Source organism: Chimaeribacter coloradensis, assembly GCF_002858715.1.
GTDB lineage: Bacteria > Pseudomonadota > Gammaproteobacteria > Enterobacterales > Enterobacteriaceae > Chimaeribacter > Chimaeribacter coloradensis.
Map to the genome: position 1 here is coordinate 1 of NZ_PJZH01000030.1, position 41139 is coordinate 41139.

The 41139-nt window shown below is 59.8% G+C and carries 34 protein-coding genes and 5 tRNA genes; 32 read left to right on the forward strand and 7 right to left on the reverse strand.

Annotation, left to right across the window (positions count from 1 at the left end; translation table 11 throughout):
- The first annotated feature begins 84 nt into the window (after positions 1-84).
- The 5 genes from CYR32_RS18495 to yjfF all read left to right on the forward strand — a co-directional run bounded on the left by CYR32_RS18495 (position 85) and on the right by yjfF (position 5180).
- Positions 85-160: transfer RNA gene (locus CYR32_RS18495), tRNA-Trp, on the forward strand.
- A 447-nt stretch (positions 161-607) separates the two neighbouring features.
- Positions 608-1564: a galactofuranose ABC transporter, galactofuranose-binding protein YtfQ gene (gene ytfQ / locus CYR32_RS18500; RefSeq protein ID WP_101826625.1), complete on the forward strand. Its 957-nt coding sequence runs from the start codon at positions 608-610 to the stop codon at positions 1562-1564.
- Positions 1565-1641: 77 nt separating this feature from the next.
- The gene (locus CYR32_RS18505) at positions 1642-3153 is read left to right on the forward strand and encodes a sugar ABC transporter ATP-binding protein (protein WP_101826626.1); all 1512 of its coding nucleotides are present in this window, start codon (positions 1642-1644) and stop codon (positions 3151-3153) included.
- Positions 3154-3162: 9 nt separating this feature from the next.
- Positions 3163-4182, forward strand: a complete 1020-nt coding sequence (gene ytfT / locus CYR32_RS18510; RefSeq protein ID WP_101826627.1) for a galactofuranose ABC transporter, ATP-binding protein YtfT — start codon at positions 3163-3165, stop codon at positions 4180-4182.
- The gene (gene yjfF, locus CYR32_RS18515) at positions 4182-5180 is read left to right on the forward strand and encodes a galactofuranose ABC transporter, permease protein YjfF (RefSeq protein ID WP_101826628.1); all 999 of its coding nucleotides are present in this window, start codon (positions 4182-4184) and stop codon (positions 5178-5180) included. Before ytfT ends, yjfF begins: the two co-directional genes overlap by 1 nt.
- Here yjfF and hdfR read toward each other — a convergent pair.
- Positions 5177-6004: an HTH-type transcriptional regulator HdfR gene (hdfR, locus tag CYR32_RS18520; RefSeq protein ID WP_101826652.1), complete on the reverse strand. Its 828-nt coding sequence runs from the start codon at positions 6002-6004 to the stop codon at positions 5177-5179. The genes yjfF and hdfR overlap by 4 nt on opposite strands.
- Positions 6005-6123: 119 nt before the next feature.
- Here hdfR and CYR32_RS18525 point away from each other — a divergent pair, with 119 nt between their 5' ends.
- Positions 6124-6462: a MaoP family protein gene (locus tag CYR32_RS18525; protein WP_101826629.1), complete on the forward strand. Its 339-nt coding sequence runs from the start codon at positions 6124-6126 to the stop codon at positions 6460-6462.
- Positions 6463-6501: 39 nt separating this feature from the next.
- Here the strand turns inward: CYR32_RS18525 and CYR32_RS18530 are convergent, their stop codons facing one another.
- A complete protein-coding gene (locus CYR32_RS18530) occupies positions 6502-8025 on the reverse strand; it encodes a YifB family Mg chelatase-like AAA ATPase (protein ID WP_101826630.1) in 1524 nt (507 codons plus the stop codon).
- Between the two features lie 399 nt (positions 8026-8424).
- Here CYR32_RS18530 and ilvL point away from each other — a divergent pair, with 399 nt between their 5' ends.
- The 6 genes from ilvL (at position 8425) to ilvA (ending at position 14982) form a co-directional block, all read left to right on the forward strand.
- Positions 8425-8523 (forward strand): ilv operon leader peptide, encoded by a 99-nt coding sequence (gene ilvL, locus CYR32_RS18535; protein WP_101826631.1) that lies wholly within the window; start codon positions 8425-8427, stop codon positions 8521-8523.
- Positions 8524-8664: 141 nt separating this feature from the next.
- Positions 8665-10311 carry an acetolactate synthase 2 catalytic subunit gene (ilvG, locus tag CYR32_RS18540; protein ID WP_101826632.1) on the forward strand — a complete coding sequence of 549 codons (1647 nt, stop codon included), beginning with the start codon at positions 8665-8667 and terminating at the stop codon, positions 10309-10311.
- Positions 10308-10565, forward strand: coding sequence for an acetolactate synthase 2 small subunit (gene ilvM, locus CYR32_RS18545; protein WP_101826633.1), 258 nt, complete (start codon positions 10308-10310; stop codon positions 10563-10565). The genes ilvG and ilvM overlap by 4 nt, the downstream gene beginning before the upstream one ends.
- 21 nt (positions 10566-10586) lie before the next feature.
- Positions 10587-11516: a branched-chain amino acid transaminase gene (locus CYR32_RS18550; protein WP_101826634.1), complete on the forward strand. Its 930-nt coding sequence runs from the start codon at positions 10587-10589 to the stop codon at positions 11514-11516.
- A gap of 67 nt (positions 11517-11583) precedes the next feature.
- Positions 11584-13434, forward strand: coding sequence for a dihydroxy-acid dehydratase (gene ilvD / locus CYR32_RS18555; protein ID WP_101826653.1), 1851 nt, complete (start codon positions 11584-11586; stop codon positions 13432-13434).
- 3 nt (positions 13435-13437) lie between these two features.
- Positions 13438-14982 carry a threonine ammonia-lyase, biosynthetic gene (ilvA, locus tag CYR32_RS18560; protein WP_101826635.1) on the forward strand — a complete coding sequence of 515 codons (1545 nt, stop codon included), beginning with the start codon at positions 13438-13440 and terminating at the stop codon, positions 14980-14982.
- Positions 14983-15052: 70 nt separating this feature from the next.
- Here the strand turns inward: ilvA and ilvY are convergent, their stop codons facing one another.
- Positions 15053-15934, reverse strand: coding sequence for an HTH-type transcriptional activator IlvY (ilvY, locus tag CYR32_RS18565; protein WP_101826636.1), 882 nt, complete (start codon positions 15932-15934; stop codon positions 15053-15055).
- Positions 15935-16120: 186 nt separating this feature from the next.
- On the opposite strand from ilvY, the gene ilvC reads away from it, so the two are divergent.
- Positions 16121-17599 (forward strand): ketol-acid reductoisomerase, encoded by a 1479-nt coding sequence (ilvC, locus tag CYR32_RS18570; protein WP_101826637.1) that lies wholly within the window; start codon positions 16121-16123, stop codon positions 17597-17599.
- A 61-nt stretch (positions 17600-17660) separates the two neighbouring features.
- Here the strand turns inward: ilvC and ppiC are convergent, their stop codons facing one another.
- Positions 17661-17942, reverse strand: coding sequence for a peptidylprolyl isomerase PpiC (ppiC, locus tag CYR32_RS18575; protein ID WP_101817237.1), 282 nt, complete (start codon positions 17940-17942; stop codon positions 17661-17663).
- Between the two features lie 173 nt (positions 17943-18115).
- Between ppiC and rep the strand changes: the two genes are divergently transcribed.
- A complete protein-coding gene (gene rep, locus CYR32_RS18580) occupies positions 18116-20137 on the forward strand; it encodes a DNA helicase Rep (protein WP_101826638.1) in 2022 nt (673 codons plus the stop codon).
- A gap of 67 nt (positions 20138-20204) precedes the next feature.
- Here the strand turns inward: rep and gppA are convergent, their stop codons facing one another.
- Together gppA and rhlB are read right to left on the reverse strand one after the other, a co-directional pair.
- Positions 20205-21695 (reverse strand): guanosine-5'-triphosphate,3'-diphosphate diphosphatase, encoded by a 1491-nt coding sequence (gene gppA, locus CYR32_RS18585; RefSeq protein WP_101826639.1) that lies wholly within the window; start codon positions 21693-21695, stop codon positions 20205-20207.
- Positions 21696-21700: 5 nt separating this feature from the next.
- Positions 21701-22996 carry an ATP-dependent RNA helicase RhlB gene (gene rhlB / locus CYR32_RS18590; RefSeq protein WP_101826640.1) on the reverse strand — a complete coding sequence of 432 codons (1296 nt, stop codon included), beginning with the start codon at positions 22994-22996 and terminating at the stop codon, positions 21701-21703.
- Between the two features lie 118 nt (positions 22997-23114).
- Between rhlB and trxA the strand changes: the two genes are divergently transcribed.
- The 18 genes from trxA (at position 23115) to CYR32_RS18680 (ending at position 39600) form a co-directional block, all read left to right on the forward strand.
- Positions 23115-23441 (forward strand): thioredoxin TrxA, encoded by a 327-nt coding sequence (trxA, locus tag CYR32_RS18595; RefSeq protein WP_072931266.1) that lies wholly within the window; start codon positions 23115-23117, stop codon positions 23439-23441.
- Between the two features lie 444 nt (positions 23442-23885).
- Positions 23886-25145: a transcription termination factor Rho gene (rho, locus tag CYR32_RS18600; RefSeq protein ID WP_072931267.1), complete on the forward strand. Its 1260-nt coding sequence runs from the start codon at positions 23886-23888 to the stop codon at positions 25143-25145.
- A 297-nt stretch (positions 25146-25442) separates the two neighbouring features.
- Positions 25443-26540: a UDP-N-acetylglucosamine--undecaprenyl-phosphate N-acetylglucosaminephosphotransferase gene (gene wecA / locus CYR32_RS18605; protein ID WP_101826641.1), complete on the forward strand. Its 1098-nt coding sequence runs from the start codon at positions 25443-25445 to the stop codon at positions 26538-26540.
- Positions 26541-26560: 20 nt separating this feature from the next.
- A complete protein-coding gene (gene wzzE / locus CYR32_RS18610; RefSeq protein WP_101826642.1) occupies positions 26561-27610 on the forward strand; it encodes an ECA polysaccharide chain length modulation protein in 1050 nt (349 codons plus the stop codon).
- A 70-nt stretch (positions 27611-27680) separates the two neighbouring features.
- Positions 27681-28811, forward strand: a complete 1131-nt coding sequence (gene wecB, locus CYR32_RS18615; RefSeq protein WP_101826643.1) for a non-hydrolyzing UDP-N-acetylglucosamine 2-epimerase — start codon at positions 27681-27683, stop codon at positions 28809-28811.
- Positions 28808-30070 carry a UDP-N-acetyl-D-mannosamine dehydrogenase gene (wecC, locus tag CYR32_RS18620; protein ID WP_101826644.1) on the forward strand — a complete coding sequence of 421 codons (1263 nt, stop codon included), beginning with the start codon at positions 28808-28810 and terminating at the stop codon, positions 30068-30070. The genes wecB and wecC overlap by 4 nt, the downstream gene beginning before the upstream one ends.
- 62 nt (positions 30071-30132) lie before the next feature.
- A complete protein-coding gene (rfbA, locus tag CYR32_RS18625) occupies positions 30133-31014 on the forward strand; it encodes a glucose-1-phosphate thymidylyltransferase RfbA (RefSeq protein ID WP_072931276.1) in 882 nt (293 codons plus the stop codon).
- On the forward strand, positions 30992-31699 hold the full coding sequence (gene rffC / locus CYR32_RS18630) for a dTDP-4-amino-4,6-dideoxy-D-galactose acyltransferase (RefSeq protein ID WP_101826645.1): 708 nt from the start codon (positions 30992-30994) through the stop codon (positions 31697-31699). Before rfbA ends, rffC begins: the two co-directional genes overlap by 23 nt.
- A 4-nt stretch (positions 31700-31703) precedes the next feature.
- Positions 31704-32834 carry a dTDP-4-amino-4,6-dideoxygalactose transaminase gene (rffA, locus tag CYR32_RS18635; protein ID WP_101826646.1) on the forward strand — a complete coding sequence of 377 codons (1131 nt, stop codon included), beginning with the start codon at positions 31704-31706 and terminating at the stop codon, positions 32832-32834.
- A 1-nt stretch (position 32835) separates the two neighbouring features.
- Positions 32836-34086 (forward strand): lipid III flippase WzxE, encoded by a 1251-nt coding sequence (gene wzxE, locus CYR32_RS18640; RefSeq protein WP_101826647.1) that lies wholly within the window; start codon positions 32836-32838, stop codon positions 34084-34086.
- On the forward strand, positions 34083-35168 hold the full coding sequence (locus CYR32_RS18645) for a TDP-N-acetylfucosamine:lipid II N-acetylfucosaminyltransferase (protein WP_101826648.1): 1086 nt from the start codon (positions 34083-34085) through the stop codon (positions 35166-35168). Before wzxE ends, CYR32_RS18645 begins: the two co-directional genes overlap by 4 nt.
- Positions 35165-36535, forward strand: coding sequence for an ECA oligosaccharide polymerase (gene wzyE, locus CYR32_RS18650; protein ID WP_101826649.1), 1371 nt, complete (start codon positions 35165-35167; stop codon positions 36533-36535). Before CYR32_RS18645 ends, wzyE begins: the two co-directional genes overlap by 4 nt.
- 8 nt (positions 36536-36543) lie before the next feature.
- The gene (gene wecG / locus CYR32_RS18655) at positions 36544-37284 is read left to right on the forward strand and encodes a lipopolysaccharide N-acetylmannosaminouronosyltransferase (RefSeq protein WP_101826650.1); all 741 of its coding nucleotides are present in this window, start codon (positions 36544-36546) and stop codon (positions 37282-37284) included.
- Between the two features lie 312 nt (positions 37285-37596).
- A complete protein-coding gene (gene thrP / locus CYR32_RS18660; protein WP_101826651.1) occupies positions 37597-38991 on the forward strand; it encodes a bifunctional threonine/serine APC transporter ThrP in 1395 nt (464 codons plus the stop codon).
- 143 nt (positions 38992-39134) lie between these two features.
- Positions 39135-39211: transfer RNA gene (locus tag CYR32_RS18665), tRNA-Arg, on the forward strand.
- Positions 39212-39296: 85 nt separating this feature from the next.
- Positions 39297-39372, forward strand: a tRNA-His gene (locus tag CYR32_RS18670).
- A 13-nt stretch (positions 39373-39385) separates the two neighbouring features.
- A tRNA-Leu gene (locus CYR32_RS18675) sits at positions 39386-39472 on the forward strand.
- Between the two features lie 51 nt (positions 39473-39523).
- Positions 39524-39600 (forward strand) — tRNA-Pro (locus CYR32_RS18680).
- A 705-nt stretch (positions 39601-40305) separates the two neighbouring features.
- Here the strand turns inward: CYR32_RS18680 and CYR32_RS18685 are convergent.
- Positions 40306-41139 (reverse strand): protoheme IX biogenesis protein HemY (locus tag CYR32_RS18685; RefSeq protein ID WP_101826654.1); only part of this gene is annotated, 834 nt, incomplete at its 5' end.

Here is a 41139-nt window from a genome sequence, read left to right on the forward strand (position 1 = left end):
GTGCGGTAGTTCAGTCGGTTAGAATACCGGCCTGTCACGCCGGGGGTCGCGGGTTCGAGTCCCGTCCGCACCGCCACCCTATTTAGGGGCGTAGTTCAATTGGTAGAGCACCGGTCTCCAAAACCGGGTGTTGGGAGTTCGAGTCTCTCCGCCCCTGCCAGATAAAAACCCTTCGTGAAAACGAAGGGTTTTTTTTCGTCTGTCGATCAGCACACTATTTTCTCCTTTCTCCTTTCTCCTTTCTCCTTTCTCCTTTCTCCTGCTGTATTTCTATTCTCTTTTGTCCCCTGGTTTTATTTTTTACACCTGCGATGGCGAATCGGTATGAATTCTCTGAGCGGAATCGTTCCCTTTTCAGGCTATTTTCGCTGAAGATATGTACAAATTAATTGTTATATGGGGATGTGATCAGGCTCATTATTCATTTTTTCCAATGTACTACAACTAAGCATCATCCTGAGTCAGTGCGCCTTTGAAACGGACAGGGCTGGGCGCTTAAATATTGCCTGAAGCTGCTATTCCAGGCCCTCACTGAGCGATGACATATCTGCTGTACCCCCACACCCCAATACCAGCGTAGCCAAAGACTACCCGCGAGGAGAAAAATATGTACAGGCGATTACTGATAGCTGCTGCCGTAGCGTCCACGCTCTGTGGAACGGCGCAGGCTGCCCCGTTGGTTGTAGGATTTTCCCAGATAGGTTCAGAATCAGGATGGCGCTCTGCTGAGACAAAAGTGTCGAAACTCGAAGCGGAAAAGCGCGGTATCACCTTGAAAATTGCGGATGCGCAGCAGAAACAGGAAAACCAGATCAAAGCGATCCGTTCGTTCATTGCGCAGGGCGTTGATGCCATTTTCATTGCACCCGTGGTGGCTACTGGTTGGGCACCCGTCTTAACCGAAGCGAAAGAGGCCAATATCCCGGTCTTCCTGCTCGATCGGACGATTGAAGTCAGCGATCCCTCCCTTTATACCGCCGCTATCGCGTCAGACAGCGTGCACGAAGGCGAAGTCGCAGGCCAATGGCTGGTGAAAGAGGCCGCAGGTAAGCCATGCAATGTAGTGGAATTACAAGGCACGGTAGGGGCGAGCGTCGCCATCAACCGTAAGAAAGGGTTTGCCGAAGGCATTGCTTCAGCCCCAGGGATAAAAATTATCCGTTCCCAATCCGGCGACTTTACCCGCAGTAAGGGCAAAGAGGTTATGGAGAGCTTCATTAAAGCGGAGCAGAACGGCAAAAACATCTGTGCGGTTTACGCCCATAACGACGATATGGCCATCGGTGCCATTCAGGCAATTAAAGAAGCCGGCCTGAAACCCGGCTCGCAAATCAAAATTGTCTCGATTGACGGCGTGCCGGACATCTACAAAGCCATGCTGAACGGGGAAGCCAATGCCTCCGTTGAGCTGACGCCAAATATGGCCGGCCCCGCTTTCGATGCCTTATTGGCGATGAAGAAAAACGGCACCCAGCCACCAAAGTTCATTCAGACCGCCTCCACCCTGATGCTGCCGGATACGGCACAACAAGAGTATGACCAAAAGAAAAATATGGGCTACTGAGTGCTGAGCCGGTGCCTGTGCGGTACCGGCTTTTTTACGACATGTTGCACTGACACCAGGGCGCACAGAGGTAAACGATGGAAAACCCGCACACTGAACCTTTGCTTGAGATTCGCGGCTTATCCGTTGAATTCCCGGGCGTAAAAGCATTACAGCAGGTTGATTTTACTTTGCACCGTGGCGAGATTGTGGCGCTGTTAGGCGAAAATGGCGCCGGTAAATCAACGCTTATCAAAGCTCTCACAGGCGTCTATCGCCGTTCAGAAGGCACGATCCGGCTGGAGAATCAGCTGATTGATCCCCTCAGCACTGCCCAGGCCCAGGCGCAGGCACTTGGCATTGGTACGGTGTATCAGGAGGTAAATTTACTGCCGAATATCTCTGTCGCCGCTAACCTGTTTATTGGCCGGGAGCCTACCCGCTTCGGCATGGTCAACCAGGCATTGATGGAGCGTCAGGCGCAGGCCTTACTGGAAGGCTATGGGCTGCATCTGGATGTCAGCCAGCCTTTGTCCCTCTACTCTATTGCGATCCAGCAGATTGTCGCCATCGCCCGGGCGGTAGATCTCTCGGCAAAGGTGCTGATTCTCGACGAGCCGACAGCGAGCCTGGATGCCAAAGAGGTCAGCATGCTGCTGGAGATTCTGGCGCAATTGCGGGATCGCGGTGTCGCCATGATCTTCGTCACCCATTTTCTCGATCAGGTCTATCGCATCAGCGACCGCATTACAGTGCTGCGTAACGGGTCGCTGGTCGGTACCCGCACTACCGCGGAGCTGCCCCGGTTGGAACTGGTGCAGATGATGCTGGGCCATAGCTTTGATGAAGCGCTGTTGAAACGGGCCGATCATGCACCGGCGCAGGGTACGCCGTGGGTAGAATTTAACGATTATGGCCGCCGGGGCGTGGTGGAGAATTTTGATTTGGCCGTACGCCCCGGCGAAATTGTCGGGCTGGCGGGGCTGCTCGGTTCCGGCAGGACGGAAACGGCCCAGCTGATTTTTGGCATCAGAAAATATGATTCCGGCCGGGCGAAGGTACAGGGGCGGGCCGTAAAGGTCACCACTCCCCGTAAGGCAGCCAGGCTCGGTTTTGGTTATTGTCCGGAAGACCGCAAAACAGACGGCATCATCGGTGCGGCCACAGTCCGTGAAAATATTATCCTCGCGCTACAGGCGCAGCGCGGCTGGCTGCGCCCGATCCCTTTCAAAGAGCAGCAGCAGATCGCGGCAAACTTTATCAAACTGCTCGGCATCCGTACTCCCGGGTCGGAGCAGGAGATCCAATACCTCTCCGGCGGCAACCAGCAAAAAGTGCTGCTCTCCCGCTGGCTGGCTACCCAACCTAAATTCCTGATCCTGGATGAGCCGACGCGCGGAATTGACGTCGGTGCCCATGCGGAAATTATCCGGCTGATTGAAAAACTCTGTGCTGATGGCCTGGCGCTGCTGGTGATCTCATCAGAACTTGAGGAGCTGGCAGGCTATGCGGATCGCGTGGTGGTACTGCGCGACCGGCGTCACATCACCACGATTGAGCATGATGAGATCAGCGTCCCGGCCATTATGAAAGCCATTGCTGTGCAATAGGAGCCCGCCATGAACCACAGGAGCGTACCGATGACAGGCACCCCCCGCAAGATTCGCTGGGTTCTCCCCAAAGGCGTCACGCAGTTTGGCGCGCTGGCGATTATTTTGCTGATTGACAGCCTGGTCGCCCCCCATTTTTTCTCTGTGCATATTCAGGATGGCCGCCTGTTCGGCAGCCTGATCGATATTTTTAACCGTGGTGCGCCGGTCGCCCTGCTGGCACTGGGGATGACGCTGGTGATCGCCACCGGCGGCATTGACCTTTCCGTCGGGGCGGTGATGGCCATCGCCGGAGCAACCGCTGCCACGCTGACCAGTGCCGGGCAGCCGCTGGCCGTGGTGCTGCCTGCTGCGCTGGCCGTCGGGGCGATCTGCGGGCTGTGGAACGGCTTTCTGGTGGCGGTTCTACAGATCCAGCCAATTGTTGCCACCCTGATGCTGATGGTCGCCGGCCGTGGTATCGCCCAGCTGATCACCCAGGGGCAGATTGTCACCTTTGATGGCGGGGCCTTTTCCCACCTGGGCAGCGGGGCGCTTTTCTACCTGCCGATGCCGATCATCATTGCTGCGGTGATGCTGCTGGCCGTCTGGGTACTGACCCGCAAAACCGCGCTCGGGCTATTTATTGAGTCCGTCGGCATCAACCTGCGCTCTGCCTACAATGCGGGCGTGAACACCCGGCTGGTGCTGGTCGCCGTGTATGTGATTTGCGGCATCTGTGCGGCGGTGGCCGGCGTGATTGTAACGGCAGACATCCGGGGGGCGGACGCCAATAACGCCGGGTTATGGCTGGAACTGGATGCGATTCTGGCCGTGGTCATTGGCGGCGGCTCCCTGTTGGGCGGCCGCTTTAACCTGCTGCTCTCGGTCATTGGTGCACTGATCATTCAGGGCATGAACACCGGCATTCTTCTCTCCGGGTTTAAACCGGAATTTAATCTGGTGCTGAAAGCGGTAGTGGTACTGGCCGTTCTGGTGGTGCAGTCGCCGCGCGTCTCATTGCATGGCCTGTTACGGAGAAAACCCTGATGCTGAAACGTAATCTTCCCCTGTTAATCACCATCGTGGTGTTTATCCTGGGCTATGCCTACTGCCTGACCCAATTCCCGGGCTTCGCCTCCACCCGCGTCATGGGAGATTTGCTGACTGACAATGCATTCCTCGGCATCGTTGCGGTCGGCATGACCTTTGTCATCCTTTCCGGTGGGATCGATCTCTCGGTCGGCTCCGTGATTGCCTTTACCGGCGTGCTGCTGGCAACACTGATTGGCGACATGGGCATTAACCCGTTTGCCGCATTCGGCATCGTGCTGGTGATGGGCGCGATGTTCGGCGGGCTGATGGGCTGGATCATCGACACCCTGAAACTGCCGGCCTTTATCATTACCCTGGCAGGCATGTTCTTTATCCGCGGCATGAGCTTTATCGTCTCTGAGGAGTCCATTCCGATCGATCACCCGGTCTATACCACGCTGGCCAGCTATGCCTGGAAAATGCCGGGCGGCGGCCGCTTTACGCTGTTGGCGCTGATTATGCTGTTGGTGGTAGGCGTGGGCATTGTATTGGCGCACCGTACCCGGTTCGGCAATAACGTCTACGCTATCGGCGGTAATGCGCATTCAGCCGGTCTGATGGGCGTACCGGTGCGCAAAACCACGATTTATATCTACATGCTCTCCAGTACGCTGGCAGTGCTTTCCGGCATTGTGTTTTCGCTCTACACCTCAGCCGGGTATGCGCTGGCCGCCAGCGGCGTGGAGCTGGACGCCATTGCTGCAGTGGTCATCGGCGGCACCTTATTAAGCGGTGGGGTCGGCACGGTGCTGGGCAGCCTGTTCGGCGTGATGATTCAGGGCCTGATTCAGACCTACATCACCTTTGACGGCACACTCAGCTCCTGGTGGACCAAAATTGTCATCGGGATTTTGCTGTTTGTCTTTATCGGGATGCAAAAAGGCATGAACGTCTTCTGGAGTGCACGGCGGGCCAGGCTGCGGCACCCGCGGCCCAACACGGCGGCGTCTTAAGCGTCAGTCTGTACCGGGGTTTTCAGTAACAGCCGGATCAGCGCCTGCTGATCGCTGTTTTGCAGCCAGACGGCATACAGGGGGCGGACGAGGGCAGGGATATCGTCGTTCACCTCCAGCTTCGGGTAGAGGCGCACCCAGTGGCTGGGCAGGAAGGCACATCCTCCGGTGGTTTCCACTAACTGACGGGTCAGATAGGCGGAGGTGGTAGTCAACATCGGTTCCTGGTCGTTCGGGATAATCCGGCTCTCATGCTGGGTAAAGTCTGCACCCCACTCCAGGCGGATATAATTTTTCCGGGAGGGCGGGCCGTTCTGCAAGCCGGTAAAAAGACGTAACGAAAAATTACCCACCAGCTGGCTGGCCAGCTCATCCATTTTCGGCTGCTCTGTGGTGATCAGCAGATCCAGCTCCCGCTCATGCAACTGTTTCACCAGCGAATGGCGCAGGGCGACCCGCGCCTCGAGCTGTAACGCGCTGTGCGTCTGGTAGAGCGTCTGCAACCAGGGGGTGAGAAATGCCTCCCAGAGTGACGCCGTCGCTCCAATAGAGAGCTCGGCATGTTGCAGCGAGCGCACCACCTCTTTCTTCGCCTGCTGCCAGGTACTCATCAGGCTCTCCGCATAGGGCAGCAGCCGCTCACCGGCGGGCGTCAAACGGATGTTATTACGGTGGCGGGTGAACAAGTTGGCACCCAACTGGTTTTCCAGTTGCCGGATACGGAAACTAACCGCAGATTGCGTCAAATACAGTGATTCCGCCGCGCGACCAAAATGGCGAGTTCTACTGACCTCCAGAAAGGTTTTCAGTAATTCCGTGTCCACACCCATCTCCAAAATTTTTTGTCGTATAGATTTAAATGTTTTGTTTTACACAATGTCAACCCTAACTAATACTCCGCGCCATAAACAGCACGGCCATGAATGAATTAGGAGCGTGTCAGATGGCGGAAAGCTTCACCACGACAAATCGATTTTTTGATAACAAACACTATCCGCGCGGGTTCTCCCGCCACGGCGATTTCACCATTAAAGAGGCGCAATTGCTAGAGCGCCACGGCAACGCGTTCAACGAGCTGGACCTGGGGAAACGCGAGCCGGTTACTGATGAAGAGGTGCAGTTTCTGGCGGTATGTCGCGGCGATCGTGAACCGACGACCGAGGCTGAGAAGGTTTGGACTAAATACGTAACCCGTATCCGCCGTCCGAAGCGCTTCCATACTCTGTCCGGTGGTAAACCGCAGATGGATACCGTCGAAGATTACACCGAAAGCGACGACTGATAATCAACGGGGCCTGTGCCCCGTTTTTTATTGGCCCGGCTACGCCCCCTGCTGGTGCAGTTTTAAGAGTAGACGATCCATGCAGCGATAGCTGAGTGCCTCAGCGAGATGTGAGCGGTGGAGTACCGGCTGGCCTGCCAGATCGGCAATGGTTCTTGCCACTTTCAGGATACGGTGCCAGGCGCGCACCGAAAGCCCGAGTTTGGTTAATACCTCTTCCAGGAATTGCGCGTCCTCCGCGGAGAGGGCGCAATAGTGGTCAATGTCGTGGCTGCTGAGCTGCGCGTTGATTTTCCCTGCCCGCGCGAGCTGCCTTTCCCGTGCGGCGATGACCCGCAGCCGGACTTCCCGGCTCGATTCTGCCGGTGCCCGCTGGCGGCTTAACGTACCCGGCGGCAGGAGCGGCACCTCAATCGACAGGTCAAACCGGTCGAGAAAGGGGCCGGAAAGGCGGCTGAGGTAGCGCAGCACCTGCTGGGACGAGGTGCGGTGGTGGAGGCCCTGATAGTGACCGGTGGGGCTGGGGTTCATCGCGGCAATCAGCTGTACCCGCGCCGGGAAGCAGATCTTGGCCCGTGCGCGGGAGACCACAATCTCCCCCGACTCCAGCGGCTCGCGCAGTGCATCCAGCACCCGGCGCTCAAACTCCGGCAGCTCATCCAGAAACAGCACGCCATTATGCGCCAGTGAGATCTCACCCGGGCGGGGCAGGGAGCCGCCGCCCACCAGGGCGGACATCGACGCGCTATGGTGCGGCGCGCGGAACGGGCGCGCACGCCACGCACGCGCATTGCCGCCCACTTCCACCAGACTGGTGACAGCGCTGCTCTCCAGCGCCTCCTGATCGGTCAGGGGAGGTAATAGGCCATTCAGGCGGCAGGCCAGCATACTTTTGCCGGTGCCGGGCGGCCCTAACAGCAGCAGGTTATGTCCGCCGGCCGCGGCAATTTCCAGCGCCCGTTTTGCCTGCTCCTGGCCGATAATATCGTTCAGATCGGGGGCGTCACTCTCTGTTTCCCCAGCCTGTAATGGCTCTACCGCCGGCAGCGTCAGGTCGCCTGCCAGAAAGCGGCAAACATGCAACAGATCCTGCGCGATCAACGCCTTTCCCTGGGCAATCAGTGTCATTTCGGCGGCGTTATCGGCAGGCAGAATCAGCTGCCGCCCGGCTTTTACTGCCTCCAATGCGGCCGGAATGGCACCGTTTACTCCCCGTAATGCGCCGGAGAGCGCCAGCTCCCCAAGGAACTCATAATGGGCGAGTTTGTCGGCTTTCAGCTGTTCTGAGGCAACGAGAATCGCCAGCGCGATCGGCAGATCGTAACGGCCGCCCTCTTTGGGCAGATCGGCCGGGGCCAGGTTCACGGTAATGCGCCTGGCAGGGAAAGCGAACCCGCTGTTGATCAGGGCGCTGCGCACCCGGTCACGCGCCTCCTTGACGGTGGTTTCCGGCAGGCCCACCAATGTCAGGGCGGGCAGTCCGTTACTGATATGCACTTCAACGGTCACGTCAGGTGCCTGCACGCCCAGCGTGGCGCGGGTTGCGACAACGGCGAGTGCCATAAGGCCTCCTTGTAAAAAGGCCATCATCGCGCCGCTGCGCGCTTCCTCCTACTGGTACAGCCGTGGATTGGAACCCGGCTGCCGGAAATAATTGGAAAAGCAGCGGGTTACGTACAGCGTTGGGAAGCAGCACGCAAAAAAGACGGGTCCCTGTTAATGCGTGACTGCCGCATTGACCCATTATTCCGTGAACCAGAGGTGAAACGTGAAGTTGCAAAAAATTCAACTTACAATCTGGTGGCCGCGCATCCTGAAGTGACCCCTTGATTTACAAGTTAATTATTCGCGCCCTGATCGCTGGTGGGAAAATAGTCACGCAAAAAAAGTATTGTCATCGTTTAATCGCCTGTGATAACTCTGTAGACATTAATTCGACAGACAAGAGTGTCAGACCCCAATATGAAAGCCCTTTTCCAGGTTGTCAGCCTAGTCGTGATTCGCGTGGTGGTGATTATTATCCCACCGTGCGGGGCTGCACTTGGACGAAGAAAGGCTTAGAAAACAAGTCTGAAACTGAAGAGAACCCCCGCACCGTAAGGTCCGGGGGTTTTTTTATGGCCGGTGAAAAGTGAAGCGAGGACAGAAGATGAACAACAGCATAATATTCTGCGCTTCCCGCAGTAAGGCGGGGGAATAACCATGAATGGTGCACAGTGGGTAGTACAAGCGTTACGCGCACAGGAAGTGGACACGGTATTCGGCTACCCCGGTGGTGCCATCATGCCGGTGTACGATGCTCTGTATGACGGCGGTGTGGAACACCTACTGTGTCGCCATGAGCAAGGTGCTGCGATGGCAGCCATTGGTTATGCCCGTTCCACCGGTAAAGTCGGGGTCTGCATTGCCACTTCCGGCCCCGGTGCCACTAACCTGATCACCGGCCTGGCCGATGCGCTGCTTGATTCTGTTCCTGTGGTCGCCATCACCGGGCAGGTGGGTTCAGCGCTGATCGGCACCGACGCCTTCCAGGAGATCGACGTGCTGGGCCTCTCCCTGGCCTGCACCAAACACAGCTTTTTGGTGGAGTCGCTGGAGGCCCTGCCAGGCATCATCGCAGAAGCTTTCGCGATTGCCGCGGGCGGCCGCCCCGGCCCGGTATTGATTGATATTCCTAAAGATATTCAGCTGGCCGTCGGCGATTTGACCCCGCACCTGATGCCGGTCGAAGAGCAAATCGTTCACCCGGCGGCCGAGCTGGCGCAGGCGCGCGCGATGCTGGCACAGGCGCGCCAGCCGATGCTGTACGTCGGCGGTGGGGTCGGCATGGCACAAGCCGTCCCGGCGCTGCGCGCCTTTATCGCTGAAACCAATATCCCGACGGTCGCCACCCTGAAAGGGCTGGGCGCGCCGGATGCAGGTCACCCGTGCTATCTCGGCATGCTGGGGATGCACGGCACCAAAGCGGCCAACCTGGCGGTACAGGCGTGTGACCTGCTGATCGCCGTGGGCGCGCGCTTCGATGACCGGGTCACCGGCAAACTGAATGCGTTCGCGCCGCACGCGAAGGTGATCCACATGGACATCGACCCGGCGGAGATGAACAAGCTGCGCCAGGCCCACGTCGCCTTACAGGGTGACCTGAACACGCTGCTGCCGGCACTGCAACAGCCGCTGGCCATCGACGGCTGGCGTCAGGAAGTGATGGCGCTGAAAGCCGCCAACGGCTGGCGTTACGATCACCCGGGCGAGGCGATCTACGCGCCGCTGTTCCTGAAACAGCTTTCTGACCGCAAACCTGCGGGCACCATTGTCACCACCGACGTCGGCCAGCATCAGATGTGGGCGGCGCAGCACATGACCTTTGACCGCCCGGAGAATTTCATCACCTCCAGCGGCCTGGGCACCATGGGCTTCGGCGTCCCGGCGGCGGTCGGGGCGCAGGTCGCGCGCCCGGACGACACGGTCATCTGCGTCTCCGGCGACGGCTCATTCATGATGAATGTGCAGGAGCTGGGCACCATCAAGCGCAAGCAGCTGCCGCTGAAAATCGTACTGATCGACAACCAGCGTTTAGGCATGGTGCGCCAGTGGCAGGAGCTTTTCTTTGAGAGCCGCTTCAGCGAGACCAATTTGTCCGATAACCCCGATTTCCTGATGCTGGCCGCCGCCTTCGGCATTCCCGGCCAGCGTATCAGCCGTAAAGAAGAGGTCGGTGCCGCCCTGGATGCCCTCTACCGCAGTGAGGGGCCGTATCTGCTCCAGGTTTCCATCGACGAAAATGAGAACGTCTGGCCGCTGGTGCCGCCGGGCGCCGGTAACGAAGCTATGTTGGAGAAAATGTCATGATGCAACATCAGGTATCCATTCAGGCCCGCTTCCGCCCTGAGATGTTAGAACGCGTGCTGCGCGTGGTGCGCCACCGTGGTTTTCAGGTCTGCGCGATGAACATGGGCCAGGCCGGCAACAGCGACAACGTGAATATCGAATTGACCGTTGCCAGCCAGCGTCCGGTGGATTTACTGTCTAGTCAGTTATGCAAACTGATGGATGTCGCCTGCGTCGAGATCCAGCAACACACATCACAACAAATACGCGCCTGACGCGTAAGAAGGAAGAGAAGCATGACCAAGAAAGCGGATTATATTTGGTTCAATGGCGAGATGGTTCCCTGGGCAGAGGCCAAAGTACACGTGATGTCCCATGCGCTGCACTACGGCACCTCAGTCTTTGAAGGCGTACGCTGCTACCAGACCAACAACGGTCCGGCGGTGTTCCGCCACCGTGAACATATGCAGCGCCTGCGTGACTCCGCCAAAATTTACCGCCTGCCGGTCTCCCAGAGCGTGGATGAGCTGATGGAAGCGTGCCGCGCCACCCTGCGTAAAAACAACCTGACCAGCGCTTACATCCGCCCGCTGGTGTTTGTGGGCGATGTCGGCATGGGCGTCAACCCGCCGGACAACTACCAGACGGACGTGATCATCGCGGCCTTCCCGTGGGGCGCTTACCTGGGTGAAGAGGCGCTGGATCAGGGCATCGATGCGATGGTCTCCTCCTGGAACCGCGTGGCGGCCAACACCATCCCGACCGGCGCGAAAGCGGGCGGCAACTACCTCTCCTCCCTGCTGGTGGGCAGCGAAGCGCGCCGCCACGGTTACCAGGAAGGGATCGCGCTGGACGTCCACGGCTATGTCTCTGAAGGTGCGGGCGAAAACCTGTTTGAAGTGAAAGACGGCATCCTGTTCACCCCGCCGTTCACCTCCTCAGCGCTGCCGGGCATCACCCGTGACGCCATTATCAAGCTGGCGAAAGATCTGGGCATCGAAGTGCGTGAGCAGGTGTTGTCACGTGAGTCCCTCTACCTGGCGGACGAAGTCTTCATGTCCGGCACTGCGGCAGAGATTACCCCGGTGCGCAGCGTAGACGGCATTCAGGTCGGCATCGGCAAATGCGGCCCGGTGACCAAACGCATTCAGCAGGCGTTCTTTGGCCTGTTCACCGGTGAGACAGAAGATAAATATGGCTGGCTTGATCCGGTCAACCCGCAGTAACGTTGACAGACAAAACGGCAGGCGGCCGTTCCCCGCCTGCTTATCAGAATAACTGGAGTAAATGAGCATGCCTAAGTACCGTTCCGCTACCACAACCCACGGCCGTAACATGGCCGGTGCCCGCGCGCTGTGGCGCGCAACCGGGATGACCGACGCCGATTTCGGCAAGCCGATTATCGCGGTGGTTAACTCTTTCACGCAGTTTGTGCCGGGCCACGTCCACCTGCGCGATCTGGGCAAGCTGGTGGCAGAACAGATTGAAGCCTCCGGCGGTGTGGCCAAAGAGTTCAACACCATTGCGGTGGATGACGGCATCGCCATGGGCCACGGCGGCATGCTCTACTCGCTGCCTTCCCGCGAACTGATCGCCGACTCCGTGGAGTACATGGTCAACGCCCACTGCGCGGATGCGATGGTCTGTATCTCCAACTGCGACAAAATTACCCCGGGGATGCTGATGGCCTCCCTGCGGCTGAACATCCCGGTGATCTTTGTCTCCGGCGGCCCGATGGAAGCGGGGAAAACCAAGCTTTCCGACAAGATCATCAAGCTGGACCTGATTGACGCGATGATTCAGGGCGCGAACCCGAAAGTCTCCGACGAAGAGAGCGCGCAGATTGAGCGCTCCGCCTGCCCGACCTGCGGCTCCTGCTCCGGCATGTTCACCGCCAACTCCATGAACTGCCTGACCGAAGCGCTGGGCCTGTCGCAGCCGGGCAACGGCTCGCTGCTGGCGACCCACGCCGACCGCAAAGAGCTGTTCCTGAAAGCGGGTCAGCGCATCGTCAGCCTGGCGAAACGCTACTACGAGCAGGATGATGAGAGCGTGCTGCCGCGCAACATCGCCAATAAAGCCGCGTTTGAAAACGCCATGACGCTGGACATCGCGATGGGCGGCTCCACCAACACCGTGCTGCACCTGCTGGCCGCTGCGCAGGAGGGGGAGGTCGACTTCACCATGACCGACATCGACCGCCTGTCACGCAAAGTGCCGCACCTCTGCAAAGTGGCCCCGAGCACGCCGAAATACCATATGGAAGATGTGCACCGTGCCGGTGGCGTGATCGGCATTCTCGGCGAGCTGGATCGCGCCGGGCTGCTGAACCGCGAGGTGAATAACGTCCTGATGCAGACCCTGCCGCAGACGCTGGCCGAGTATGACGTAATGGTGACTGACAACCCGGAGGTGAAAAAGATGTTCGCCGCCGGGCCGGCCGGTATCCGCACGACGCAGGCCTTCTCACAGGATTGCCGCTGGCCGACGCTGGACACCGACCGTAAAGAGGGCTGCATCCGCACCCGCGAACACGCTTTCAGTCAGGATGGCGGGCTGGCGGTGCTGTATGGCAACGTGGCCGAAGATGGCTGCATCGTGAAGACCGCCGGGGTGGAGAAAGAGAGCCTGACTTTCCGCGGCCCGGCCAAAGTCTATGAAAGCCAGGATGACGCGGTCGAGGCGATCCTTGGCGGCAAAGTGGTGGCGGGCGACGTGGTGGTGATCCGCTACGAGGGGCCGAAAGGCGGGCCGGGGATGCAGGAGATGCTCTACCCGACCACCTACCTGAAGTCGATGGGCCTCGGCAAAAGCTGTGCGCTGATCACCGACGGCCGCTTCTCCGGCGGCACCTCCGGCCTCTCCATCGGCCACGTCTCACCGGAAGCGGCCAGCGGCGGCCTGATTGCGCTGGTACAGGACGGCGACATCATCGACATCGACATCCCCGGCCGCAGCATCGCCCTGGATGTGGCGGACAGCGAACTGGCCGCCCGGCGTGAGACAGAGACCGCCCGCGGTGACGCGGCCTGGACGCCGAAAGCGCGTGAGCGCCAGGTTTCTTATGCCCTGCGTGCCTATGCCACGCTGGCCACCAGCGCCGACAAAGGCGCGGTACGTGATAAGAGCAAGCTGGGAGGCTAACCCATGGCGGTATCACCCCCTTTGCCCGACGCCCCCTGCGGCGCGGAATACCTGAGGGCCGTGCTGCGCGCGCCGGTGTATGAGGTCGCGCAGGTCACCCCGTTGCAGGTGATGGACAAAATCTCCGCCCGGCTGGGCAACACCGTGCTGGTGAAGCGTGAGGATCGCCAGCCGGTACACAGCTTTAAGCTGCGCGGGGCCTATTCGATGATCGCCGGCCTGACGGAAGAGCAGAAGGCACGCGGTGTGGTCACGGCGTCGGCCGGTAATCATGCCCAGGGCGTGGCGCTCTCCGCCACGCGCGGCGGCATTAAGTCATTGATTGTGATGCCGGTGGCTACCGCTGACATCAAAGTGGACGCAGTGCGCAGCTTCGGCGGTGAAGTGCTGCTGCACGGCGCGAATTTTGACGAGGCGAAAGCGCGGGCGATTGAGCTGTCGCAGCAGCAGGGCATGACCTTCGTGCCGCCGTTTGACCACCCGGCGGTGATCGCCGGGCAGGGCACGCTGGCGATGGAGCTGCTGCAACAGGACGCGCACCTCGACCGGGTCTTTGTGCCGGTGGGCGGCGGTGGCCTCGCGGCGGGTGTGGCGGTGCTGATCAAACAGCTGATGCCGCAGATTCAGGTCATCGGCGTGGAAGCGGCGGACTCCGCCTGCCTGCGCGCCGCGCTGGACGCCGGGGAACCGGTGGATTTGCCGCGCGTCGGGCTGTTTGCCGAGGGCGTGGCGGTGAAGCGCATCGGCAACGAGACTTTCCGGCTCTGCCGCGAATACCTCGACGATGTGATCACCGTGGACAGCGATGCGATCTGCGCCGCAGTGAAAGATCTGTTTGAGGATGTGCGGGCCATCGCCGAGCCTTCCGGCGCACTGGCGCTGGCCGGGATGAAGAAGTATGTGCAGCAGCACAATATTCAGGGCGAACGGCTGGCGCATGTGCTCTCCGGGGCCAACCTCAACTTCCACGGTTTGCGCTATGTTTCTGAGCGTTGTGAACTGGGCGAACAGCGCGAGGCGCTGCTGGCGGTAACCATCCCGGAGCAGAAAGGCAGTTTCCTGACCTTCTGCCAGCTGCTCGGCGGCCGTTCAGTAACCGAGTTCAACTACCGCTACGCCGATGCCGACAACGCCTGCATCTTTGTCGGCGTGCGGCTGACGCGCGGCCACCTGGAGCGGCAGGAGATCCTCAGCGATCTGCGCGCCGGCGGCTACCATGTGGTGGATCTTTCTGACGACGAGATGGCCAAGCTGCATGTGCGCTACATGGTCGGCGGCCGCCCCAGCAAGCCGCTGCGCGAGCGCCTCTACAGCTTTGAGTTCCCGGAGTCGCCGGGCGCGCTGCTGAAATTCCTGCATACCCTCGGCACCCACTGGAACATCTCGCTGTTCCACTACCGCAGCCACGGCACCGATTATGGCCGGGTGCTGGCGGCGTTTGAGCTGGGTGAGCAGGAGCCGGAATTTGACCGCCACCTCACGGCGCTCGGTTACGACTGCCACGACGAAACCGATAATCCCTCTTTCCGCTTCTTCCTGGCGGGCTAACGGAGTCGGAAACCGTGAAACGGGTCGCCCAGGCGGCCCGTTTTTTTTGGGCTTATACCCCTTTTTCTTTTTATAACAAGCCCCAGAACGCCTCGATCAGCGTCTCGCTCAGCCGCTTCTTCTGCACGCAAACCCCCAGCTCAAACGGCGCGACCAGCGAAATATGGTCCAGCACCGAGATGCGGCTGCGCACCGGTTCCGGACTGTTGTCCAGCACCACGTCGGGGATCAGCGCAATACCACACCCCAGCGCCACCATCGACACAATCGCTTCGTGCCCGGAAACCGTGGCGTAGATCTGCGGGTTGGTGATGTGGTGGCGGCGGAACCATAAATCGATACGGCGGCGCGCCGGGCCATGTTCCGGCAGGATAAACGGAATGGTTGACCAGTCGGGCTGCGGCTCAGACGCCTGGCTGCGCACCGCGCCCGGCAGTGCCGGGGCGATCAGCACCAGCGGGATCTCGCCGATTTTGGTAAAGCCGATACTGGAGGGCAGCGATTCCGGCCGCCCGGCGATGCCGAGGTCGGCCTCGTTGGACTGCACCTTCTGCACCGCATCGGCGGCATCGCCGGTGGTCAGCTTGATCTCCACCAGCGGGTATTTGGCGCGGAAGCGATCGAGAATCGGCGGCAGATGGCTGTAGGCCGCCGTCACCGAACAGAACAGCCGCAGCTCGCCGGTGAGCGTCGGCCCTTTCTGACCCAGCGCATGGCGCAACTGCTGGTATTGCAACAGGGTCTGCTGGGCGAAACCGCGCACCTGCTCACCGGCATCGGTGAGTTGCACCGTGCGGTTATCGCGCAGGAACAGCGGCTGGCCGATGCTCTCCTCCAGCCGCTGGATCTGGCGCGACAGCGTGGAAGGGCTGACGTGCATCGCCTTGGCGGTGCGGCCGAAGTGGCGGCTCTCGGTCAGGTGCAGGAACAGTTTCAGGTCACGGATATCCATAGGGCAGCGCTCAGGGTTGAAAGAGGGAGTGATGAACGTCACACGTTGCAGAATGTGAAACAACAGATTCGTAATATATCAATTTAAGCAATGCGTGGCATAGCATATAGTGAATTTCAACGAATTCCCCCCGGCAGAGAGGGGGAAGTGAAAAAAACAGCGAACACAACACAACGGAGTCCGACCATGGCTAACTACTTCAACACCCTGAACCTGCGCCAGCAGCTGGCCCAATTGGGCAAATGTCGCTTTATGTCCCGCGACGAATTTGCCGACGAAGCCGGCTACCTGAAAGGGAAAAAAGTGGTGATTGTCGGCTGTGGTGCGCAGGGGCTTAACCAGGGCCTGAACATGCGCGACTCCGGCCTGGACATCGCCTACGCCCTGCGCCAGGAAGCGATCAACGAAAAGCGTGCCTCCTGGCGTAAAGCGACGGAGAACGGCTTCAAGGTCGGCACTTATGAAGAGCTGATCCCGCAGGCCGATCTGGTGGTTAACCTGACCCCGGACAAACAGCACAGCGCCGTGGTGCAAGCCGTACAGCCGCTGATGAAACAGGGCGCGGCGCTGGGTTACTCCCACGGCTTCAACATCGTGGAAGTGGGCGAGCAGATCCGTAAAGACATCACCGTGGTGATGGTCGCGCCGAAGTGCCCCGGCACTGAAGTGCGTGAAGAGTACAAACGCGGTTTCGGCGTGCCGACGCTGATCGCCGTCCACCCGGAAAACGACCCGAAAGGCGAAGGCATGGCGATTGCCAAAGCCTGGGCTGCCGCGACCGGCGGCCACCGCGCAGGCGTGCTGGAATCCTCTTTCGTGGCGGAAGTGAAATCTGACCTGATGGGCGAGCAGACCATCCTGTGCGGTATGTTGCAGGCCGGTTCCCTGCTCTGCTTCGACAAGCTGGTGGCCGACGGCGCTGAGCCGGCCTACGCGGAAAAACTGATTCAGTTCGGCTGGGAAACCATCACCGAAGCGCTGAAGCAGGGCGGCATCACCCTGATGATGGACCGCCTCTCCAACCCGGCGAAACTGCGCGCCAATGCGCTCTCTGAGCAGCTGAAAACCATTATGGCACCGCTGTTCCAGAAACACATGGATGACATCATCTCCGGCGAGTTCTCCGGCGGCATGATGGCGGACTGGGCGGCAGACGATGTGAAACTGCTGACCTGGCGTGAAGAGACCGGCGCGACCGCCTTCGAAAATGCGCCGCAGCAAGAGGGCAAAATTGCCGAGCAGGAGTACTTCGACCACGGCGTGCTGATGATCGCGATGGTCAAAGCCGGGGTAGAACTGGCGTTCGAAACCATGGTGGATGCCGGCATCATCGAGGAGTCAGCGTATTACGAATCCCTGCATGAGCTGCCGCTGATCGCCAACACCATCGCCCGTAAGCGCCTGTATGAGATGAACGTGGTGATCTCCGACACCGCAGAGTACGGCAACTACCTGTTCGCCAACGCCGCCGTGCCGCTGCTGAAAGAGAAATTCATGGCGTCGCTGCAAACCGGTGACCTGGGCCAGCCTGTTGCGGGCACCGCAGTGGACAACGCCCAGCTGCGTGACGTGAATGACGCGATCCGCAACCACCCGATCGAGGCGGTCGGCCGCAAACTGCGCGGTTACATGACTGACATGAAACGCATCGCCGTCGCGGGTTAACCGCAGCGGAAACAGAAAAGGGCGACAAGTTGTCGCCCTTTTTTATGCCTGCCACCGCCGATCAGTTGCGGTACAGCACCTTGATGATGTGGTAACCGAACTGGGTTTTGACCGGCCCGTAAGGTTTCAGCAGTTCGCAGCTGAACACCGCTTTGTCAAACGACGGCACCATGTCGCCTTTACGGAATTCACCCAGTGAGCCGCCGGCACGCTTGGACGGGCAGGTGGAGTGTTTGCGGGCCAGCTCCTGGAAGTCGGCACCCTGCGCCAGTTTATCCAGAATGTCGTTGGCCTGTTGTTCGGTATCGACCAGGATATGCAGTGCGGACGCGGTATTCGCCATAATTAACGCCTTTTTACGAAAATGAGTGTCAGCGCCTACTTTACCATCCGCCGCGCCGGATGTGGACAACCCACCGGTTTACAGGTGCACAATCGGGAAAGTAAAGGCGGTCAATCTCCGTGCGCCTTTCTGATACAATCGCCGCCCGTCCATCTCTTGAGCAAAATAGCGCCATGCGATTAAACCCCAGCCAACAACACGCCGTCGAATTTGTCACAGGGCCCTGCCTGGTCCTGGCCGGGGCCGGCTCCGGAAAAACCCGGGTGATCACCAATAAAATTGCCCACCTGATCCGCGGGTGCGGCTATCAGGCGCGCCACATCGCCGCCGTGACCTTTACCAACAAGGCCGCGCGCGAGATGAAAGAGCGTGTCGCCCAGACCATGGGCCGCAAGGAGGCGCGCGGGCTGCTGATCTCCACGTTCCATACCCTGGGGCTGGAGATCATCAAGCGTGAATATGCCGCACTCGGCATGAAATCCAACTTCTCGCTGTTTGACGATCAGGATCAGCTGGCGCTGCTGAAAGAGCTGACCGAAAAATGGCTGGAGAATGACAAGACACTGCTCCAGCAGTTGATCTCCACGATCTCAAACTGGAAAAACGATCTGATCGATCCGCAGGGCGCGGCGGGCCGGGCGCGATCCGAGCGCGAAAAGCTGTTCGCCCACTGCTATGGGCTGTATCACGACCACCTGCGCGCCTGTAACGTCCTGGACTTCGATGACCTGATCCTGCTGCCGACGCTGCTGCTGCAACGCAATGAAGAGGTGCGCGAGCGCTGGCAGAACCGCATCCGCTACCTGCTGGTGGATGAATACCAGGACACCAACACCAGCCAGTATGAACTGGTAAAACTGCTGGTGGGCAACCGTGCACGCTTTACCGTGGTGGGCGATGACGATCAGTCGATCTACTCCTGGCGCGGGGCGCGGCCGCAGAACCTTGTGCTGCTGCAAGAGGATTTCCCGGCGTTGCAGGTGATTAAGCTGGAGCAGAACTACCGCTCCACCGGGCGCATCCTGAAGGCTGCCAATATCCTGATTGCCAATAACCCGCACGTGTTTGAGAAGCGGCTGTTCTCGGAACTGGGCTACGGCGAGGCGCTGAAAGTCATCACCGCCAATAACGAAGATCATGAGGCGGAGCGGGTGGTCGGCGAGCTGATCGCCCACCGTTTTGTGAAGAAAACCCAGTACAGTGACTACGCGATCCTCTACCGCGGTAACCACCAGTCGCGGCTGTTTGAAAAGATGCTGATGCAGAACCGCATCCCGTACCGCATTTCCGGCGGTACGTCGTTCTTCTCCCGGCCGGAGATTAAAGATTTACTCGCCTATTTGCGCATTCTGACCAACGAAGGGGATGACAGCGCGTTCCTGCGCATCGTCAACACGCCGAAGCGTGAAATCGGCCCCGCGACGCTGCAAAAGCTGGGCGAGTGGGCCAACCAGCGCAATAAAAGCCTGTTTGCCGCCAGCTTCGATCTCGGCCTGGGCCAGTATCTGACCGGGCGCGGGCTGGAGTCGCTGCAGCGCTTTACCCACTGGCTGAAAGGCGTGGCCGATCTGGCTGAGCGCACCCCGGTGGCGGCGGTGCGTGACCTGATCCACGGCATTGACTACGAAAGCTGGCTCTATGAGACCTCGCCCAGCGCCAAAGCGGCGGAGATGCGGATGAAGAACGTCAACCAGCTGTTCAGCTGGATGACCGAGATGCTGGAAGGCACCGACCTCGACGAGCCGATGACGCTGGCGCAGGTGGTGACGCGCTTTACCCTGCGCGACATGATGGAGCGCGGCGAAAACGAGGAGGAGCTGGATCAGGTGCAGCTGATGACGCTGCACGCCTCCAAAGGGCTGGAGTTCCCCTATGTCTTCCTGGTCGGCATGGAAGAGGGGCTGTTGCCGCACCAGAGCAGCATTGACGAAGAGAACATCGACGAGGAGCGCCGCCTCGCCTACGTCGGCATTACCCGCGCGCAGAAAGAGCTGATCTTCACCCTATGCCGCGAGCGCCGCCAGTATGGGGAGCTGGTGCGCCCGGAGCCGAGCCGTTTCCTGATGGAGCTGCCGCAGGACGATCTGGCGTGGGAGACCGAGCGTAAAGTGGTCAGCGCGCAGGAGCGGATGCAGAAAGGGCAATCGAGCCTGGCGAATATCCGCGAGATGCTGGCCAAAGCGCGCGGCGGCTGATCGCCCCCCGGCGCTGAACGCGACATAACAAAAAGCCCGGCAAGCCGGGCTTTTTGCTGAACAGGCGTTACGCCACCTCTTCCACCGTCAACGGCCAGTGCACATAACTTTGCCAGTGGCTCTCATGCTCCAGCTCTTCCGCCCGCAGCGGGTGCTGCTCCAGCCAGCCCTGCGGCACCTGCACAGAGAGCGCATCGCCCTCGGCGTGCAGCCGCACCGCCGGCAGGGTGTCATCGCGGCGGCGGCTGGCAAAGATGATCGCCAGCCGTAACAGGCGGCAGAGCCGCTGCGCCTGGCGCGGCGGCAGGGCGTTCTGCTGGTCGAGCAGGGTGAGGTCCAGCGTGTTGTTCTGGTTTTGCAGCAGCGTCGCCAGCAACTTTTTCTGCGCCGGGGTAAAGCCGGGCAGGTCGAGGTTGCGGATCAGATACGCGGCGTGGTGCGGTGCCTGGCGGAAATCGACGCTGAGGCCAATCTCATGAATCAGGCAGGCGCTGTTAAGCAGCTCGCGGGCGTGGGCATCCAGTTGCCACGCCTCTTCCAGTTGCAGGGCGAAACTCTCCGCCAGCTGGGCCACGCGGGAGGCCTGGTCGCTGTCCAGCAGGTAGCGCCGTTGCAGGTTACGCAGCGTCCGGTGGCGGATGTCCTGCTCCACCGGCAGGTGCAGCATCCCGTAAACCAGCCCTTCACGCAGTGCGCCGCCGGCCAGGGTCATGGTGTCGATGTTCAGCGCCTTGAAGATGGCGATCAGGATCGATAACCCGCTGGGGAACACCAGCGCGCGCTCGAGCGTCAGCCCTTCGATCTCCAGCTCCTCCAGTTTGCCGCACTGGATGGCGCGGCGCCTGAGCTGTTCCAGCTTGGGCAGGGTGATGCGCTCATCCATGCCCTGCGCCACCATAATCTCCTGCAACGCCTGCACCGTGCCGGACGCCCCGACGCAAATCTGCCACCCTTTCTCAATCAGGGCACCGGCAACCGGCGCAATCATCGCCAGCGCGGCTTCCTCAGCCTGGTCAAAATTGGCTTTGCCCAGGTTGCGGTCGCCGAAGTAGCGCTCCAGCCAGGTGACGCAGCCCATCGGCAGGCTGAACAGGGCAGTGGATTGCGCGCCGGTGCCGGTGACCAGCTCGGTGCTGCCGCCGCCGATGTCGACTACCAGGCGCTGGTCGGGGCCGCCGGTGGTGTGCGCCACGCCGTGATAGATAAGGCGCGCTTCCTCTTCGCCGCTGATCACCTGAACCGGGCAGCCGAGGATCGCCTGCGCTTTCTCCAGGAATTCCGGGGTATTGGTGGCCAGGCGCAGTGTGGCAGTCGCTACCACCCGCACCTGATCGCGCGGGATGTCCTGCAGCCGCTCAGAGAAGAGCCGCAGGCACTGCCAGCCGCGCTGCATTGCTTCATGGGAAAGCTGGTTATCTTTGCCCAGCCCGGCGGCCAGCCGGACTTTGCGCTTGATGCGCGCCAGCGTCTGGATACTGCCCGCCACCTCCCGTACCACCAACATATGGAAACTGTTGGAGCCCAGATCGATGGCGGCATAGAGGGAGGAACTGAGCATCGTGATTAGCCCGGACGTTTACGGTTGGTGCGGGGTGCCCCGCTGTTGCGCCGCGGTGCGGAGCCGTTGCGGCGCGGGCCGTTGCCGGGGCGCGGCGGGCGCGTCAGGCGTTTTGGTGCCGGCAGGCCGGTCATCAGCGCATCGCTGTTGTATTTGCTGACCGGGATGCTGTGGCCGGTGTAGGCCTCAATCGCCGGCAGGTTCAGCGCGTACTCTTCACAGGCGAGGCTGATGGAGTGGCCGCTGGCCCCGGCACGGCCGGTACGGCCGATGCGGTGCACATAGTCTTCACAGTCGTCCGGCAGGTCGTAGTTAAAGACGTGCGTAACGGCCGGGATGTGCAGGCCGCGCGCCGCGACGTCCGTGGCGACCAGGATGTCGATGTTGCCTTTGGTGAAATCATCCAGAATACGTAGGCGTTTTTTCTGGGCGACATCGCCGGTCAGCAGGCCGACGCGGTGGCCGTCTGCGGCCAGGTGGCCCCAGATGTCCTCACAGCGGTGTTTGGTGTTGGCGAAAATGATGCAGCGGTCAGGCCACTCTTCTTCCAGCAGCGTCTGCAGCAGGCGCATCTTCTCTTCGTTCGACGGGTAAAACAGCTCTTCCTTAATGCGGTGGCCGGTTTTCTGCTCCGGTTCCACTTCAATGGATTCCGCGTTGTTCATGTGCTCGAACGCCAGCTCTTTCACCCGGTAGGAGAGGGTGGCGGAGAACAGCATATTCAGGCGCTGGGCGGCCGGCGGCATCCGGCGGAACAGCCAGCGGATGTCTTTAATAAAGCCGAGGTCGAACATGCGGTCAGCTTCATCCAGCACCACAACCTGGATAGCGCCCAGGTTGACATGGTTCTGCTTGGTGTAGTCGATCAGGCGGCCGGTGGTACCGATCAGGATATCAACGCCGCTCTCCAGCACTTTGAGCTGTTTGTCATAGCCGTCACCGCCGTAGGCCAGGCCGAGTTTCAGGCCGGTCACCTGTGACAGCGCCTCAGCATCCGCATGGATCTGAACCGCCAGCTCACGGGTAGGCGCCATGATCAAGGCGCGCGGCTGGTTGGTCTGACGGTTGGCGTCAGCCGGGTGTGACAATAAATAGTGGAAAGTAGACGCCAGAAACGCCAGCGTCTTGCCGGTACCGGTTTGCGCCTGACCCGCGACATCCCGTCCGGAGACGGTGATCGGCAGTGCTAACGCCTGAATAGGCGTGCAGTTGTGAAACCCTTTCTTTTCAAGAGCTTCTACGACGAGGGGGTGCAGGGCGAAGTCGGAAAACTTCTGTTCGGTTAAGTGTGTTTTGCTCATAGTGTGGTAGAATATCAGCTAACTATTGCTTTACGAAAGCGTATCCGGTGAAATAAAGTCAACCTAATGTTGGTTAATGCTACATCAACTAGGTAGACATAATCCTTTGGAGTAAAACATGAGCGATAAAATTATTCACCTGACTGACGACAGTTTCGACACCGATGTGCTTAAAGCCGAGGGGCTGGTTCTGGTCGATTTCTGGGCGGAGTGGTGTGGCCCTTGTAAGATGATTGCTCCGATTCTGGATGAAATTGCGCAAGAGTTTGACGGCAAGCTGACCATCGCCAAGCTGAACATCGATGACAACCCGGGCACGGCGCCGAAATACGGCATCCGTGGTATCCCGACCCTGCTGTTGTTCCGGAACGGTGAAGTCGCTGCCACCAAGGTGGGCGCGCTGTCTAAAGGTCAGCTGAAAGAGTTCCTGACCGCCAATATGTAATCGGCACGGATGTCCGATAAGCCAGGTGTTTAGCGGGGAATGTGAAATTCACGTTGGCCGCTAGACGCCTGCAAAGAAGCGTGTTAAGTTTACTTCTACTGCATATAGAACTTACCTGTAGTTTGAATCCTAAAACAGTGTAGATCCTGAACCTGCCGGGTTTGCTCTGTGTTAAAAGCATCGCTTTCTGCGCAGCAATAACATCACGTTATTATTCACCAGCACGAAACAAACGATGCGTTTGACAGTCACACGGTTTTGCTAAAATCATTTAGGCACTTTCGTTCTCAGTCTGCCACAATTTCATGAATACCGTAATTTTACTCACGGTCTCTCTTCAGATAAACGCACTGAGATTGAATGCCAGTAAACAGGCACGGAATTCGCTGCCATACCATTCACGACAAAGTTCGAGACATACCCCGAGTTTAAGAACCCACCATTATGAATCTTACCGAATTAAAGAACACGCCGGTTTCTGAGCTGATTACTCTCGGCGAAAATATGGGGCTGGAAAACCTGGCCCGCATGCGCAAACAAGACATTATCTTCTCCATTCTTAAGCAACATGCGAAGAGTGGTGAGGATATCTTCGGCGACGGCGTACTGGAGATATTGCAGGATGGCTTCGGCTTCCTCCGTTCTGCAGACAGCTCCTACCTCGCCGGTCCTGATGACATCTACGTTTCTCCCAGCCAAATCCGCCGCTTTAACCTCCGTACCGGTGACACCATTTCCGGTAAGATTCGTCCCCCGAAAGAGGGTGAGCGTTATTTCGCGCTGCTGAAAGTTAACGAAGTCAACTACGACAAACCAGAAAACGCCCGCAATAAAATCCTGTTCGAAAACCTTACCCCGCTGCATGCCAATTCCCGTCTCCGTATGGAACGCGGCAACGGCTCCACCGAAGACATCACCGCCCGTGTGCTTGACCTGGCCTCCCCGATTGGCCGCGGCCAGCGTGGCCTGATCGTGGCACCGCCGAAAGCCGGTAAGACCATGCTGCTGCAGAACATCGCCCAGAGCATCGCCTATAACCACCCGGACTGCGTGCTGATGGTGCTGCTGATTGACGAGCGTCCGGAAGAAGTGACCGAGATGCAGCGTCTGGTGAAGGGTGAAGTGGTCGCGTCGACCTTTGACGAGCCGGCTTCCCGTCACGTGCAGGTGGCAGAGATGGTGATCGAGAAGGCCAAGCGCCTGGTTGAGCACAAAAAAGATGTGATCATCCTGCTGGACTCCATCACCCGTCTGGCGCGTGCCTACAACACCGTGGTACCGGCTTCCGGCAAGGTACTGACCGGTGGTGTGGACGCCAACGCCCTGCACCGTCCGAAGCGCTTCTTCGGTGCGGCACGTAACATGGAAGAGGGCGGCAGCCTGACCATCATCGCCACCGCGCTGGTCGACACCGGCTCGAAGATGGACGAAGTGATTTACGAAGAGTTTAAAGGTACAGGTAACATGGAACTGCACCTGGCGCGTAAAATTGCTGAAAAACGCGTCTTCCCGGCGATTGATTACAACCGTTCCGGTACCCGTAAAGAAGAGTTACTGGCCACGCAGGAAGAGCTGCAAAAAATGTGGATCCTCCGCAAGATTATTCACCCGATGGGTGAAATCGACGCGATGGAATTCCTCATTAATAAGCTCGCGATGACCAAAACGAATGATGAATTCTTCGACATGATGAAGCGCTCATAATTCTGTAAAACTCGGGGAACGCCACGCTAAGTCGTGGCGTTTTTTGCTTTTGGTCGTTACGATAAGCCATTAAAAGTTTCATGAATGTCATATTCAGATAATGACGGATGGCGTTTTAATGACTGTTTTTTTAAGTTAATGGATTTTCCGGGTGAGCACACAGCGCAATCCGTAAGGTTTTTGACACGCCAGAACCATAACTGTCACCATAGGATAGGACTGTAAGGCCGCGAGGGTTTATGACATTGCCAGGTTGCAAACCAGAGTGCCTTATCATTTTGCAGAGAGCTGTTAACTGTGAATCTACTCACTATGAGTACTGATCTTCTCTTTATCTTCCTGTTTTCCTTCTGTTTTTTATTTGCAGCCCGTAAAGTCGCGAAGAAAATTGGTCTCGTTGATAAACCTAATTACCGCAAGCGCCATCAGGGGTTGATTCCACTGGTCGGCGGCATTTCGGTTTTCGCCGGAATCTGTTTTACCTTCCTGATCTCCGATTTCCATATCCCCCATTCCCTGCTCTACCTGAGCTGTGCCGGTGTGCTGGTGCTGGTCGGCGCGCTGGATGACCGCTATGACATCAGCGTGAAAATCCGCGCGCTGGTGCAGGCACTGGTCGGTATCGCCATGATGGTGTTCGCCGGGCTGACGCTGAAAAGCCTGGGGCATATCCTGGGGCCGTGGGAGATGGTGCTGGGGCCGTTCGGCTATTTGGTGACGCTGTTTGCCGTCTGGGCCGCGATCAACGCGTTCAACATGGTGGACGGCATCGACGGCCTGCTCGGCGGGCTCTCCTGCGTCTCCTTCGGGGCGATGGGCATCCTGGTGTACCAGGCCGGGCATGTGGATCTGGCGCTCTGGTGCTTCGCGATGATCGCCGCCATCATCCCCTATATTCTGCTGAACCTCGGCGCCCTGGGCCGCCGTTACAAAGTCTTTATGGGTGACGCCGGCAGCACGCTGATTGGCTTTACCGCGATCTGGATCCTGATGCAGAGCACCCAGGGGCCGACCCCGCCGATGAACCCGGTCACCGCCCTGTGGCTTATCGCCATCCCGCTGATGGACATGATCGCCATCATGTACCGCCGCCTGCGCAAGGGCATGAGCCCCTTCTCGCCGGACCGCCAGCACATCCACCACCTGATTATGCGCGCCGGGTTCTCCTCCCGGCAGGCGTTCGTGCTGATTACCCTGGCGGCGGCCATTCTGGCGGCCATCGGGGTGATTGGCGAAAGGCTGATTTTTGTGCCGGAGTGGATGATGCTGCTGCTGTTCCTGCTGGCGTTCCTGCTGTATGGCTACTGCATCAAACGCGCCTGGCGCGTGGCCCGGTTTATCAAACGTATCAAGCGCCGTATGCGCCGCTCCACGATCAATAAGCACGTATCTTAACCCGAGGTGTTCCGGCAGTGATGAAATCTGAGACGTTACCGACCAACAAGACGCAACCTGTAGAAAATGAACTGGATATTCGCGGGCTGTGCTGTGCGCTGTGGCGCGGCAAAGGCGGCATCATCGGGCTGGCGCTGCTGTTTGCCGTGCTGGCGCTGGGCGTCTCTTACCTGGTTGAGCAGAAGTGGAGCACGACCGCCATCACTGACCGGCCGACGGTCAATAACCTCGGCGGTTACTACTCGCAACAGCAGTTCCTGCGTAACCTGGATGTGCGCGCCGCTGTCGCGCCGGTGGGTGACCAGCCTTCGATCTCAGATGAAGCCTATAATGAATTCATTATGCAGCTGGCGGCCTACGACACCCGCCGTGATTTCTGGCTCCAGACCGATTACTACAAACAACGTCAGGAAAATGATGTCAAAGCGGATGCGGCGTTACTGGATAAGCTGATCGGCACCATTCAGTTCACCCCGCGCGATGATAAAAAATTCCTGAATGACAGCGTCAAACTCATGGCGGAAACCGCGGCGGATGCCAACACCCTGCTGCGCCGTTATGTGGCGTTTGCCGGCCAGCGCGCGGCGCAGCACCTGAACGATGAGCTGCAGGGGGCCTGGGCGGCACGCACCGTCTCAATGCAGGCGCAGGTCAAACGTCAGGAAGCGGTGGCGGCCGCGGTGTATAAGCGCGCGCTGAACAGCGTGGAGCAGGCGTTGAAAATCGCCCGCCAGCAGAACATCAGCCGCAGCCAGACGGACACCCCGGCCGAGCAGTTGCCGGATTCCGACATGTTCTTATTGGGCACGCCGATGTTGCAGGCCCGCCTGGAGTCCTTGCAGGCGTCCGGCCCGGGTTATGACATCAGTTACGATCAGAACCGGGCCATGTTATCGACCCTCAACGCAGGGCCGACGTTAGACACAAAATTCCAGACCTACCGCTATCTGCGTACGCCGGAGGAGCCGGTTACGCGTGATAGCCCGCGCCGCGCATTCCTGATGGTAATGTGGGGCGTTGTGGGAGCGTTGATCGGCGCGGGAATTGCTCTGGTGCGCCGACGGGCTTAACTGAACGATAAACGGACGCGCCCGGCACCCGCCTGCGGGCCCTGTCCCCACGACTTAAAAGAGATTCGCTGTGAAAGTGTTGACTGTTTTCGGCACCCGCCCGGAGGCCATTAAAATGGCCCCGCTGGTACACGCTCTGGCCCAGGATGAGGCCTTTGAAGCAAAAGTATGCGTGACGGCTCAACATCGTGAGATGTTGGATCAGGTTCTGCGTCTGTTCGAGATTGAACCCGATTTTGATCTCAACATCATGCGCCCCGGCCAGGGGCTGACGGAGATCACCTGCCGCATCCTTGAGGGGCTGAAGCCGGTACTGGAGTCGTTCCGGCCTGACGTGGTGCTGGTGCACGGCGACACCACCACCACCATGGCCACCAGCCTGGCCGCGTTTTACCAGCGCATCCCGGTGGGCCATGTGGAAGCCGGGTTACGCACCGGCGATCTCTTTTCCCCCTGGCCGGAAGAGGCCAACCGCAAACTCACCGGCACACTCGCCACCTGGCACTTTGCGCCGACAGAGAATTCGCGCCGCAATCTGCTGCGGGAATCCACGCCGGAGAGCCGCATCGTGGTCACCGGCAACACGGTGATTGATGCGCTGCTCTGGGTGCGTGACCGCATCCTGGGCAATGCCGACCTGGTGGAGAGCCTGGCCCGGCGCTACACCTTTTTAGACAGCAGCAAAAAGCTGGTGCTGGTGACCGGCCACCGGCGCGAAAGCTTCGGCGGCGGGTTTGAGCGTATCTGCACCGCGCTGGCGGAGATTGCCCGCCGGCACCCGGATGTGCAGGTGGTTTACCCGGTGCACCTTAACCCGAATGTCAGCGAGCCGGTGAACCGCATCCTCAGCGGTATCGGCAACATCTTCCTGATTGAGCCGCAGGACTACCTGCCGTTTGTCTATCTGATGGATCGCGCCTGGCTGATCCTCACCGACTCCGGCGGCATCCAGGAGGAAGCCCCTTCGCTCGGCAAACCGGTGCTGGTCATGCGCGATACCACAGAGCGCCCGGAAGCGGTGGACGCCGGTACCGTGCGGCTGGTCGGCACCGACATGGCAAAAATCGTGCAGGAGACGACCCGCCTGCTGACTGATGAAAACGAATATCAGGCCATGAGCCGGGCACATAACCCTTACGGCGACGGACACGCCTGCCAGCGTATTCTTCACGCATTAAAGACCCATCAGGTGAAGCCATGAGTTTTGAAACTATCTCTGTGATCGGCCTGGGCTATATCGGCCTGCCGACGGCGGCGGCATTTGCCTCCCGCCAGAAAAAGGTGATCGGTGTGGACATCAACCCACACGCGGTGGAAACCATTAACCGCGGTGCGATTCACATCGTGGAGCCGGATCTCGACGTGGTGGTCAGACGCGCAGTGGAAGAGAATTACCTCCGCGCGGTGATCGCCCCGCAGCCCGCTGACGCCTTCCTGATCGCGGTGCCGACCCCCTTCAAAGGCGATCACCAGCCCGACATGGTGTATGTCGAGGCGGCGGCGCGCTCTATCGCCACCGTGCTGAAAAAAGGCGATCTGGTGATCCTCGAATCCACCTCGCCGGTAGGGGCCACCGAGCAGATGGCCGGCTGGCTTGCGGACTCGCGCCCGGACCTGACTTTCCCGCAGCAGGCGGGCGAGCAAGCGGACGTCAACATCGCCTACTGCCCGGAGCGCGTGCTGCCGGGGCAGGTCATGGTGGAGCTTATCAAGAATGACCGGGTGATCGGCGGCATGACGCCTGCCTGTTCCGCCCGCGCCAGCGCGCTCTACAACATTTTCCTCGAAGGGGAGTGCGTGGAGACCAATGCGCGCACCGCCGAGATGTGCAAGCTGACGGAAAACAGCTTCCGCGATGTGAACATCGCCTTCGCCAACGAGCTGTCGCTGATCTGCGCGGAGCAGGGGATCAACGTCTGGGAGCTGATCCGGCTGGCGAACCGCCACCCGCGCGTCAACATCCTGCAACCCGGCCCCGGCGTCGGCGGCCACTGCATCGCGGTCGACCCGTGGTTTATCGTGGCGCAGAACCCGGAACTGGCGCGGCTGATCCGTACCGCGCGCGAAGTGAATGACAGCAAACCCCACTGGGTGGTGGAACAGGTCAAAGCGGCCGTGGCCGATTGCCTGGCCGCCGGTGACCAGCGCGCTGCGGATGTCACCATTGCCTGCTTTGGCCTGGCGTTCAAACCGAACATTGATGACCTGCGGGAAAGCCCGGCCGTCCACGTCGCGCAGCTGATCGCTGAGTGGCACCGCGGCGAGACGCTGGTGGTGGAACCGCACGTTGACCACCTGCCCAGGGCGCTTGCCGGCCAGACCACGCTGGTCAGCCAGGAAGAGGCGTTGCAGCGCGCAGATGTGGTGGTGATGCTGGTGGACCATCAGGTGTTTAAGGCCGTTCCGGCGGCGGCCATCCGCCAGCCGTGGATTGTGGATACCAAAGGGGTGTGGCGCTGAGCTGCACCCACCGGCACGTTTAGGGCTGAACGACTTCCCGCCGCGGCGGGACTGGAGAGCATATGAAAGGCATTATTCTGGCGGGCGGCTCCGGCACCCGGCTGCACCCCATCACGCGCGGCGTCTCCAAACAGTTGCTGCCGATTTACGACAAGCCGATGATCTACTACCCGCTGTCGGTGCTGATGCTGGCGGGTATCCGCGACATCCTGATTATCTCCACGCCGGAGGACATGGCCTCCTACCAGCGGCTGCTGGGCAGCGGCGAGGAGTTCGGCATCCGCCTGCAGTATGAGGTGCAGGCCAGCCCGGACGGGCTGGCGCAGGCGTTCCTGATCGGTGAAGAATTTATCAATGGCGAACCCACCTGTCTGGTGCTGGGCGACAACATCTACTTCGGCCAGGCTTTCAGCCCGAAACTGAAAAACGTCGCGGCGCGTGAGCGCGGGGCCACGGTGTTCGGCTATCAGGTGATGGACCCGGAACGCTTCGGCGTGGTGGAGTTTGACGAAAACTTCCGTGCGCTGTCGCTGGAGGAGAAGCCGCTGAAACCACGCTCCAACTGGGCGGTGACCGGCCTCTACTTCTACGATGCGCAGGTCGTTGAGTTCGCCAAACAGGTGAAACCGTCGGTGCGCGGCGAACTGGAGATCACCTCGATTAACCAGATGTATCTGGATCGCGGTGAGCTGACGGTCGAACTGCTGGGGCGCGGCTTCGCCTGGCTCGACACCGGCACCCACGACAGCCTGATCGAGGCGAGCAGCTTCGTGCAGACGGTGGAGAAGCGCCAGGGCTTTAAAATCGCCTGCCTGGAAGAGATTGGCTGGCGCAACGGCTGGCTGGATGACGAGGCGATCCGCCGCGCTGCCCAGTCGCTGGCGAAAACCGGTTACGGCAAATACCTGCTGGATCTGTTACATGCGCGTCCACGCCAATATTGAGCCGCTGGCCTGGGAGAGTGATTTCTTCCAGCGCACCAGCGCAAAGCTGGCGTTCACGGCGGAGGCTGCGCCGCTCACCGTGCCGCGGCTGGCACCCTACCAGATTGTGCAGGCCAAAATTGCGGCCACCGATCTGCCGCTCTCCGACGCCCTGGCCGGTTTCGGCTTCCGCCTGGCGGAAGGGGAGATCGATTTCACCCTGAACGTCGCGCCGGGCGCTGAGGCGGCCCCCGGCCCGCTGGCGGTGCGCCCGGCCGCTGAGGCGGATATCCCTGCGTTGCAACAGGCCGCCGCGGCCGCTTTCGCCCTCAGCCGCTTCCGCACCCCCTGGTATCAGCCGCAGGACAGCGGGCGTTTCTACGCCCAGTGGGTGACGAACGCGGTGCGCGGCAGTTTTGACCACCTCTGCCTGCTGGCGGAGGATGACCAGCAGCGGCCGCAAGGCTTCGTCACCCTGCGGCGCACGGCGGCCGGGGAAGCGCGCATCGGGTTGCTGGCCGCCTGGCCGGGTGCCGGTGGGCGCGGCGTGGGCAAGTGCCTGATGCAGGCCGCCCGGCAGTGGTGCCGGGCGGAACAGCGCACACAGCTGCACGTGGCGACCCAGAGCGGGAACGTCGCGGCAATGCGTCTCTATATTGGCAGTGGTGCGTCAGTGGCGGCCACTTCATTCTGGTTGTACAGGTGATCCTATGATTCCATTTAATGCGCCACCGGTAGTGGGCACTGAAATTGATTACATGCAGTCTGCCATGAGCAGCGGCAAGCTGTGCGGCGACGGCGGTTACACCCGCCGCTGCCAGCAGTGGATTGAGCAGAATTTCAACTGCCCGAAAGTGCTGCTGACCCCCTCCTGCACCGCGTCGCTGGAGATGGCGGCGCTGCTGCTCGACATCAAAGCCGGTGATGAAGTGATCATGCCGAGCTACACCTTTGTCTCGACCGCCAACGCCTTTGTGCTGCGCGGGGCGAAAATCGTGTTTGTGGATATCCGCCCCGATACCATGAACATCGACGAGACCAAAATCGAAGCGGCGATCACCGAACAGACCCGCGCGATTGTGCCGGTGCACTACGCGGGCGTGGCCTGTGAAATGGACACCATCATGGCGCTGGCGGAGAAGTACCGGCTCTATGTGGTGGAAGATGCCGCGCAGGGCGTGATGTCGAAATACAAGGGCAAGGCGCTCGGCACCATCGGCCACATCGGCTGTTTCAGCTTCCATGAAACCAAAAACTACACCGCAGGCGGTGAGGGCGGCGCGACGCTGATCAACGACCGCGCGCTGATTGAGCGCGCCGAGATCATCCGCGAGAAGGGCACCAACCGCAGCCAGTTCTTCCGCGGCCAGGTTGACAAGTACACCTGGCGGGACATCGGCTCCAGCTTCCTGATGTCTGACCTGCAGGCCGGCTATCTCTGGGCGCAGCTCGAAGCGGCTGACCGCATCAACCAGCGCCGCCTGCTGCTCTGGACGAACTACTACGAAGCGCTGTCGCGGCTGGCGAAACAGGGGCGCATCGCGCTGCCTGCCATCCCGGCCAACTGCGTCCACAACGCCCACATGTTCTACATCAAACTGCGGGACATCGCGGAGCGTGACGCCCTGATCGCCTACATGAAAGAGGCGGAGATCATGACGGTGTTCCACTACATCCCGCTGCACAGCAGCCCGGCCGGGGAGCAGTTCGGCCGTTTCGCCGGGGAAGACCGTTTCACCACCGCAGAGAGCGAGCGCCTGGTACGCCTGCCGCTGTTCTACAACCTCTCCGATGTTAACCAACGCACGGTCATTAATACGCTTCTGAGCTTCTTTGCCTGATATGTCACTGGCTAAAGCATCTGTCTGGACCGCAGGCTCGACGTTAATCAAAATTGGCGTCGGGCTGGTTGTGGTCAAACTCCTTGCCGTCAGCTTCGGCCCCAGCGGGGTCGGGCAGGCGGGTAACTTCCGTCAACTGATCACCGTGCTGGGCGTGCTCTCCGGCGCAGGCATTTTCAACGGCGTCACCAAATATGTGGCGGAGCACCAGCAGGATGCCGCGCGGCTTCGGGCGGTACTCGGCACCGCGTCGACGTTAATCCTCGGTTCTTCTGCTCTGCTGGCGCTGGTGTTCCTGCTGGCGGCCGCGCCAATCAGTGTTGGGCTGTTCGGCCACGATCGCTACCAGAACGTGGTGCGCGGCGTGGCGCTGGTGCAGATGGGCATCGCCTGCGCCAACTTTTTCCTGGCGATTCTGAAGGGCTACCGTGATGCGCTGGGCAATGCGCTGGCGATTGTCGGCGGCAGCCTGATCGGGCTGGTGGCCTATCTCCTCTGCGTCCGGCTTGGCGGTTATGAGGGGGCGCTGGCCGGGCTGGCGCTGGTGCCGGCGCTGGCGGCGATCCCGGCCGGGCTGCTGCTGGTGAAACGCCGCCGTTTCCCGCTGCGTGACCTGAAACCAGGCTGGGACCGGCTGCTGGCCGGGCAGTTCGCCAAGTTCACCCTGATGGCGCTGATGACTGCCGTGACCCTGCCGGTCGCCTATATCATGATGCGTAACCTGCTGGCCGCGCACGATGGCTGGGACGCGGTGGGCATCTGGCAGGGGGTGAGCAGCATCTCCGATGCCTACCTGCAATTTATCACCGCCTCGTTCAGCGTCTATCTGCTGCCGACGCTGTCGCGCCTGACGGAGAAATCCGCCGTGACCCGCGAGATCGGCCGTTCGCTGGCGTTTGTGCTGCCGGTGGTGGCGGCGGTGAGTTTCAGCGTCTGGCTGCTGCGCGATGTGGCGATCTGGCTGCTGTTCTCTGACAAATTCACCGCGATGCGTGATCTGTTTGCCTGGCAACTGGTGGGCGACGTGCTGAAAGTCGGGGCTTATGTCTATGGCTACCTGGTGATCGCCCGCGCTTCGCTGCGCTTCTATTTGCTCACCGAACTGAGCCAGTTCCTGCTGCTGACCGGCTTTGCCTGCTGGCTGATCCCGGCGCACGGTGCGCTGGGGGCGGCCCAGGCCTATATGGCCACCTATTGCGTCTATTTCTTGCTCTGTAGCACTGTTTTCCTGATTTATCGTAGGCGGGCATGACAACACTTATCCACGTTCTGGGATCTGACATCCCACACCATAACCTCACGGTTTTGCGCTTCTTTAATGATGTGCTGTCGGCGCGCGCCCCGGCCGGTCAGGCCACCACCTTTATGGTCGCCGCCGCCGATGCGGCCGCGTTCGCCGCCTTCAGCAAGCTTGAGATTGAGGTCTTCCCGGACAAACCGGCGCTGGCGCAGGCGGTGATCCGCCGCGCGCAGCACAGCCGGCAGACCCGCTTCTTCCTGCACGGGCAGTTCAACCCAACGCTGTGGCTGGCGCTGCTGCAACGCAAAATCCAGCCGCAGCAGGTGTACTGGCACATCTGGGGCGCCGATCTCTACGAAGAGGCAAAAGGCTGGAAATTCCGTGCCTTCTACCTGATGCGGCGGCTGGCGCAGGGGCGCGTCGGCCATGTGTTCGCCACGCGCGGGGACATCCAGCACTACCGGCTGCGCCACCCGCGCGTCCCGGCATCGTTGCTTTACTTCCCGACCCGCATGGACCCGGCGCTCAGCGTGCCCGCCCGCGCCCACCGGAACGGGGAGCCGCTGACAATTCTGGTCGGCAACTCCGGCGACCGTACCAACCGCCACATTGAAGCGTTACAGGCGATTCACCGTGAGTTCGGCAGCGAGGTGAACGTCATCGTGCCGCTGGGCTACCCGGCCAATAACGACGCCTATATCGCGCAAATCCGCGAAGCGGGCGCGGCGCTGTTCCCGGTACAAAACCTGCAACTGCTGACGGAACAGATGGCGTTCCCGGACTATCTGGCGCTGCTGCAACGCTGCGATCTCGGCTACTTTATCTTTAACCGCCAGCAGGGCATCGGCACACTCTGTTTGCTGATCCAGTCCGGCATCCCGTTTGTGCTGAGCCGCCAGAACCCGTTCTGGCAGGATCTGGCGGAGCAGCACCTGCCGGTGCTGTTCTATGGTGATGCGCTGGACGAGGCGACGGTGCGTGAGGCGCAACGGCAGATGGCACTGGTGGACAAGCAGGCGATCGCCTTCTTCAACCCCAACTACATTGACGGCTGGATCAGCGCCCTGGCGCTGGCCGCGGGGGAGGCAGCATGACACTGGGCGAATTGGGCGGGCTGGGGGCGGTGTACCTGGCCTCGCTGTTGTTTATCCTGACGTTAAGCTACCGGGAGTTCCGCCGGGTGCGCTTTAACTTCAACGTCTTCTTCTCGCTGCTCTACCTGCTGACCTTCTATTTCGGCTTCCCGCTCACCTGCGCGCTGGTGTTTGAGTTTGATGTCGCGGTGGTGCCGCCGGAATTCCTGCTGCAGGCGCTGCTTTCGGCCACCTGTTTCTACGCCATCTACTACGTGGCCTACAAAACCCGGCTGCGGTCCGCCACCGCCGTGGCGCGGCCACCGCTGTTCACCCTGAACCGGGTAGAGGCGCACCTCACCTGGGGGCTGCTGGCGCTGATTGCGATCGGTACCGTCACCGTGTTCTTTATGCACAACGGTTTCCTGCTGTTCAAGCTCAACGCCTACAGCGAGATCTTCTCCAGCGAGGTCTCCGGCGTGGCGCTGAAGCGCTTCTTCTACTTCTTCATCCCGGCGATGCTGGTGGTCTATTTCCTGCGGCAGGATCTGCGCGGCTGGCTCTTCTTCCTGGTCAGCACTGTGGCGTTCGGCATTTTGACCTACATGATCGTCGGCGGCACGCGCGCCAACATCATCATCGCCTTTGCCCTGTTTTTGTTCATCGGCATTGTGCGCGGCTGGATCACCCTGTGGATGCTGGCGGCCGCCGGGGTGTTCGGCATTGTCGGCATGTTCTGGCTGGCGCTGAAGCGCTATAGCCTCGACGTCAGCGGCGCGGAGGCGTTCTACACCTTCCTCTACCTGACGCGCGACACCTTCTCGCCGTGGGAAAACCTGGCGCTGCTGCTGCAAAACTACGACAAGATCGACTTCCAGGGGCTGGCACCGATGGTGCGTGACTTTTACGTCTTCATCCCCAGCTGGCTCTGGCCGGGGCGGCCGGCGGAAGTGCTTAACAGCGCCAACTACTTCACCTGGGAAGTGCTGGACAACCACTCCGGCCTCGCCATCTCGCCGACGCTGATCGGCTCGCTGGTGGTGATGGGCGGCGTCTGGTTCATCCCGCTGGGCGCGGTGGCGGTCGGCTGGATCATCAAATGGTTTGACTGGCTGTACGAGCAGGGCAAAGCGGAGAACAATCGCTATAAATCGGCCGTGTTGCAGGCGTTCTGCTTTGGGGCAGTGTTTAATATGATCGTGCTGGCGCGGGAAGGCGTTGACGCCTTCGGCTCCCGTGTGGTCTTCTTCTGCCTGATTTTTGGTGCCTGTCTGGTGGCGGCGAAACTGTTGTACTGGATGTTTGATGCGGGCGGCCTGATCAGGCCGCGCGGCGGACGCGGGGAAAGGGCTTCCCCGGTGTCGCCCCCGGCGGACGGCATCCTGTAAGGAAATTCATGGACTCACTACGCTCTGTCCCCAAATACACCATCCGCGGGCTGGATATCTGGGGCTTTAAAAATATGGCGCAGTTTCTCGATCACCTGTTTGCCGGGCGCCAGGTGCGCACCGGTACGCTGGTGGCGATTAACGCCGAAAAGGTGCTGGCGACGGAACGCGACGCTGCGCTGCACGCGCTGATTAACGGCGTGGAATATAAGTATGCTGACGGCATCAGTATTGTGCGTTCCATCCGGCGCAAATACCCCGGCGCGGAGGTGTCACGCATTGCCGGGGCGGATCTCTGGGAAGCGCTGATGGCGCGCGCCGGGCGCGAGGGCACGCCGGTATTTTTGATCGGCGGCAAGCCGGAGATTCTGGCCCAGACGGAAGAGAAGCTGCGTGCGCAGTGGAACGTCAACATCGTCGGCAGCCAGAACGGCTACTTCACCCCGGAACAGCGCCAGCCGCTGTTTGAGCGGGTGAAAGCCAGCGGCGCGGCGATTGTCACGGTGGCGATGGGGTCACCGCGGCAGGAGGTGCTGATGCGCGACTGCCGGGCGCTCTACCCGCATGCGCTCTATATGGGCGTCGGCGGCACCTATGACGTGTTTACCGGCCATGTGAAACGTGCGCCCAAATTCTGGCAAAACACCGGGCTGGAGTGGCTCTACCGGCTGATTCTGCAACCAAGCCGGCTGGGCCGCCAGCTGAAACTGCTCAAATACCTGCGTTACCACTTCACCAACCAGCTCTGACGCGTTATGCGCCCTGCGATCCAGGGCGCATCTGCACACTTTTTGCAAAAAAAGCGGTGAGCTTGCTTCAAGGCTTGCATATTCTGGTTTGCTTCTGACGAAAAAATACGGAACCATAGCGCCCGGTAAAACCCGGCAGGCACCTGCCGGAAAGCGGCTGGCCATTTCTTTCCTATCCTCTATCCAGAGGGAATCCCCGGCGCAGTCCGCTTGCCCCATGCGGCGTTCCGCCGCTTGTTTCGGTCTACCACCAAAAAAATAACATTCCGGCCTGTCCGGAAGGCATACACAACACGCGAAAACAGAGGATTTATGGCGAGTCACGAAGAGAAAAAAGGGTTGCACCGGGGGTTGGAGGCGCGGCATATCGAGCTTATCGCCCTGGGCGGCACCATCGGTGTCGGGTTATTTATGGGGGCGGGCAGTACGCTGAAATGGGCGGGGCCGTCCGTGTTGCTGGCCTACATCGTGGCCGGGCTGTTTGTGTTTTTCATTATGCGCGCGATGGGCGAGATGCTGCACCTGGAGCCGGTCGCCGGCTCGTTTGCGGTGTATGCCCATAAATACCTCAGCCCTTATTTTGGCTACCTGACCGCCTGGAGCTACTGGTTTATGTGGATTGCGGTAGGGATCTCCGAGATCACTGCCGTAGGGGTCTATGTGCAGTACTGGTTCCCTGAGCTGCCGCAATGGGTGCCCGCGCTGGCGGCGATTGCGCTGGTGGCGCTGGCCAACCTGGCTGCCGTCAAACTCTACGGGGAATTTGAGTTCTGGTTCGCGTTGATTAAGGTCACCACCATTATTGTGATGATCGTAGTGGGGCTGGGCGTCATCTTCTTCGGCTTCGGCAACCACGGCCAGGCGCTGGGGTTTGAGAACCTCACCACCCACGGCGGCTTCTTCGCCGGTGGCTGGAAAGGCTTCCTGTTTGCGCTCTGTATTGTGGTGGCGTCCTATCAGGGGGTGGAGCTGGTCGGTATCACCGCCGGGGAAGCCAAAAACCCGCAGGTGACGCTGAAGCGCGCCATCAACAACATCCTGTGGCGCATCCTGATTTTCTACGTCGGGGCGATCTTCGTCATCATCACCATTTTCCCGTGGAATGAGATCGGCACCCACGGCAGCCCGTTTGTGCTGACCTTCTCGAAGATCGGCATCACCGCGGCGGCCGGCATCATCAACTTTGTGGTGCTGACGGCGGCGCTCTCCGGCTGTAACAGCGGCATGTACAGCTGCGGGCGTATGCTCTATGCCCTGGCGAAAAACCGCCAGCTGCCGTCGTTCCTGGCGCGCGTCTCCAAAGGCGGCGTACCGGTCTACGGCATCGCCATCACCATTCTCTGCCTGCTGGTCGGCTCCTGCCTGAACTACATCATCCCGAACCCGGAGAAGGTGTTCGTCTACGTCTACAGCGCCAGCGTGCTGCCGGGCATGGTGCCGTGGTTTGTGGTGCTGGTCAGCCAGCTGAAGTTCCGCGCCGTACACAAGCAAGCGCTGAAAACCCATCCGTTTAAGTCGCTGCTGTTCCCCTACGCCAACTATCTGACCATCGCTTTCCTGCTTTGTGTGCTGGTCGGCATGGGAATTAACCCGGATACGCGGATTTCTCTGCTGGTAGGCGGAATTTTCATTGCCGCGGTCTCATTAATCTATGTCGGCACAGGGATGCACAAACGCCGGGATGCGTTGAAAAACAGCGCAGAATAGCAGGGCAGGGGCGGGATAAGGGGCTTTAGCGCTCACTTTTAGGACGAAATGCACAAACTCTAAGCAGGCGTGATATTTCTTCTAAAAAAGCACTAGACAGCCCAGCACGAAAGCCGTAATATCCCGCCCCGCAACGGCGCTAAGCGCCCGTAGCTCAGCTGGATAGAGCGCTGCCCTCCGGAGGCAGAGGTCTCAGGTTCGAATCCTGTCGGGCGCACCATTAAGTTTGTGTGCAAGAGCTGCGGTGGACACTTTCTTCGGAAAGAACGTACCGCGTGAAGTGGCAGTAAAGCAGTAATGTGATGGTGGCTATAGCTCAGTTGGTAGAGCCCTGGATTGTGATTCCAGTTGTCGTGGGTTCGAGTCCCATTAGCCACCCCAGATTTGTGACGATGCGAAGGTGGCGGAATTGGTAGACGCGCTAGCTTCAGGTGTTAGTGTCCTTACGGACGTGAGGGTTCAAGTCCCTCTCTTCGCACCACACAACCAGCATCTTGTGATGTTGGTGCAGTAAAAAGTAAAAGCAAAAAATCGGCGAGTAGCGCAGCTTGGTAGCGCAACTGGTTTGGGACCAGTGGGTCGGAGGTTCGAATCCTCTCTCGCCGACCACATTCAGAATAACCCCGCTATGCGGGGTTTTTCGCTTTCTGGCGTCCGCCTTTCTCTGCGTTGTTTCCTTTCTCTCTGTGCTCCCCTGATTTTTGGTTATCGCCTGCTTAGAGAGGCATATTCACTTTCTATTTGTGCTTTTTGCGCGCGTCAGCGGCGTTGTCGTCTAGTGACAACAACAGCGCAATCGTCTGTCGCTGCGCGGTGACATATAAACGTCTGAATTAAAAAGATAATTATTGGAAGCGCTGCCGTTGTCGTTTCAGGGCGACAGAAAAGGAAGCTGCGGCAGTAGGATTTGACGCTGAGTCCGGAACCCGGCTTTTCTGAGAAATTAAACCAAATAAAAAACCTTTTAAATCAAATAACTAAATTTTTAATCAGCAGAGCGATGAAAATTGGCACGGCATATGCAATACTTTATGCGTAGATGCTCATTCACCCTGTTATGACTGCTTCGGCTTCATAAAACCTGGAATGATGCAGAGCCAATTTCGGTACCTAGTGTCCACCTTATCGATAACCCCGGTTATCACCAAGCGGACATAACGTTGAGTGAGGTACCACCCCCAGTTGTCCTAGACCTGAATTTGCTTGTTTGAACACTTGTCCCGGCGGGCAAGTGTTTTTTTTTGCCTGTCGCCCGGCAGCAGGCGTAAAAAAGGCCCCCAGAAGGAGCCTTTTCAACAGGGACTGATTGACGGGTTACGCTTCCGGGCGCTGCAGGGTGAGGAGCAACCCTTCGCGCCGCAGCTGCGCGGCCTCTTCAGGCTTATGCAGCTTGTCCAGCGTGTCGGCCAGCCAGGCGTAATCATAGCCGTCCGGGCGCTCTGCCAGCGCGGCGCGGAAACACTCGCTCGCGGCCTGCCATTCGCCGTGTTTCATCAGCATCTGGCCCAGCGTGCTGTTCAGCAGCGGGGTCGCGCCGTGCTGTTTGATTTGCTGGCGCAGCACTTTCTCAAGCTGTTCAGGGTTGCCGGACTTCAGGCGCGGCATCAGCAGCACCAGGCGCGGATCGTAATGGCGCTTCAGTCCATCCAGCAACACTTCCTGTGCCATGTCATGGTCGTTACAGGCGATCAGGTTTTCCGTCATGGCGATCTGCAGCGCCGTATCGTGGCGGGTTTTGCGGTTCTGATCTTTCCACCAGCGCTTCAGGCCATCGCTGCCCTCTTTCGCCATCACCTCGTTCATCAGGCCGATGTAGGCCTGCTCGCGCAAGGTCTGAAGATGGGCGTCGTCGTACAGGTGGATTTTCGCCATCGACGGGATAATGCCCAGCAGCGCATCAAAGGCCCCGCTGCGCAAATACGCCTGCTCAGCCAGACGCAGCACTTCCGGGTGACGCGGTGCCTGACCGACCAGATTATCGACGCCGTGGCGCGCCGCATGGATTTCACCCTGAGCCAGCTGAATACGCACGCGGGTAATGTCCACCGGCAGCTGATCGTTATCGGCAATCTCTGCCGCCCGTTCCAGATACTGGTTGGTGCGGAAATCATCCCCGCGCTGCTGGGCGGCTTCCGCGGCCAGCAAATG

Bases quoted from the DNA above. Each gene is read 5' to 3' on its own strand.
- rfbA (WP_072931276.1), top strand. From the start codon at position 30,133: ATGAAAGGCATTATTCTGGCGGGCGGCTCCGGCACCCGGCTGCACCCC.
- ilvM (WP_101826633.1), top strand. From the start codon at position 10,308: ATGATGCAACATCAGGTATCCATTCAGGCCCGCTTCCGCCCTGAGATG.
- wecC (WP_101826644.1), top strand. From the start codon at position 28,808: ATGAGTTTTGAAACTATCTCTGTGATCGGCCTGGGCTATATCGGCCTG.
- ilvD (WP_101826653.1), top strand. From the start codon at position 11,584: ATGCCTAAGTACCGTTCCGCTACCACAACCCACGGCCGTAACATGGCC.
- ytfT (WP_101826627.1), top strand. From the start codon at position 3,163: ATGAACCACAGGAGCGTACCGATGACAGGCACCCCCCGCAAGATTCGC.
- CYR32_RS18505 (WP_101826626.1), top strand. From the start codon at position 1,642: ATGGAAAACCCGCACACTGAACCTTTGCTTGAGATTCGCGGCTTATCC.
- wzzE (WP_101826642.1), top strand. From the start codon at position 26,561: ATGAAATCTGAGACGTTACCGACCAACAAGACGCAACCTGTAGAAAAT.
- CYR32_RS18525 (WP_101826629.1), top strand. From the start codon at position 6,124: ATGGCGGAAAGCTTCACCACGACAAATCGATTTTTTGATAACAAACAC.
- yjfF (WP_101826628.1), top strand. From the start codon at position 4,182: ATGCTGAAACGTAATCTTCCCCTGTTAATCACCATCGTGGTGTTTATC.
- wzyE (WP_101826649.1), top strand. From the start codon at position 35,165: ATGACACTGGGCGAATTGGGCGGGCTGGGGGCGGTGTACCTGGCCTCG.
- wzxE (WP_101826647.1), top strand. From the start codon at position 32,836: ATGTCACTGGCTAAAGCATCTGTCTGGACCGCAGGCTCGACGTTAATC.
- ilvA (WP_101826635.1), top strand. From the start codon at position 13,438: ATGGCGGTATCACCCCCTTTGCCCGACGCCCCCTGCGGCGCGGAATAC.
- rffA (WP_101826646.1), top strand. From the start codon at position 31,704: ATGATTCCATTTAATGCGCCACCGGTAGTGGGCACTGAAATTGATTAC.
- ppiC (WP_101817237.1), bottom strand. From the start codon at position 17,942: ATGGCGAATACCGCGTCCGCACTGCATATCCTGGTCGATACCGAACAA.
- rffC (WP_101826645.1), top strand. From the start codon at position 30,992: ATGCGCGTCCACGCCAATATTGAGCCGCTGGCCTGGGAGAGTGATTTC.
- CYR32_RS18530 (WP_101826630.1), bottom strand. From the start codon at position 8,025: ATGGCACTCGCCGTTGTCGCAACCCGCGCCACGCTGGGCGTGCAGGCA.
- thrP (WP_101826651.1), top strand. From the start codon at position 37,597: ATGGCGAGTCACGAAGAGAAAAAAGGGTTGCACCGGGGGTTGGAGGCG.
- rhlB (WP_101826640.1), bottom strand. From the start codon at position 22,996: ATGAGCAAAACACACTTAACCGAACAGAAGTTTTCCGACTTCGCCCTG.
- CYR32_RS18550 (WP_101826634.1), top strand. From the start codon at position 10,587: ATGACCAAGAAAGCGGATTATATTTGGTTCAATGGCGAGATGGTTCCC.
- ilvL (WP_101826631.1), top strand. From the start codon at position 8,425: ATGAAAGCCCTTTTCCAGGTTGTCAGCCTAGTCGTGATTCGCGTGGTG.
- ilvC (WP_101826637.1), top strand. From the start codon at position 16,121: ATGGCTAACTACTTCAACACCCTGAACCTGCGCCAGCAGCTGGCCCAA.
- rho (WP_072931267.1), top strand. From the start codon at position 23,886: ATGAATCTTACCGAATTAAAGAACACGCCGGTTTCTGAGCTGATTACT.
- wecG (WP_101826650.1), top strand. From the start codon at position 36,544: ATGGACTCACTACGCTCTGTCCCCAAATACACCATCCGCGGGCTGGAT.
- rep (WP_101826638.1), top strand. From the start codon at position 18,116: ATGCGATTAAACCCCAGCCAACAACACGCCGTCGAATTTGTCACAGGG.
- ilvG (WP_101826632.1), top strand. From the start codon at position 8,665: ATGAATGGTGCACAGTGGGTAGTACAAGCGTTACGCGCACAGGAAGTG.
- ilvY (WP_101826636.1), bottom strand. From the start codon at position 15,934: ATGGATATCCGTGACCTGAAACTGTTCCTGCACCTGACCGAGAGCCGC.
- ytfQ (WP_101826625.1), top strand. From the start codon at position 608: ATGTACAGGCGATTACTGATAGCTGCTGCCGTAGCGTCCACGCTCTGT.
- CYR32_RS18645 (WP_101826648.1), top strand. From the start codon at position 34,083: ATGACAACACTTATCCACGTTCTGGGATCTGACATCCCACACCATAAC.
- gppA (WP_101826639.1), bottom strand. From the start codon at position 21,695: ATGCTCAGTTCCTCCCTCTATGCCGCCATCGATCTGGGCTCCAACAGT.
- trxA (WP_072931266.1), top strand. From the start codon at position 23,115: ATGAGCGATAAAATTATTCACCTGACTGACGACAGTTTCGACACCGAT.